The organism is Streptomyces sp. NPDC025833 (genome assembly GCF_055558055.1).
Window position 1 is genome coordinate 475,536 of record NZ_JBVHNF010000001.1, and the last position, 56,007, is coordinate 531,542.

Here is a 56,007-nt window from a genome sequence, read left to right on the forward strand (position 1 = left end):
CGTCGTCGCCGACCCGTTCGCGGGCGCCGCCGAGGCCGCCGCCGAACGGTTCGGGGCCGAGGTGGCGCACTCGCCGCAGGCCCTGCTGGCGGCCGGTGTGGACGGCGTCGTCGTGGCGGCGGCCACCGACGCCCATCCGGGGCTCGTCCGGGCGGGCGTGGCGGCCGGTGTGCCGGTCTTCTGCGAGAAACCGGTGGCCCGCACCATGGCGGAGGGCACCGAACTGCTGCGGGACGTGCGGGACACCGGCGTACCGGTCCAGATCGGCTACAACCGGCGCTTCGACCGGGGATTCGCCACCGCGCGCGCCGCCGTGCGGGCCGGGGAGCTGGGCCCCCTGCACACGGTGCGCTGCACGACCCTGGACCCGGCGCCGCCGCCGGCCGCGTACGTCGCCGCGTCCGGCGGCATCTTCCGCGACTGCTCGGTGCACGACTTCGACGCCGTCCGCTGGGTGACCGGCCGTGAGGTCGCCGAGGTGTACGCGGTGGGCGGCAACCGGGGCGCCGGCTTCATCGCGGCGGCCGGCGACGCCGACACCACCGGCGCGGTACTCACCCTGGACGACGGCACGATCGCGCTGGTGTCCAACGGACGCCACAACGCGCGGGGTTACGACGTCCGCATGGAACTGCACGGCCTCACCGACTCGATCGCCGTCGGGCTGGACGACCGGCTCCCGCTGCGCTCGGCCGAGCCCGGCGCCACCTTCCCCGCCGGTCCCGCGCACGCCTTCTTCCTGGACCGCTTCGCCGACGCCTACCGCGCCGAACTCACCGCCTTCACCGAGGTGGTGGCCGGCACCCGGCCCTCGCCGTGCACCATCGGGGACGCCCTGGAGGCCGGCTGGATCGCGGAGGCGTGCGCCCTGTCGCTGCGCGAGCACCGCCCGGTGACGCTCGCGGAGGTGCGCGGGGCGTGAAGGCGCGGTGCCGGCGTCCGGGTGGCTCCCCGGGCGCCGGCGCCGCGTCCGGTCAGCCGCAGTACCGGATCAGCCACTCGTCCGGGTTGTACGTGTCCCGCGCCGGGTCGGGCAGGGTCGCCGGCCTCGTCTCCACCATGTCCTGCGGGTGTATCCGCTCGGGCAGGTGTGCGAAGCGCTCGTGGCGCCGGGCGGCGGCCGCGTCGGCCGGTTCCCGGGCCGCCTCGTGGACTTCCGTGCGATGTGCCATCTCGTCCTCCCGTCCGCGCGGACGTTCCCCGTCACCCGTGTGACGCCCGCGTGCTCCTCCTTGGTTCCCGGCCCCGCCGTGGCCGAATCCGCAGGGGTACCGAAGGAACCGGCGCGCACACCGGCCGGCGCCGGGTCCGCTCAGGCCCCGCAGGACCGCAGGAAGCGCCGGGTGCGCACCGCGATGGGCAGCGGCGCGTCCGGTTCGCACGGGTACATGTCCTGCTCGACGATGGCGAAGAGTTCCGTACCGAGTTCCTGCGCCGCCCGGAGCACCGGTGCGAGGTCCGGGACGCCGGAGGGCGGTTCGCACATCACCCCGCGCCGGACGGCCGGCCCGAACGGCACCCCGTCCGCGAGCACCCCGGCGAGGATGTCCGGGTCGACCTGCTTGAGGTGGAGGTAGCCGATGCGCTCGCCGTAGGTCTCGATCAGCTTGACGCTGTCGCCGCCGCAGTAGGCGTAGTGCCCGGTGTCCAGGCAGAGGCCGACCAGTTCGGCGTCGGTCGAGTCCAGGAAGCGCTCGACGTGCTCCTCGGTGTCGAGGTGGGTGTCGGCGTGCGGGTGCACGACGATGTCGAGGCCGTAGCCCTCCTTCACCTCGCGGCCGAGCCGCTCCATGCCCTCGGTCAGGTGCGTCCACTGCCGCGCGGTCAGCTCGGGCGGCTCCAGGATCTCGGCGGTCTTGTCGTCCCGCCAGAACGAGGGGATCACCACCAGGTGCCGGGCGCCCGTCGCACGGGTGAGCGCGGCCACCCGGCTGACGTGGTCCCAGGTCTCCGCCCAGACGGCGGGGCCCCGGTGCAGCCCGGTGAAGACCGTGCCCGCGGACACCTTCAGGCCGCGCCGGGCGACCTCGTCGGTGAGGCGTGCCGGGTCGGTGGGCAGGTAGCCGTACGGGCCCAGCTCGATCCAGTCGTAACCGGCCTCGGCGACCTCGTCGAGGAAGCGGTCCCAGGGCACCTGGCGCGGGTCGTCGGGGAACCACACGCCCCAGGAGTCGGGGGCCGAGCCGACCCGGATGCGGTCGAGGGGGGTGGGGTGAGCCATGTCAGGGTGTTCCTTCCGGCGGGGTCGCCATGGGTGCGGTGGGGCCGCCCTCCCCGGGCGGTCCGCCGGCGTCGCGGGCCCGGGCCGGTTCGTGCCCGAGGGCCGTCGGCTCGGCGCCGCCGGCCATGAGGTCGGTCAGGTCCTCCGGTGAGGTCTCGTCGCGGTCGGCGGACGGTTCCAGGGTGCCCCGGCAGAGGACGATGAAGTGGTCGCCGACCGGATGGGCGTGGCGCGGGTCGTGGGTGACGAGGACGGCGCCCGCCTCGGGCCGGGCCCACGGCCGCGGGAGCGGCGGACGGCAGACGGCGGCCCGCCCGGGTCCGGACGCCGGGGGCCGGTCCACCGCCGGCCGGGGCGTGCTCGTCACCGGGTGCCCTTCGCGGCGTGCCGGGCGACCTCGTCGACGTTGGACCGGTCGACGAAGGCCGGGCCGGTGAGCACCGGCTGCTCCCCGCCGCCGCTGTAGTTGCCGTTGTTCTCGTAGAGCCACAGCGCGTCGACCGCGAGGTAGCCCTGGAGGTAGGGCTGCTGGTCGACGGCGAACTCGACGGTGCCCTCCCGCACCGCCTCGACGAGCTGCTCGTCGAGGTCGAACGTGGCCACCTTCGCCTTGCCGCCGGCGTCGCCCACCGACCGGACCGCGGTCAGGGCGAAGGGGGCGCCGAGGGTGACGACGGTGTCGACGTCGCCGTCCTGCTTCAGCTTCGCCGTGATCGTGGACCGCACGGACGGCATGTCGGTGCCGTTGACGTACAGGGTCTCGGTGGTGCCGTCGAACGTCCGGCGCACGCCGTCGCAGCGCTGGGTGAGGCCGACGTTGCCCTGTTCGTGGATGACGCAGACGATCCTCTTCGCGCCGGTGGCGTCCAGCTTGTCACCGAACGCCTCGCCCGCCACGCCCTCGTCCTGCCCGAAGAACTCCAGCAGGCCGAGCCTCTTCCACTCGTCGACACCGGAGTTGAGGCCGACCACCGGGATGCCGGCCTGCCGCGCCCGCGCGAGCGCGCCCCGCATCGGGCCGGGCTTGGCCAGGGTGAGCGCGATGCCGTCCACCTTCCGGTCGATCGCGTTCTGCACCAGGCCGGCCTGGTTGCCGGCGTTCGGGTCGGCGGAGTAGACGAGTTCGACGTTGTCCTTGGCCGCCGCGGCCTCCGCGCCCTTGCGCACCGTGTCCCAGAAGGTGTCGCCGGGCGTCTGGTGGGTGACCAGCGCGACGGTCATGCGGGGGGTGCCGGCCCGGCCCGCGGCGGTGTCCGCCGCGGCCTCCTCGGCCTTCCCGCCCCCGTGGCCGCTGGAGCAGCCGGCCAGGGTGAGGGCCGCCGCGGCGGCCAGGGCCACGAGGGGGGCCGGTCCGCGGGAGCGGGGACGCGAAGGTCGGTCCATCTTTCCTGCACCTCTCACTGTGGGGCGGCGGGGCGAGGAACGCGGATGCGTCGGGAGGGGATACAAAACCCTGCCGGACCCCCTGTCAAGGCTTTGTCAGGACATCACCTCACCCTCGGTCGCAGGCGTGGACCCGGCGTGGACACCCTCGCCCCGCCCAGGCCCGGCCCCGGCCGGGGCCGGGCCGCGCGGTCAGTGGGCCGCGTCCAGCAACGCCCTCTGCTCAGCGGTGAGTTCGAGGTCGACGGCGGCGAGGGACTCGTCGAGCTGCGCCACCGAGGAGGCGCCGACGAGCGGTATCACGGGCAGTTCGCCGCCCAGTTGCCAGGCCAGCACGACCTGGTTGACGGTGGCCCCGGTCTGCCGGGCCACCTCGCGCAGCGCCGTGAGGCGGGCCGGGGTGCCGGGATGGTCGTAGTCCGGGGGCAGCGGCTTGTCGGAGCGGGTGTAGGCGCCGCCCAGCAGCGGCGAGTAGGCGACCAGGGCAAGCTGCGGCTCCGCCCGCAGATAGCTGCGGAGCTGGGCGTCGGTGCCGCCGAGACTGCCGTCCGGGAACAGCCCGCTCGGTACGTCGGTGCGCGGGCGCAGGTAGCTGTGCTGGTACTGGAGGACGTCGTAGCCGGGCAGTCCCGCGGCCGCCGCGAGGGCGCGGGCCCGCTCCACCCGCCACACCGCGTGGTTGCTGACGCCGAGCAGGCCGACGGTCCCTTCGGCGACGAGCGCGGCGAAGCCCTCGACGGTCTCCCGGAGCGGGACGGCGTGGTCCTCGATGTGCGCGTACAGCAGGTCGAGCCGGTCCACCCCGAGCCGTTCCCGGCTGCGGTCGGCGGACTCGCGGACGACCTTCGCGGACAGCCCCTCGGCGTTGTCCGTGAAGCCGGTGCCGGGCGCGAGCGGACGGGCGCCGAGCTTGGTGGCGACGACGACCTCGCCCCCGACACCCCGGCTGCGCCGCCAGCGCCCGAGCAGCTCCTCGCTCTGCCCGCCCTGACCCCCGTCCTCCCAGAAGGCGTAGTTGTCGGACGTGTCGATGAAGGTGCCGCCCGCCTCCACGTAGCGGTCGAGCACGGCGAAGGACGTCTTCTCGTCGGTCCGCGACCCGAACAGCATCGCGCCGAGCGCGAGCACGCTCACCTCCCGGCGGGTGGCGGGGTCGGTGCCTATCGTGCGGTACTTCATGGCGGTTCCTCCTGTGCGGGGCCGGTGCGGCCGGTGCCACGGGAGTCTTCAGCTTGAAGTGCACGCGAAGTCAAGGCTCTTGAAGAGTGCCCCGGCTGCTGATGGGATGCCCGGCACCACGTCGCCGGCCCGGAGGTCCCGAAGTGCTGCGAGCGATTCTGACGGCGAGCGCGGTCGTCGCCGCGCTGCTTGCCCCCGCCACCGCCACCGCCCACGCCACCACCACCGCCAACGCCCGGGAGACCGGGCAGGACATACCCCGGCTCACCGACCGGCAGGGCCGGGCGCTCACCCTGCACGGCTGGAACATCGAGGACAAGGCGCACCGCGGCCGGGAGGCCCTCACCGCCATCACCGAGCGCCACCTGCGCGACATGCGCGCCCGCGGTTTCGACGCCGCCCGGCTGCTGATCTTCTGGGACGACCTGGAGCCCCGGCCCGGCCGGTACAGCGAGGAGTACCTGCGCCGGATCGGCCGCATCCTGGACTGGGCCGCGCGGTACGGCGTCCGGGTGGTGATCGACGCCCACCAGGACGTCTTCGGGCCCGCCTTCGGCCACCGCGGGATCCCCGAGTGGGCGACCAGGACCGACGGGCTGCCGTTCACCCCGCATCCCGGCGACTGGTTCGCCGAGTACTTCGAACCGGCCGTGCAGCGCGCGTTCACCCACCTGTACGAGGACGAGGACCTGCGCCGCGCGCAGGCGGCGATGTGGCGTACGCTCGCCACCCGCTTCGCCCACCACCCGGCCGTGCTCGGCTACGACCTGATCAACGAACCGATGGGGGAACCGCGGCCCGGCGAGGACCTCGCGACGGCCGCGCGCAGGATCGAGCGCGACCAGCTCACCCCCATGTACAACCGCCTGGCCGACGCCGTCCGGCCGGCCGGCCGGGACGCCTGGCTGTTCGTCGAGCCGACCCCGGCCGTGGGCGAGGGCGTGCCGACCGGCCTCGGCCGCGTCCGCGATCCGCGGGTCGTGTACGCGCCGCACTTCTACGACACCGCGATGGAGGCGGGCGGCGACTACGACCCCGGGGCCGGCTGGATCGAGGCGTACGAGCGGGCCGTCACCGTGTACCCCCGGCGCCACCGGGTCCCGGTCGCGGTCGGCGAGTGGGGCCCGCCGGACAGCTCCCTGCCCCACATGAACCGCTTCTACCGCGACGCCCTGGCCTCCCTGGACCGCTACGCCTCCGGCTGGACGGGCTACGTGTGGTGCTACGGCGGCGGGTACTGCGCGGTCGACGGCACCGGCGCCTTCCACCCCAACAAGGAGCTGACCGCCGAGCCGTACGCGGAGAGCGTGGCGGGCTCGGTCCGCTCCGCGTCGTACGACTCCCGGACGGGCGTGTACCGGCTGTCCTACCGCGCGGCCGCCCGCGGTCCCCGGGTGACCGCCCTGTCCCTGCCGCCGGGCTCCTGGCGGATCACGGCCGACGGCGGCGCCCGCGTCCTGCGCCGCTCCCCCGGCCGGGCCTGGCTGCTCGCCGCGCCGGGGCACCCGGTCACCGTCACCGTACGACGGGGCTGAGCGGACCGGACACGCGTGAGGGCCGCACCGGAAACCTCCGGTGCGGCCCTCACGACCCGCGTTCTCGCAAGTCGGGACGACAGGATTTGAACCTGCGACCCCTTGACCCCCAGTCAAGTGCGCTACCAAGCTGCGCCACGTCCCGTCACGCTCACACGCGGCCTGCCGCGTGATCGTGCGGACAGTACTTTACCCCACGCCGGGGGTGGTCCGGAGGAGACCCCGCGGGGCGAGGGACAATCGGCGCCATGACGAACACGGGCGCATCGGATGCCAGGGACCGGGACCAGACCGGGCGGGCCCGGAACGCGCGGCCCCGGGACGGGCTGGGGCGGCCGCTGCCCTACGGCGCCGAGGGTGTGCCCCGGCAGCCGGAGGGGATCGTGCGGGCGCCGCGGGAGACGGTCGCGCAGGCGCAGGCGCTGCTGGCGGCGGGGCGTCCGTTCCACGCGCACGAGGTGTTCGAGGACGCCTGGAAGTCGGGGCCGGCGGACGAGCGCGCGCTGTGGCGGGGGCTGGCGCAGCTCGCGGTGGGTCTCACGCACGCGGCCCGCGGGAACGCCGTCGGCGGGGCGCGGCTGCTGCGGCGCGGTGCGGGCGCGGTCGGGGAGTGGCAGGGCGCGCGGGGCGAGGACCGGCCCTACGGCCTGGACCTGGCGGGGATCGCCGGGTGGGCGCGGGAGCTGGCGGACCGGGTGGAGCGGGGCCCGGGCCCGGTGGACGCCCGCTCCGAGGCACCCCGGCTGGGCCCCTGAGCGGGGCCCCGGGCGCGGCGCGGCGAGGAGGGCCCGCCCCGGGGCTTCGGGCGGGGCCGGACGAGGGCTGCGCGGGGCGCGCGGAGGCGGTGGGCGGGCCGCCGGGGGCATGCGGCAGACTCGGGGCGTGCGAGAGATTCATGTCATCGGTATCGGTGCGGGCGACCCGGACCAGCTGACCCTCCAGGCGGTCAAGGCGCTGCGCGGCACGGACGTGTTCTTCCTGCTCGACAAGGGCGAGGTGAAGAGCGACCTGACCCGGCTCCGGCGGGACATGCTCGACGCGCACCTGCCTGCGGGGTCCTACCGGGTGGTGGAGGCCCGGGACCCGGAGCGGGACCGGCGGGCGGGCGGGACGGCCTACTCGCCGGCCGTCGGCGACTGGCGCAGCGCCCGTGCCGGGATCTACGAGCGGCTGATCGCCGAGGAGCTGCCCGAGGACGGCACCGGCGCCTTCCTGGTGTGGGGTGATCCGGCGCTGTACGACAGCACGCTGGGGATCCTCGACGAGGTGCTGGAGCGGGGCGCGGTGGAGTTCCGCTACGACGTGGTGCCCGGGGTCAGCAGTGTCTCCGCGCTGGTCGCCCGGCACCGCACGGGGCTGAACCGGGTCGCCCGGCCGGTGCAGATCACCACCGGGCGGCGGCTGGCCGAGGGGTTCCCCGAGGGCGTGGACGACGTGGTCGTGATGCTGGACGCCCACCAGTCGTTCCGGCGGTACGCCGGGGAGGACATGGACATCTACTGGGGGGCCTACATCGGCACGCCGGACGAGATCCTGGTCTCCGGGCCGATCGCCGAGGCCGGTCCGCGCATCGAACGGCTGCGGGCCGAGGCGCGGGAGCGCAAGGGCTGGATCATGGACACCTACCTGCTGCGCCGGAACCCGGGCGACGCCTGACGGTCACTGCGGGCCGAGACCCAGCCAGCGCAGCACATCCGGCACGTCGGGCACCGCCGTGACGCCGTCCGGCAGCGCGGGCCGGCGTACGACGACGACGGGCAGGCGCAGGTCGCGTGCCGCGGTCAGCTTCGCGGCCGTGGCCTCGCCGCCGCTGTCCTTGGTCACCAGGACGTCGATGCGGTGGGCGCGCAGCAGCCGCAGCTCGCCGGCGACGGTGAACGGGCCGCGGGCGAGGACCGTCTCGGTGTCCGGCGGCATCGGCGGCTCGGGCGGGTCGACCGACCGCACGACGAAGTGCACGCCGCTCAGGTGGGCGAACGCGGCGAGGCCGAGGCGCCCGGTGCTGAGGAAGACCCGGCGTCCGAGGCCGGGCAGCGCCTCGGCGGCCCCGGCCAGGGACGGGACGTCGTACCAGCGGTCGCCGGGGACCGGCCGCCAGCCGGGGCGGCGCAGGACGACCGCCGGCACCGCGGCGGCCGCCGCCGCCTCGGCCGCGTGGGCGGTGACGGTCCCGGCGAAGGGGTGGGTGGCGTCGACCAGGGCGTCCACCCGGTGCGTGCGCAGCCACCCGGCCAGGCCCGGCGCACCGCCGAAGCCGCCGGTCCGCACCTCGCCCGCGAGCGCGCCCGGCCGCGCGACCCGGCCAGCCAAAGAGGTGGTGACCCGGATCCCGGGCCGGGCGGCGAGATCGGCGGCGAGGAGGCGGGCCTCGGTGGTGCCGCCGAGGATCAGGACGTGCGCGGGCATGGGGGTGAGGGTACGGGGTCGCGGGACCGCGGCCGCTGCCCGTCCTAGCGCAGCAGCAGCTGGAGGCCGCCCACGACGGTGGCCGCGATCACCAGTTGCTCGAACAGCCGCTGGTCGATCCGGTGCACGGCCCACTTGCCGAGCAGCGCGCCCGGCACCACGAACACCACCAGCGCGGCGTCGAGGAGCAGGGAGTCCCCGTCGATCAGGCCGAGGCCCGCGCTGAACGGCACCTTGGAGACGTTCACGATGAGGAAGAAGAACGCGGAGGTGCCGAGGAAGCCGAGCTTGCGGAAGCCGGCGGAGAGCAGGTACAGCGACATCACGGGGCCGCCCGCGTTGGCGACCATCGTCGTGAACCCGCCGAGCACGCCGTACGAGCGCGCCTTCACCCGGCCCGCCCGGGTCGACACCTCGTCCGGGGCCGCGGTCATCCCGGCGGTCCGCCGGCGCCACACGGTGATCCCGGCCATCAGCAGCAGGATCGCGCCGATGGAGGTGCGGACGGTTCCGTCGCCGGCCCACACCAGGAACAGGGTGCCGGCGACCACGCCCACCGCGACGGCCGGGAACAGCCGCCAGAGCGTGGGCCAGTGCGCGTGGCGCCGGTAGGTGAGGACGGCGAGCACGTCGCCGGCGATCAGGAGGGGCAGCAGCACGCCGGTGGAGGCGCGGGCGGGCAGGACCGCCGCGAAGACCGCGAGGCTGACCGTGTTGGCCCCGCTGACCGCGGTCTTGGAGAAGCCCACGAGCAGGGCCGCGAAGGCGAGGGCGGCGAACTCCCAGCCGGACAGGTGCCAGAGCGTCATCGTGTTCATGCGGGGACCGATCATATGTCCGGACAAGCCCGGGGCCCAATGACCGTCCCGCGGGGCGGGCGACCGGGAGGGGGCCGCCGGTCGTCAGCCCCGGACCGCGTACTGCGTCCGCAGCTCCCGCTTGAGCACCTTCATGCTGGGGCCCAGCGGCATCGCGTCGGTGAGCTCCACGCGCCGGGGGTACTTGTGCCGGCCGAGGTGCTCCTTGGACCACGCGGTGACCTCGGCGGCGTCGACGTCCGCGCCCGGTGCCGGGACGACGACGGCGCAGACCTCCTCGCCGTGCAGTTCGTCGGGCAGCCCGATGACGGCGACCTGGGCGACGCCCGGGTGGCGCATCAGGACCTCCTCGACCTCCCTGGGGTAGACGTTGTAGCCGCCGCGGATGATGACGTCCTTCTTGCGGTCGACGATCCGCAGGAAGCCCTCGTCGTCCTTGGTCCCGAGGTCGCCGGTGCGGAACCAGCCATCCACCAGGGCCTCCGCGGTGGCCTCGGGGCGGCCGAGGTAGCCGGAGAAGACGTTGTGGCCGCGGACGACGACCTCGCCCAGCTCGCCCGGCGGCAGCAGCTCGATCCGGTCCTCCGCCTCGGCGCGGGCGATCTCCACGTCGACGCCCCACAGCGGGTGGCCGATGGTGCCGGGCCGCGTGCCGAACGCCGGCTGGTTGACGGTCGCGGCCGGGGAGGTCTCCGACAGGCCGTACCCCTCGTGGATGCGCGCTCCGAACGCGGCCTCGAACCGTTCCAGCACGGCGGCCGGCAGCGAGGCGCCGCCGGAGACGCACAGGCGCAGCGCGGGCAGCTCCGCCGCGTCGGCGGCGGCCGCCGCGAGGGCCACGAACATGGTGGGCACGCCGTGGAAGGTGTTCACGCCCTCGCGCACCATCAGCTCGATGGCGCGGGCCGCGTCGAAGCGGGGCAGCAGCACGAGCGTGGCGCCGGCGCGCCAGGTGGAGTTGAGCGAGACCGTCTGGCCGAAGGCGTGGAACAGCGGCAGCGCGCCGAGGGCGATGTCGCCGGCCCGGACGTCGTGGGCGTCGAAGGCGTTGACGGTCGCGTTCATCACCAGGTTGAGGTGGCTGAGGACGGCGCCCTTGGGGACCCCGGTCGTACCGCTGGTGTAGATGATCACCGCCGGGTCGTCGGCGGTCCGGGTGACGTAGGAGGGCAGTGGCCCGGCGTCCGCCGCGAGCGCGTCGAACTCCGCGCCCAGGGTGACGGTGCGCACGCCCGTGGCGTCCGCGGCGGCCCGGCCGGTCGCGGCCTGGGCGGGGTGGACGAGCAGCAGGGACGCCCCGCTGTCCGCCAGCACGTGCTCGACCTCGCCGGGCGACAGCAGCAGGTGCACGGGGACGGCGACGGCGCCGGCCGCGGCGATCGCGTAGTAGGCGACGGGGAACTCGGCGGTGTTCGGGGCCATCAGGGCGACCCGGTCGCCGGGCCGCACCCCGAGGGCGGTGAGCGCGCCCGCCCGGGCCAGCGCCCGCCGCCACACCTCGGCGAAGGTGAGCCGCAGGTCGCCCTCGACGAGGGCGGTCGTACCGGGGCGGCGCCGGGCGTTCTCGGCGAGGACGGCGGCGACGGACAGGGTTGCCATGGGCGTGGTGCTCCGTTTCTTGCTGCGGCTCGTGGTACCGGTTCCCCGCGGGGAACCCTCAGGGGCGCTCGACCAGCACCGCCGTCCCCTGGCCGACCCCCACGCACATGGTGGCGAGTCCGCGCTCCGCGCCCGTGCGCCGCATCCGGTGCAGCAGGGTGGTGAGGATGCGGGCGCCGGAGCAGCCGAGGGGGTGGCCGAGGGCGATGGCGCCGCCGGTGGGGTTCACCAGCTCCGGGTCGATGCCGAGCCGGTCGACGCAGGCGAGTGCCTGCGCGGCGAACGCCTCGTTGAACTCGGCCTCCCGGACGTCCCCCATCTCCCAGCCGGCCCGGGCCAGCGCCTTGCGCGTGGCGGGGACCGGTCCGAGGCCCATCACGTCGGGGTGGACGCCGGCGGAGGCGCCCGCGACGTACCGGCCGAGGGATTCGAGGCCCAGCTCGTCCAGGACGTCCTCGCTCACCAGCAGCAGGCCGGCGGCGCCGTCGTTCATGGGCGAGGCGTTCCCGGCGGTGACGGTGCCGTCGGGCCTGAAGACCGGCCTGAGCCGGGACAGCTTCTCCAGCGAGGTGTCCTCGCGCACGCACTCGTCCTGCTCGACGGTGGTGCCGTCCGGGCGGGTCACGGGCAGCAGTTCGGCGTCGAAGAGGCCCTTGCCGCGCGCGGCGGCGGCCAGCCGGTGGCTGCGCAGGGCGAACGCGTCCTGCCGGGCCCGGGAGACGCCGTGCCGGGCGGCGACCTCCTCGGCGGTCTCGCCCATGGAGAGCAGGCCGTGCAGCTCCTTCATGGCGGGGTTGACCAGCCGCCAGCCGAGCCGGGTGTCGTGGGTCTCGACGCGCTGCGGCAGTGCCTCGTCGGGGCGGGGCAGGACGAAGGGGGCGCGGCTCATCGACTCGGAGCCGCCGGCGACGACGACGTCGGCCTCGCCCGCGGCGATGGTCCGGGCGGCGGCGGTGACCGCTTCAAGGCCGGAGGCGCACAGCCGGTTGACGGTGGCGCCGGGCACGGAGTCGGGCAGTCCGGCGAGCAGGGCGGCCATGCGGGCGACGTTGCGGTTGTCCTCGCCGGCCTGGTTGGCGGCGCCCCAGTAGACGTCGTCGATCCGGGCCGGGTCGAGCGCGGGCACGTCGGCGACGAGGCGCCGGATCACGGCCGCGGCCAGGTCGTCGGGGCGGACGGAGGACAGGGCGCCGCGCAGCTTGCCGATGGGGGTGCGGCGGGCGGTCGCGAAGTGGACGGGACGCACGGCGGGGACTCCTGACCTACGACGTTGTGGATCAGCACGGACCGGCGCAGCACTATTAATTAGCACTGCTAGTTTTGGACTATAGACCTCCGGCCGCCCCGCTGGGAAGCTCCCCGGGGCCCGCGCCGGGGCTCCGCGGCGAGACGTGCGCCACGTCCGCGAGCCCGCTCCCGGCGCCCCACTGATCAGCCGGTTTGCCCCCCGGCGGCGCGGGCACCCGGATTTCCGGACATGACAGAAGACATCTGCACGAAAGGGGTCGGTCCACCATGACCGTGGTCAGGAGCACACTGCCGGAGGAAGCGCTCGGCATCACCGGGACCGCCCTCCAGGAGACCCTGGTCGACCTGCTGGGACTGTCGCTGATCGGCAAGCAGGCGCACTGGAACATCGTGGGCCCGCGGTTCCGGTCGATCCACCTCCAGCTCGACGAGGTGGTCGCCACGGCCCGCGCCCACTCCGACACCGTGGCCGAGCGCGCGTCCGCGCTGGGCGTGCCGCCGGACGGCCGGCCGGAGACCATCGCCTCGACCTTCGCGCTGCCCGGCACCAAGGACGGCTGGCTGCGCGACACCGAGGTGGTGGAGCTGATGGTGTCGTCGCTGGAGGCGGCCGTCGGCCGGCTGCGCGAGCGCATCGAGGCGACCGAGAAGGCCGACCCCGTCACCCAGGATCTGCTGATCGCCATCACGGCCGACCTGGAGAAGGAGCGCTGGATGTTCCAGGCCGAGAACCACCCGCGGGACGACGCGTCCGGCTGACCGGACCGGCCCCGCGCGAAAGGAGCGATCCGTGGCCGACGCCCTGGAACTCGACGCGCTGTGGGAGGACTTCCACCGCGTGGTGAACATGACCTCCGCGGAACTCGCGGCCTGGCTGAAGGTCCGGGACGCCGCGGAGGAGACGGAACCGCTGCCGGACCAGGCCGGCACACCCACCGGTCAGCACGTCCTAGCGATCCTGCAGAAGCGCCGCACCGACCTCACCGACGACGACGTCCGGGTCATGTACAAGGTCGTCGACACCGTCGGCGGCCTGGCCGACCCGGAGAACGAGCCGGAGCCGGAGCGCACGCCGGAGGACACCCGCCGCCGGCACCGGCTGATGACCCTGGGCCACGACCCGCTGAAGCCGTAGGCCGTGTGCCGCGACGAACGGGTCGTGCGGGAGCTGGTGTCCGGGTGCGGGCGGACGTACGCCGAGGAGGCGGGCATCCGGCTGGCGGACACCCCGCAGCCGCTGTACCGGCTCCTGGTGCTGTCCCTGCTGCTCAGCGCCCGGATCCGGGCATCCGTCGCGGTGGCCGCCGCCCGGGCTCTGCACGAGGACGGTCTGGACACCCCCCGCCGGATGGCCGGGGCGGGCCACCGGCGGCGGGTGGAGGCGCTCGGCCGGGGCGGCTACCGCCGTTACGACGAGCGGACCGCCACCCAGCTCGGCGACGGCGCCGTCCTGCTGACCGAACGCTGGGGCGGCGACCTGCGCCGGCTGCACCGCGAGGCGCCGGGCGACGCGGACGCGCTCGCCCGGCTCCTGCGGGAGGAGCCGGGCATCGGGCCGGCCGGCGCTTCCATCTTCCTCCGCGAGGTCCAGCGGGTCTGGCCGGACATCGCCCCCTACCTCGACGGCAAGGCCCTGTCCGGTGCCGCCCGGCTCGGCCTGCCCGAGGATCCCGGCGAGCTCGCCGGGCTGGCCCCGGACACCCAACCGGCCGTACTGGCGACCGCGTTGGTCCGCGTGGCCCTGGACGAACAGGTGGCCGAAGAGTGCCTGCGCCGCGCCTCGTGATCGTGCGAGACTGCTCCCCGCACGTCCCGGTCCGACCGCCGGGACCGGACGGACCGAGGAGCGGCACGTGGCGGGGATCGGCCCGGACACCCAGGACAGGCGGGACAGTCAGGACAGCCGGGACGGCCAGGAGATCGACACCACCCGGCCGCACCCGGCGCGGGTGTACGACTGGTTCCTGGGCGGCAAGGACAACTACCCGGTCGACGAGCGGCTCGGCCGGCGCATCGCCGGGATGGACGGGGACGCCCCCAAGGCGGCCCGCGCCAACCGCGCGTTCATGCGCCGCAGCACCCGCGCGCTCGCCGCGGAGACGGGGATCCGCCAGTTCCTGGACGTCGGCACCGGCATACCGACCGAGCCCAACCTGCACCAGATCGCCCAGTCGGTGGCCCCGGACGCCCGTGTGGTCTACGTCGACAACGACCCCATCGTGCTGGCCCACGCGCACGCGCTGCTGCGCGGCACCCCCGAGGGCGTGACGGAGTACGTGCAGGCCGACGCCCGCGACCCGCGCGGCATCCTGGAACGGGCCGCCCGCGTCCTGGACCTCGACCGCCCGGTGGCCCTCTCCCTCATCGCCCTGCTGCACTTCGTCCCCGACGAGGACGGCGCCCGCGAGCTGGTCGGCACGCTCCTCGGCGCGCTGGCGCCGGGCAGCGCGCTGGTGCTGTCCACCATGACCGCCGACTTCGAACCGGAGAACGTCCACAAGGGGATCGCGGCCTACGCGGCGGGCGGGGTGACCCTGGTCGCCCGCTCGCGCGCCCAGGTGGGCGCGTTCTTCGAGGGGCTCGACCTGCTGGAGCCGGGCATCGTGTCGGTGGCCGACTGGCGTCCGGACGAGCCGCCCGCCGACGGCCCGGTCTCGCTGTACGGCGCGGTCGCGCTCAAGCCCTGACCGGCCGGGGACCGCGGCGCGAGCGCGACCGGCCGGTGTGGGTGCCCGGGGGGCCGCGTCACCCGCCCAGCAGCCGGGCGACGGTCCGCAGCACGCCGTGTTCGCCGTTGGACGGGGCGACGTGACGGGCCCGGCGGAGCACCTCCGGGTGGGCGTTGGCCATGGCGAAGGACCACTCGGCCGCGTCCAGCATCCCCAGGTCGTTGAGGTAGTCCCCGAACACCATGGTCTGGGCGGGCGTGATGCCCAGCTCGCGCTGGAGGCCGCGCACGGCGGCGCCCTTGTCGGCCGTGCGGCTCATGACGTCGAGCCAGTGCTCACCGGAGACGACGACCCGGTGGGTGGCCGTGAACGGCTCCAGGGCCGGGGCGGTGGTGTGCTCGGCGGAGCCGAAGTCGAACAGCGCCACCTTGAGCACGTCGTCCTCGACGGCGGTGACGTCCTCGACGACCCGGTGCTCGACGTAGTACTTGCGCACCTCCGCGAGGAACGCCTCGTCGCTCCGCTCGACGTACGCCGACCGCTTGCCGCAGACCACGGCGCCCACGTCGGCGCCGCCGGCCGCCAGCCGCCGTACCGTCCGGGCGAGGTCCGCTGCGACGGCGCGGTCCAGCGGGTCGGAGCTCAGCTCCACGCCGTCGCGGACCACGTAGGTGCCGTTCTCCGCGATGAACACCATGCCCTCGGCGACCTGGGCGAACTGCCGGGCCAGGGTGGCGTACTGGCGGCCGCTGGCCGGGCTGAACAGCACCCCGCGGCGGCGCAGTTCCGCGAGCACCGGCCAGAGGCCGTCGGGTATCCGCTGGGCCTCGTCCAGCAGGGTTCCGTCCAGGTCGGTGACGATCAGGCGGATGCCCGCGGGGCCGACGGGCGGGAGCGGGCTGCCGAGGAGGTGGGCGGGCGTGGCGGACATGTCCTTCTTCCGGCCGGGGACGGGATGGCGGGGGCGGGCGGCGGGCGCCCGGTGTCCAGTGTTCCGCATGCCCGGCGGCACCCCGGACGGTGCCCGGACCGTCACACCTCGCGTTTCCCGGGACAGCGCGATCAGGGGGCGGCACAATGGCCGCGGAGCACGGCACGGCAGGAGGGCGGCGACGTGAGCGAGGACGATGTGCGGGCGGCCGGTCCGGCGCGGCTGAACACCTCCGTGGCGCACAACGCGCGGGTCTGGAACCACTGGCTCGGCGGCAAGGACAGCTACGAGGTCGACCAGCGGGTCGGCGACCACATCGCCGGGATGTTCCCGGTGATCCGGGCCGTGGCCCGCGCGGACCGCGGCTTCCTGCACCGGGCGGTGCGCTTCCTGGCCGCCGAGCGCGGCACGCGCCAGTTCCTCGACATCGGCACCGGCCTGCCCACCGCCGACAACACCCACGAGATCGCCCAGCGGATCGCGCCCGAGTCGCGGATCGTGTACGTCGACAACGACCCGATCGTGCTGGTGCACGCCCGCTCGCTGCTCACCGGCTCCCCCGAGGGCGCCACCGACTACGTCGACGCCGACGTGCGCGCACCGCGGGACATCCTCCGGCTCGCCGCCGGCACCCTCGACCTGGACCGCCCGGTCGCGGTGCTGCTGCTGGGCATCCTCAACTTCGTGCCCGACACCGACGAGGCCGCGGACATCGTGCGGCGGCTGATGGCGGCGGTCCCCTCCGGCAGCCACCTGGTCCTCACCCACCCGACGTACGACCGGGAGGCGGGCGGCGAGGGCAACAGGGCCGCGATGGAGTTCTGGAACGCCCACGCCACCCCGCCGATCACCGCCCGCAGCCGTACCGAGGTCGCCGCGTTCCTCGACGGCCTGGAGCCGGTCGAACCGGGTCTGGTGCCGTGCTCGCGGTGGCGCGCCGGGCCGGGTGCGGCCGTGGTGCCGCAGTACGGCGCGGTCGCCGTCAAACCCTGACCCGCCCGCGGTTCCCGCGTGCGCCCCGCCCGGAAAGTATGATCAAGCAATGTCTGACATGACCGAGACCACGCCCGGCTGGCTGACCACGGACGAACTGGACATGGCCAGGGCCCGGATGCCGATCCTGTACGTCGAGGCCGTGCCCGTGCGCGTGGACGACAGCGGTGAGGTCACCAGCATCGGGCTGCTGCTGCGCATCGGCCCGGACGGCACGGTCAGCCGGACCCTGGTCTCCGGCCGCGTACTGCACCACGAGCGGGTCCGCGACGCGCTGCTGCGCCACCTGGAGAAGGACCTCGGCCCGGTCGCGCTGCCCCGCGTCCCCGCCTCGCTGCAACCGTTCACGGTCGCGGAGTACTTCCCGACGGTGGGCATCACGCCGTACCACGACCCGCGCCAGCACGCCGTGTCCCTCGCGTACGTCGTGCCGGTCACCGGTGACTGCCGGCCCCGGCAGGACGCGCTCGACCTCGTCTGGTTCAGCCCCCATGAGGCGGCGTCCGTGGCCGTGCAGAGCGAGATGCCGGGCGGCCACGGCGCCCTCCTGAAGCAGGCCCTCGCCCACGTGGGCCTGGCCTTCTGACCCGGAAACGACGCACGCGGGCACGCTGACGCGCTGGGCGGGGACGGCATGTGAGCCGACGGGCCGGTCCGGCACCGGGCGCGGGCGGGCCGGTTCCGCACCGGGGGCCGGCCGAGCGGCGAGCCGGTCCGGCACCGGGAGGCGGCCGGCCCGGCCGGCACTCCGAGCGGCTCCACCGTGCCCGGCGGGTGGACCCGGCCCGGCTCCCCCGGCGTTCCGTCTCCGCCCGGCGGCAAGGGCGGGCGACGGGCGCCCGTCCAGCGCGCTGCCGCGCGTGGCGGCCGGCAGCGGACCGGGCGGGAAAGACGGTACGCACCCGTCGGTTCGGCGGCACAGCCTCCCCACGGGCCCCGGCCCGGCTCCGCCGCCGTTCCGACTCCGGCCGGCTCCGCAGGCGTACGGCGGGGCCGCCGCGCTCAGCGCTCCGCCGCCCACCGCGACCGACAGCGGGGCGGGCGGGAGATCCCGTACGCCCGCAGCCCCGGCCCGGCTACGCCGCCGGTCCGTCTCCGACCGGCTTCGCAGCGTACGGCTGAGCCGGGCGGACAACGCCCTGCCGCCCGCCGCGACCGGCAGCGGGCCCGGCGGGAAACCCTACGCACCCGGCCGGTTTTGCGGCACGGCCCTCCCCACGGCCCCCCGGCTCCGCCGCCGTTCCGTCTCGCCCCGGCTCCGCAGGCGTAGGGCGGGGCCGCCGCGCTCAGCGCTTCACCGCACACCGCGGCCGACAGCGGGGCGGGCGGGAGATCCCGCACGCCGCAGCCCCGGCCCGGCTCCCCCACCGTTCCGACTTCGACCGGCTTCGCAGGCGTACGGCGGGGTCGGCAGCGGGCCGGGCCGGGGCCCCGGGCGCCCGCGGCCGGTTCAGCCCGTGCCCTGGTCGCAGTAGGCGAGGGGGGCGGGCGGCAGGCTCTCGTCCGGGGTCAGGGCGCGTCGCAGTTCGCCGCGCCGCCGGATGCCGAGTTTCTTGTAGGTGCTGGTGAGGTGGGTCTCCACGGTGCGCCGGGCGAGGTGCAGCAGTCCCGCGATCTCCGTGTTGGTGCGCCCGTCGGCGGCGAGCCGGGCGATCCGCAGTTCGCTGCCGGTCAGGGACCCCGAGCCGGTCCGCGCGGCGGTGGTGCGCCGGCCGCCGCCGGCGCGCAGGGTCTGCTCGGCGAGTGCGCGCACGCGCAGCGCGCCCAGGCGTTCGGCGAGTACGGCGGCCTCCCGGAGCCGGTCCCTGGCCTGGGCCCGGTCCCCCGCCGCGATCAGCGCCCGGCCCTGCGCCAGCAGCGCGTGCGCGAGTTCCGGACCGGTGCCGTCGGGCCCGTCCCGGAGCAGCAGGACGGCCCGCTCGCCGAGTTCGAGGCCGCGCCGCCCACCGGTGACGGTGCCGAGCGCCCGCAGGGCCCGGCCGACCGTGCGGGGGGTGCCCCAGATCCGGGCGAGGCGCAGCTCCTCCTCGGCCAGGGTGATCGCTTCGCGGGGCGCGCCCAGCGCGAGCCAGCACTCCGCGGCGGCCGACCGCCAGGGTGTGACGACCGGGCTGCGGACCTCGCGGGCGAGCTGGCGGCGCCCGCACTCCAGGAAGTCGTGCAGGGCCCCGGCGGTGTCGCCGTCCGCGGCCCGCTGCACCCCCCGCGCGTAAAGGAAACGGTTCAGCTCCCAGGATTCCGCCGCCGCGCGCAGGTCGAACGCGCCGGCCAGCCGCCGCGCCTCGGCGGTCCGGTCCTGGGCGACCAGCCCGAGCAGCACGTGGGCCTGGACGTTGCCGGGCCCGGATTCCGGGAAGACCGGGGGTTCGACGGGCAGCCAGCCGTGGACGCCCCGGGCGGCGGCGATGTCGGCGCGGGTGTGGACCAGCGCGTCGTGCATCGGATGCAGCAGGTCGTGGCGCTGCCCGGCCAGCCCCCGGTCCACCAGCCCTTCCGCCTCGTCCAGTTCGTCGGCCCACTGGGCGACCGCGGCGGCCGTGCCCAGCAGGAAGGGTTCCGTGAGCGGGTCGGAGGGCTCGGCCAGCAGCAGGCGCATCCGCCGCATGGCGTCCCGGGCGGAGACGAGCCCGGCGGTCACCGCGTACCGGACCAGGAGGGCCCGGGTGGCCGGGCCGATCAGCTCGGGCGAGTGCTCCGCGGTGTCCGACAGCCGCCGGTACACGTCCCGGCGGATGGTCTGGTCCCGTTCGGACAGCAGCGCGGAGGCGCTGCGCAGCGCCCCGGACAGCTCCGGGCGGTCGCCGGCGAGCTGCTCGTCGACGCCGGTCAGCACCTCCACGGCCCGGCCGATCCGGCCGTGCGCGGCGAGCGCGGTGCCGAGGGCGACGGCCGCCCGCACGCGTTCCCGCGGGGCGGCCGCCAGCCCCAGTGCCTCGGTGAGGCTGGGGACGGCGGCCGCGGGGCCCCGGTCGGCGGCCTCCAGGGAGCCCAGCTCGGTCAGCAGCCGCTGCCGCCGGTGGTCGGACAGCGGTTCGTCCAGGGCCCTGCGCAGCAGGGGGACGGCCTCGGCGACCCGGCCCTCCCGGACGGCGCGGCCGGCGGCCTCGTGCAGCACGCTGGACGCCCAGTCGGCGCCCACGGGACCGGAGTTGAGCAACTGCCCGGCCGTCGCCTCGGTGGACGCCCCGCGGCGCAGCATGAGTTCGGCGGCGCCCGCGTGCACGGTGCGGCGCCGGGACTCGGGCACCCCGGCGAGCACCGCGTCGCGCAGCAGCGGATGGGCGTAGCGGTGCCGGCCGCCCGGGCCGGCCCGGAGCAGGCCGAGGCCGGTCATCGCGGTGAGCCAGCCGGTCACCCGGGCCCGGTCGGCCCTGGTCAGCTCGGCGAGCAGGGCCGCGAGGTCGCCGGGGCCGCCGCCGGGCGGACCGGCCGGTCCCGTGCCGGGCCGTTCGGCGTCCAGGGCGGCGAGCACCCGGGCGACCTCGGCCGTGCCGAGGCCGGCGCTGTCCAGCCACCAGGCGGTGGCGGCGGCGTAGTTGCCGGCGTAGAGCGCCGCGACGGTGTGCGGGAGGGGCCCGTGCGGGCCGGGGCCGCCGAGGTCGCCCAGGAGGGCGCGCAGCAGGAGCGGGCTGCCCGCGCCGGCCCGGGCGCAGTCCTCGGCCCAGGTGCCGGACGTGCCGGGGAAGCGGGCGCGGACCAGGGCCACGGCCTCGGCGGGGGTGAGCGGGGCCAGGGTGTGCGTGCGGACCAGGGCGGGCGGCAGGGTGTGCGCGAACCCCGGTGCGGGCGGGTCGACGTCGTACTGGTTGCGTTCGGTGACGGCCAGCAGCACGGGGAGCCGGAGCCGGTCCATGTGCCGGGCCGACTCCACCAGCCAGCGGTGGGAGGGGGCGTCGGCGAGGTGGACGTCGTCCACGGCGATCAGCAGTGGGGTCCGCTCGGCCTGCCGCAGCAGCGCCCGCCGGAGCAGTTCGGCCCGCTCGCGCTCGGTGCGGGCCTGCTCGAACCCCGCTACGGGGCCCAGGAGTTGCAGCGCGGTCGCGAAGGGGGCACCGTCGTCACCGGGTGCGCAGCGGGCGCGCAGGACGCGCGTGCCCTGCCGCGTCGCGTCCGCGATCGCCGACTCCAGCACGGTGGTGCGCCCGGTGCCGGTGGCGCCGCGTAACAGCACGAGGCCGGCGGCGTACGAGCGGGCTCTGGCCAGGCCGGCGGCGAGCGTGGCGACCGCCTCGCGGTGCGCCCTCGGCCTGGCGTCCTGGCATCCGGACATGTCCTGCCTCCTCGATCGGACGTGGTACCCGCACCGTCGAGGACGAGCGGATCGGGACGGAGGTGTCGTGACTCATCCCACGTCGGTCTGTTCCGGTCCGGGTGCAACCGCCGGGGCGTCCCGCTCGTGGTGGTACCCCGGGTGTTCTCGTGGTGGTGCCCGTGGTGGTCCACGATTGCCCGGATCCGGCCCGCGACCGCAGGCTGTCGGGACCGCCTGCCGCCCGCCGGCGGCAGGCACGCGGATGTGGGGGAGAGACTTGCCCAGCTCACCGAGGACCAACCGGACCGGTACGGAACCCCTCGCGCGGACCCGGGTGACGGTGTACGCGCCCGACCCGATCCTGCGCGAGGGCGTGCACGGGCAGCTTCGCCGCTTCCCCGAGATCGAGCTGCGCGAGGAGACCGGTCCCGGCACGGTGGCGCTGATCGTCGACGACGTGCTGGCCGAGGACGCGCTGACCCGGCTGCGCCGCCTGGTGCGCGGCGAGGGCGCGCGGGCGGTGCTCGTGGTGCGCTCGCTGCGCGAGGCCGAGCTGCTCGACGTCATCGAGTCGGGGGTCGGGGCCATCGTCTGGCGCCACGAGGCGACCGCGCAGCGGCTGACGCAGGCCGTCACGGCGGCGGCCCGCGGGCAGGGCGACCTGCCCGCCGATCTGCTGGGCCGGCTCATCGACCAGGTGGGCACGCTGCACCGCAGCGCCTCGGGGCGGCCCGGTTCCGGCCCGTCGGGCCTGACCCCCCGTGAGGTGGACGTGCTGCGGCTGGTCGCCGAGGGGTTCGACACGGGTGAGATCGCGAGGAAGTTGTCCTATTCCGAACGTACCGTCAAGAACGTGCTGCACGGCATGACCACCCGGCTGCACCTGCGCAACCGCGCCCACGCCGTGGCGCACGCCTTCCAGGAAGGCTTCATCTGACCGCGGGGGCAGTCCCGGGCGTCCCGCGGGGCGGACTTCCCTGCCCGCCCGCCGTCCCCCGGCGCGCTCGCGGGGCGGTCCGGGACGCGGCAGGATCGGACGGGTTCGGCAGCAGGCACGGCGGTGGGGCGGGAGCACGACGGTGATCCACGAGGTGGACGAGGTCCTCAAGACCCTTCTGACCGGCGGGGCGCTGGCCGGTTCCGGCATCGACGTCACCTTCGACGCGCCCACCCGGGACTGGGCGGCCCGGCGCAACGGGCCCGTCGTGAACGCCTACCTGTACGACATCCGGGAGGACGTGCAGCGCCGCCAGCGCGGTCACCTGCCGGTGGTCGACGAACGGGACGTGGTGGTCAAGCGCCGGCAGCCGCCCCGCTGGTTCCGGCTGTCGTACCTGCTGACCGCCTGGACCAGGCAGCCGCAGGACGAACACCGGCTGCTGTCCGCCGTCCTGGCGACGCTCATCCCGCGCGAGCTATTGCCGCCGTCCGAACTGCCCGGCGCGCTGGGCGCGCTGGGGATGGCGGTACCGGTGTCGGTGGCCGGGGTCCAGACGGAGTCGCGTTCGCTCGCGGAGATCTGGTCGGCCCTGGGCGGCGAGCTGAAGCCGTCCCTCGACCTCGTGGTCACCGCCCCGTTCCCCGCCTACCCGGAGTACGACGCCGGTCCCCCGGTCACCGAGGGCGCGGTCGTCCGGGTCCGCGACGTGGACGGCGCCGGCCGGTCGGACGGCGAGCGGGCGCACCGGCCGCGCCAGGTGGCGGCCGCCCGGGACGCCCGGTCGGCGGCCGCGCGCCGCCGGAGCGCGGGCGGCCCGTCGTGACCGGGCCCACCGCGCCGGCGGAGGGGACGGCCGTACGGACCACCCCGGCGGACCCGGCGGCCGGGCCCGGCCCGTCGTCCGCCGCGGACGCGCTCCAGGCCCGGCTCGCCGCCCTGCGGGAGCGGGTCGCCCTGCTGGTCGAGCACCGCGGCGAGGGCGATCCCACGGCCGGCGACCCGCTGCGCGGGCTGTACCTGTCCGAGGACGCGGTACGGCACCTGCTGCGCACGCCCGCCCCGGCGTCGGCCGCGCCGCCCGGGCTGCCCGGGGCGCCCCCGGACCGGATGACCGCGCTGGCGGCGCGTCTCGGCCTCACCGACCTCGACACCATGCTGCTGCTGACCGCGCTGGCACCCGACGTGGAGCGCACCTTCGAGCCGCTGTACGGCTACCTCAACGACGACGTCGGCCGGCGCCGGGCGACCCCGGGACTCGCGCTCGACCTGTGCGGGGTGCCGGCCCGCTCGGCACCCGCCCGGGCCCGGCTGCACCCCGGGGCGCCGCTGCGCGCGCTGGGCCTGCTGGACGTGGAGGAGCCCGACCGCCCCTTCCTCAGCCGCGTCCTGCGGGTCCCGGACCGGCTGGTGGCCCATCTGCTCGGTGACGACACACCGGACCCGGCGCTGACGGGGCACCTGCGCGACCTGCCCGGTCCGCCGCCGGCGGACCGGGGCGGGACGCAGGCCGGGCCGTTCGCCGAGCGGCTGGCGCGGCGCCTCACGGCCGGGCCGCCGCCCACCGTGTACCTGCGCGAGGCCCACGAGGGCGACGGCCTCGCCGCGGCCGGCGCGGCCCTGCACGCCGCCGGCCTGTCCGCGCTGTCCTTCCACGGCCCCGGCGAGCTGCTGCCCGCCCTGCTGCGCGAGGCCAGGCTGACCGGGCGTGCCGTCGTCGTCACCGGCCTCCCGGACCAACCCGGCGAGATGGTGCGGGAGTTGACGGCCGCAGCCGACGTGCCCGTACTGATCACGGCCCGGGTGCCGTACGACCCCCACTGGTGCGAGCGGGACCCGCTCGTCCTGGACGTGCCCGGGCGCGGGACGGGCGCCGCCGGCGACTGGTCCGCCGCCCTGGGCGAGGACCCCGGCTTCGATCTCGCCGGCACCGTCGCCCCGTACCACCTGCCCGGCGAACGGGTCGCCCGCGCGGTGCGGTCGGCCCGGGCGCTGGCCGGGTTCGAAGGGGTCCGGCTCTCCCCCGCCCACCTGCGCCTCGCGGCCCGGCAGCAGTCCGCCTCGGGGCTGGAACGGCACGCCCGCCGCATCCGCCCGGCCGTCGACTGGACGGACCTCGTGCTGCCCGACCGGCCGCTGACGCAACTGCGCGAGCTGGCCCTGCGCGCCCGCCACCGCGGCCGGGTGCTCGGCGACTGGCGGCTGAGCGCGGGCGGCGGGCGGGGCCGGGGCGTGCTCGGGCTGTTCGCCGGCGAGTCGGGCACCGGCAAGACGCTCTCGGCGGAGGTGGTCGCCGCCGAACTGGGCCTGGACCTCTACGTGGTGCAGCTCTCGTCGGTGGTGGACAAGTACGTCGGCGAGACCGAGAAGAACCTGGAGCGCATCTTCACCGAGGCCGACCGCACCGACGCCGTCCTGCTGTTCGACGAGGCGGACGCCGTGTTCGGCAAGCGTTCCGAGGTGAAGGACGCGCACGACCGGTACGCCAACATGGAGAGCGCCTACCTGCTCCAGCGGCTGGAGTCCTTCGACGGCATCGCCCTGCTGACCACGAACCTGCGCGCCAACATCGACGAGGCGTTCACCCGCCGGCTGGACCTGGTGGTCGACTTCCCGTTCCCGGACGCGGAGCAGCGCCGGGCCCTGTGGCGCCAGAGCCTGTCCCACGTGCCCTGCGCGGACGGCATCGACCACGGGCCGGTGGCCGAGGGGTTCGAGCTGGCCGGCGGTTCCATCCGCAGCGCCGTGGTGACCGCGGCCTACCTGGCGGCGGCCCGCGACGGCGTGGTGGACGCCGCCGACCTGCTGGAGGGGGCCCGGCGCGAGTACCGCAAGGCGGGCCGGCTGCTCCCGGGAGAAGGCTCCTGGTAGCGGCCGGCCCGGTGGGTCACACGGTGAGCTTGACGGCTTGCAGGGACCGGTCGTTCTCCAGCGCGCCGCCGAAGACGAACTCGGGGCGCTGCTGCGCGCAGCCCTGGTCGCCCCAGTCGAAGCCGTGCACGCGGGAGGTCTGGCAGACCTGGCCGGTGCCGACGTTGACGGCGAAGCCCAGCATGTAGGGGTCGTCCGGCTTCGTGCTGCCGACGTAGTTGTCCTCGCCGTCGGGGACGATCGCCGTCCAGCTCGGCGACCACTGCCCCTTGCCGTCGGTCGAGTCGTCCTTGTGCAGGAAGGCGTTGGCGGCGGAGCCACCGGTCCCGGCCACCGCGATGTTCAGCGCCTTGATCGGGGCGTCGCTGCCGGTGGTGCCCGTCATGGTGCCGTCGCACACCGGCTTCTGCCAGCCCTGCCCGGTGACGAAGGCGCGGTAGCACACGTGCCGTCCCTCCGGGTCGTCCTCGGCGAGGCGCCGTACGGCCGTCGCGGCGGTCTCCTCCGGCGCCTTCTCGGTGACGGTGGCGGCCGGCGCGCCGCCCCCTCCCCCGTCGTCCTCCTCCCCGCCGTCGCCGCCGTCACCGCCGTCGCCCCCGCCGTCCCCGCCGTCCGGCTGTGCCGGGGGCGCGGTGGCGGCGACCGTGGGCGGCGGCGGGGGCGTCAGCGACGGGGACGCGCTGGGCGCGAGGGTCGCCCCGGCGGCGATCTTCGCCGTCGCGCCGGTGCTCACGCCCGGCTTGTCGGCGATCCACAGCATCACGAAGGTCACCGCCAGGGCGGTCAGCACGCCGAGGAAGGTCGCCAGCCAGCGCGGCAGGAACCCCCGCTGGACGTAGGTCCCCTCGACCGGCAGCGGGTCGACGCCCGACCGCAGCACCGACAGCGTGAAGGGGCGCTGCTCCTTCCCGCCGAACCAGATGATCCGCCGCGGTTTCAGCGTGGCCTTCACGAACGCCGCGCGGCCCGGGTCGATCTGCACGCTGCCCGGGTGGATGTCGTACGCGAGCTGGTCGCCGTTGTCGCTGCCCGCGACGGACGCCGTCAGGCGCGTGTTGCCGATGTTGTCCACGGCGAGCTGGGGGCGCCCTCTGAAGCGCCCCTTCACCGTGGGCGGCACCAGCTCCGCCCGTACTTCCGTGAACGGGGTGATGGTGAGGTTGCCCTCGGGCACCGTCACCGCTTCCGGGTGCTCCGTCGGCGTGATCCGCACCGCGTACGGGTTGGGTCCGGCCGTCGCGTCCGGGGAGCGCGGCGGCGCGAACCGCAGTTCCACCGCCCCGGTCGTACCGGGATACAGGCGCAGGACCGCCGGCTCCACCGTCGTCCACGGTGCGAGCGGTCCCACCGGCTCGAAGCGGTACTCGTCCACCACGTCACCGGTGTTGCGCACCCGTAGGCGCACCGTCGTGCTGCTCCCCGCGTCGACGGTCGCGGAGGGGGGTTCGAGAGAAGTCCACAGGCTCACCCGTCGACGCTATGGCGGGGCCCGGCGGCGGGTCACCGGACCGCGGGGCAGTGTGCGTGTCCGAAGGGGCAGAGTTCCCCGCCCGGACCGGTCGGACCGGCCGGGGAAGGTGCGCGAGGGCAGTTCCGGGGGCAGTGCGGCCGGTTGCCCTTCGGGGCAGCGGGCCTGCCCCCGGCGCGGTCCCGGAGGACGTTCCGCCGCCGCCGCACGCGCGTGAGGCTGGAGTCAAAGCTGTCTCGTACCCCTGAGGAGAGCAGAGCATGCCGTCCTACCTGTCGCCCGGCGTCTACGTCGAGGAGGTGGCCAGCGGCTCGCGCCCGATCGAGGGGGTGGGCACGTCGGTCGCGGCCTTCGTGGGGCTCGCGCCGACCGGCCCGCTGAACGAGCCGACGCTGGTCACCAACTGGAGCCAGTACGTCGCCGCCTTCGGTGAGTTCACCGACGGGTACTACCTCGCGCACTCCGTCTACGGCTTCTTCCAGAACGGCGGCATCACGGCCTACGTCGTCCGGGTGGGCGGCTCGGCCGGGGGCGCCGCCGCCCCCGGAGACCCGGCCGGCGGGTCCGCCGCCGCGCCGGCCGGGTCCACCGCCCCGGCCGCGCTGCCCGCCGCGGAGCCGCGGCAGCTCGGCACCTTCGCCGTGACGGCCGTCGCCGCCGGCGCCGAGGGCCCGCTGAGCGTCGAGGTCGCCGACGCGGAGGGCGAGGGCCCGGCGGAGCGCTTCCGGCTCATCGTCAAGGACGGCGACAAGGCGGTGGAGACCTTCGACGTCACGGCGAAGAAGGGCGGCCGCAACTACGTCGTCACACAGGTCAAGGAGCGGTCCCGGCTCATCTCGGTGACCGAGGCCGCGCCCACCGCGCAGCTTGCCCGGCCGGACAACCAGACACTCGCCCTGCCCGCCCCGCCGGCCGCCGCGGCCCCGGCCACGCGGGCGCCCGCGGACCCTTCGCGGGAGACGCACCCCGGCCCGGCCCACTACCTCGGCGACTCCGCCGACCGCACCGGCTTCGGCGGCCTGGAGGCCGTCGACGAGATCTCCATGGTCGCGGTGCCCGACCTGATGGCCGCCCACCAGCGCGGCGCGATCGACCTGGAGTCCGTCAAGGCGGTCCAGCTCGGCCTGATCGCGCACTGCGAGCTGATGGGCGACCGGGTCGCCGTCATCGACCCGCCGCCCGGCATGAACGCCCGTGAGATCCGGGTGTGGCGGCAGGAGACGGCCGGTTACGACTCCAAGTACGCGGCGCTCTACTACCCGTGGATCAAGACGTTCGACCCGGGCAGCGGCCAGACCCGCCTGGTGCCGCCGAGCGGCCACGTGGCCGGTGTCTGGGCCCGCAACGACTCCGAGCGCGGCGTGCACAAGGCGCCCGCGAACGAGGTGGTCCGCGGTGCCGTGGACCTGGAGATCCAGATCACCCGCGGCGAGCAGGACCTGCTCAACCCGATCGGCGTGAACTGCATCCGCGCCTTCCCGGGCCGCGGCATCCGCGTGTGGGGCGCCCGCACCCTCTCCTCCGACCCGGCCTGGCGCTACCTGAACATCCGCCGGTACTTCAACTACCTGGAGGAGTCGATCCTGATCGGCACCCAGTGGGTGGTGTTCGAGCCGAACGACCACGCCCTGTGGGCCCGGATCCGGCGCAACATCTCGGCGTTCCTCGTCAACGAGTGGCGCGCCGGCGCCCTCTTCGGGCAGCGGCCCGAGGAGGCGTACTACGTCAAGTGCGACGAGGAGACCAACCCGCCGGAGTCGGTCGACGTCGGCCGGGTGGTGTGCGAGATCGGCATCGCCCCGGTCAAACCGGCCGAGTTCGTCATCTTCCGGCTGGCCCAGTTCTCCAGCGGCAGCGGCGAGCTGGAGGAGTAGGCGCACCGCCGCTCCCGCGCTCCCCCGTCCCTTTCATTCCGGATCCTGAAGGACAGCGAACAGATGAGTCTCCAGCCGGGTGACGCCCTCACGTCACACAACTTCGGCCTCCAGATCGACGGCGTGATGGTCGAGTACCTGGCCGAGGTCAGCGGTCTCAGCATCGAGCAGGACGTGATCACCTACCAGCAGAACACCCCCAACGGCCAGAACGTGGTCAAGAACCTGCCGGGGGTGAAGAAGAACGGCACCTGCACGGTGGTGCGGGGCATGACCCAGTCGACGTCGTTCACGCAGTGGATCAACGAGTCCATCGCCGGGCAGATGACGACCGCGCGGAAGAACGCCTCCATCATCATGATGGACTTCGAGAACAACCCGGTGAAGCGCTACCACCTGCGCAACGCCTGGTGCAGCAAGATCGACGCGAGCACGGTCAAGGCCGGCGAGGCCGCCGCCCTCACCGAGACGGTGACCATCGCCTTCGAAGAACTGGTCATCGAGTGATGCGCCGCACGGCCTCCAGGGCGGCCGGCGCGGTCGCCCACCCCGAGGGGCAGGACACGGACCCGGCCGGAGCGGGGACGCACGCCACGGGCCCGGACGCCACGGCCGCGGTCCCGGCCGCCGGCTCCGCCGCGCCGGACGCGCGGCAGGCGCCCTACCGCCGGGACGAGTTGCGCACCGAGTTCCCGTTCCAGCTCCCGCGCGGCTACGTCGACGAGTCGGGCGCCGTCCACCGGGACGGCGTGATGCGGCTGTCGACGGCACGCGACGAACTCGTGCCGCTGCGGGACGTACGGGTCCAGGAGAACCCGGCGTTCCTCTCGGTCGTCCTGCTCGGCCGGGTCATCACCCGGCTCGGCACGCTCCCGATGGTGCACGACGGGATCGTGGAGCACATGTTCGCCTCCGACCTGGCGTTCCTCCAGGACTTCTACCGCCAGATCAACGCGGAGGGCCACACCCGCGCGGCGGTCGAGTGCCCGCACTGCGCCGAGCCCTTCGAGGTGGAACTCGGCGGGAGCCGCCTGGGGGAATCGTGACGTACGCGACCGACCGGCTGCACGAGGAGATCGCGTACATCGCCTACCACTTCCACTGGAGCATGGAGGACGTCCTGGACCTGGAACACCGCGACCGCCGCCGCTGGACGGGCGAGATCGCGTCCCTGGTGACGCGCGCGGCGGCGGAGGGCTGACGGGTGGGTTTCCTGGACCGGCTGCGCGCGGGCGCGGCGAACCGCGGGCGCGCGGGCACACCGTCGGCCCCGGCGCCCGGGGCGTCCGCACGGGTGCGGACACGGGCACGGGCCGAGGGTCCCGCGCCCGACGGCTCGGTGACCGGCGGCCCGGTGACCGGGGCCGCGGACGCCGGACGGTCCGGTGCCGGGGCGGTGTCCTCCGCGCCCGCCCCGGCCTGGCCGGGGCTGGCGCCGATCCGGCGCAGCCTGTCCGCGGGCGGGGCCGGGGTGTCGGACGCGGCCTTCGCCGGGCGGCTGCCCACGTGGCAGAACCCGTCGTTCACGGCCACGGCCTCACCCGCGGTGCTGGACGGCCGGTCCAGTGCCGGGCTGGCAGGGGGCGCTTCCCGGCCCGCCCCGGCGCGTCCGGTGGCGGGCCTGGAACTCCCGGCCGGCGGCCTCCCCCTCGCGGGACCGGCCCCGGAGGTCCGGTCTGCCCGGGCCGTACCGCTGCGGCTGCTGCCGCCGACGGTTCCGGGCGGTGCCGCTCCGGCCGCACCGGCGAGACCGCGCCGCGTCACGCCCCGGGTGCCCCAGGTGGGTCCGGCTCCTGCGGGTGCGGGTGCGGGTGCGGGTACTGACTCGGGTGTCGGTACTGGTGCGGGTGCTGGCGGAGTTGGGAGCGCGGCCGGCCGGCCGGAGGGGCTCGGCCGGACATCGCCGGCACCGGCACCGGGCCCGACTCCGATTCAGCGGAAGCGCGTCGAGTCCGCCCCGGCCGCCGGGACGACGGCTGCCGCCGGGCCCGTACGGCTCACGCGGGTGGGGGCGGGGACCAGTTCCGGTACCGGTGTTGGTGCCAGTGCCAATGCTGGTACCCGTACCGGTGCCAGGAGCGGAACTGGTGCTGGTGCTGGTGCTGGTGCTGGTGCTGGTGCTGGCGACAGGATCGGTACCGGTACCGGTACAGCCCCCGAACACGGTGGCCCAGCCTCCGGCACCCCGTCCCCCGCCCCCCGTACCACCGTGGCCGCTCCAGTGCCCGGTGTGCAGCGGTCGGCGGCCGTACCCGCGGGACCGGTCGCCGTACGGCCCCTGCCGTCGACGGCGTCGCCGGTCACGCAGGTGTCTCCCGCGCCCGGCCTCCGGGTTCGGGCCGCGGGTACGGACCCCGAACCGGCACGGCCCTCCTTCACCAGCGCCCGGACCGCTGCACCCTCGGTGCAACGCCGCACCCTGCCGGTGGCGCGTCGGCTCTCCGCACCGTCGGTCACCGCACGGACCACGCGTACGGAGGCAGTACGGGACACGGCTCACCGGAACGGCGACACCGCGCCCCCCGGCCCGTCGGACACCGCCGCTCCCCCGCGACCCACCGCCACACCCGGACCCTCCTCCCCACCCCCGCCCGTCCAGCGGTCCGCGAACAGGGCCGGGGCCGCTCCTACATCCCCCAGCCTCACGCCCCTCGGTTCTGGTACACCGCGCCCCGACGAGGCACCGACCGCGTCCGCCCGGCCCACCGACACCGACCGGTCCCCCGCACGGGGCCCGGCGCCCGTGCAGCGGCGGCCTGCCGGGTCCGTCGGGTCCACGCCGGCAACGAGCGGCCGTACGGCGGCGGCGCCCGCCCCGGCGGCACGGTCCGGCCCCCGCCCGACCGGCGCCCCGGGCACCGGCTCGCCCGCCCCGGACCGCCGCCTCCCCCTTCCTGCCGCGCCGACGCACCGGCCGACCGCGGTCCCCTCCGCCGGCGCGGACCGCGTACGAAGCGCCACCGGCCCCACGGCACCGCGTCCAGGCCTCGGCGCCCCGTTCGCGTCCCGCCCGGCCGCGGACGCCACCCCGCCCCCGCAGCCGACCCACACCCCTGCTGCGCCCCCGTCCGGCCCACCGGCTTCGGCGGCACCCCCCGCCGACACCAACCCCACTGTTCAGCGCGCGGTACGCTCAGACGGCCAAAGCGCGGTGAGCGGCAGCGACCCGCGGCGACCGGGCCCACCGGTGCAGCGGTCGCCGCTCCCCGCGGCCACGGCCACGGCCACCCCCCGCCGCACCGCGGCAGCGCGCCCGCACGCCGAGGAGCGCCAGGCGGCGCCTCCCGCCGGTGACGGCGGGCCGGACCACCCGAGCGGAGACGGGCCCGGTACGCCGCCGCACGGGCAAGCGGCACCCGCCCTCGGCGACGGTCCGCGACCCGTACCACCCACGGTCCAGCGGCACACCTCGACCGCGCCCGTCGTCCCGCCCGCGGTGTCCCAGCCCCAGCCGTCCGAAGCGGCCGGACCGGCTCCGGACCCCGCACCGAGCCCCGCAACCGCCCCGGCACGCCCGCCCGTTGGGCCCCCCGCCAACTCCCCTACGCCGGAGCGCTCACCGGTCCGCCACGACCAGAAATCCCGCACCCGCTCCACGAGCACCGGCACCAGCACCAGCACCAGCACCAGCACCAGCACCAGCACCAGCGTCCAACGAGCCGTGGCCGGGCGTCGTACCCCACTCGGTGCGCCAGTGCCGGCCGTTCCCACCGGCGTCACCCCGTTGACGCCCCCGACGTCCCCGGCCCGACCGGCCGGCCTCCCGGCGCCCTCGGTGAGCCCGGCCGGCTCACCGCTCCCGCCGGCACCCGCCCGGGGCACCGGCGCGACGCGACCCGCCTCCCCCGCGCACCCGCACCCCGGCCGGTCCGCCGTGGCACCACCCCCCTCCCCGGCGTCCGCGCCGGTGCCACCGCCCCGCGTCCAGCGAGCCGCCCTGGGCACCCCACCCACACCCCACGGCGGCCCGCCCGCGACCGCGCCCGCTCCCGGACCCGCCCGCCCCCCGGGCACCGGAGTCGGCCCGCCGCCCGCGCCCGCCGGGCCGTCCGCACAGGCGCTCCCCGTCCAGCGGTTCTGGCGCAAGCCGCCGTCCTCGACCGTCCGCCGCGGCGCCCGGGCGAGCGGTCACTCCGCCGTCGGCGCGCTGGCCTCGTCGGCCGCCGCGACCGTCGCCGACGGCCTGGGCCGGGCCGGCGGTCCGGCCGGCGGCCGCCCCGCCGACGCCCCGCCGCCGTACACCCCCGGGCCGCCGCCCCCGTACGGGCCGGCACACGGCGGACCGGCTCCGCACGGCACGTCACCGCAGGGGCCGCCCCCGCCGTACGCGCCGGTCGCGCACGGCGGTCCGCCGCCCGCCTACACGGGGGTCCCCGCGGGTGCCTTCGACCCGAGGGAGCTGACCGACTTCCAGCTCGACGAACTCGTGCACCGCATCATCGGCCGCATCACGCGGCTGATCCGCACCGAACTGCGCATGGACCGCGAGCGCATCGGCCGGCTCCGCGATCCCCGCCACTGACAGACCAGCGACACCACTGACAGAAAGGTCCGCCGCGATGTCCCGCCAGGACCCGGGCTCCACCATCTGGTTCACCCTCAGCATCGACGGCGAGAGCCTCGGCTACTTCAACGGCTGCCAGGGCCTCTCGTCGCAGGTGGAGGTGGAGCAGCGCCAGGAGGGCGGCAACAACGGCTTCGTCTGGCACCTGCCCACCCGGGTCACCTTCTCCACGATCCGGCTGACCCGTCCGCTCACCCCGGACACCGCCAAGGTCGCCAAGTGGATCTCGTCGGTGCAGACCGGCATCACGCGCCCCACCGCGCAGATCGCGGCCCTGCGCGCGGACGGCTCGGAGGTGGCCCGCTGGGGCCTGATCGACGTGCTGCCGGTGAGCTGGACGGGCCCCACCCTGGACCCCGCCGGCCCCGCCGTGGCGACCGAGGTGCTGGAGATCGCCCACCACGGATTCACGGACTGAAGCGGACTGAAGCGGACCGGAACGGACTGGAACGGACTGAAGGGGACGGGCACGACATGGCGAAGGGCAGCAGGGGCGGGGCGGGCAAGAGCCTCGTACGCGCCACGCTCGCGATCCACGAGCCGCCGGTGGGCACGAGCACCACACCGGGCAGCGTCATCAGGACGTTCCGGTTCGACTTCAACCCGGCGCAGCTCGCGCTGACCCGGCGCGCGGAGTGGAAGGCCACGCCGGCGCAGGTCGAACGGGACGGTTCGCTCCCCGAGTTCATGGGGGCGCTGCCGCGCGAGATGAACCTGGAGATCTTCCTGGACTCGTCCGGCGAGCCGGCCGGCAACACGGTGCTGAAGAAGGTCGAGTCGCTGCTCGACTGCTGTGAGACGACGGCGCGGAGTGTCGACGCCAAGCAGCCGTCCCCGCCCTGGGTGGTGCTGCAGTGGGGCTCGTTCTCCACGGCGCGGTTCACGGCGTACGTGAGTTCCGTGGAGGCGAGTTACACCCTGTTCGGCACGACGGGCGCCCCGATCCGGGCCACCTGCCGGATGCGGCTCCACGAGATCCCCGGCCAGACCCTGGGGCAGAACCCGACCTCCGGGGCGCTGACGGCGCGACGGGTGCACCGGGTGGTGGCGGGCGACTCGCTCCCGTCGCTGGCCTGGCGCGAGTACGGCGACGCCTCCGGGTGGCGGGCGATCGCCGAGGCCAACGGCATCGACGACCCGTCCCGTCTGCCGACGGGCACGGAACTGGTGCTGCCCGCCGTCGAGGAGGTGCGTTCCTGATGCCGAAGTCCGCTTTCTCCAACGTCATCGACGTGCGGATCGGCGGCGCTAAGCTGCCGCCGGAGTTCACGCGCGCGCTCGTGGACTGCCATGTCGACCAGGGCGTCGGCGTGCCGGCCGCGTTCCGGCTGACCTTCCGCGACCCCTACCGGCTGCTGCTGGGCAAACTGGGCGTCACCTTCGGCACGAAGGTGGTCCTCACTCCGGTCGCCGACGGGCAGGGGGCCGGCGATCCGCTGCTGACCGGTGAGGTCACCGGTCTGGAGGCGGACTACGACGGCACCGGCACGTTCACCGTGATCCGGGGCTACGACGCCGGGCACCGCCTGCTGCGCCGGCGCCGGGTCGCGGCCTACCGCAACCAGAGCGCCTCCGACATCGCCCGGGCGCTCGCCGGGCAGGACGGCGTGCCGATCGGCCGGATCCAGCCGACCCGCACCGTCTACGAGTTCATCAGCCAGTCCAACGTGACCGACTGGGACTTCCTGGCGCGGCTGGCCGACGAGAACGAGATGGTCATGTCCGTCGACGCGGAGGGGAGGTTCCGGTTCGTGCGCCCGCGCGAGGCCGCGGGGGCGCCCTCGCCCGGCGTCGGCGGCGACCGGAGCCCGTTCGTGCTCCAGGCGGGGCACGACATCCTGCGGCTGCGGTCCGCGGTGACCGCGGCCGACCAGGTGAGCCGGGTCGAGGCGCGCGGCTGGGACGTGACGACCAAGAAGAAGCTGACGGCCACCTCGCCGGCGGGCATGAACCCGGGCATCGGGATCGGCACCACGCCGGCCGCCGCCGCGGGCAGCTTCCGGCCGACCCGGCTGGTCGGCACCGACACGCCCTACGACAAGCAGAGCGAGGTGCGGTTCGCGGCCGCGGCCCTGGCCGACGACGTCACCGCCTCCTTCGCGGAGCTGGAGGTCGCGGTGCGCGGAAACCCCCGGCTGCGGCCGGGGGTTCCGGTGGCGCTGGCGGACGTGGGCGCCCCGTTCGAAGGGAAGTACACGGCGACGTCGGTCCGGCACGTGTTCGGCGACGGCACGCACTACGAGGCGTGGGTGACGGTCAGCGGCCGGCAGTGGCGGTCGCTGTACGGGCTGGCGTCGGGCGGCACGGACCCCGGCCCCCGGCTGCCCGGCGTGGCCAACGCGCTGGTCACGGACGTACAGGACCCGTTGAAGCAGGGGCGGGTGAAGCTCCACTTCCCCTGGCTCGACGACGCGTACGTCAGCGACTGGACGCGGACCGTGCAGCTGGGCGGCAAGGGCGGCGGCGGGGTGTTCCCGATGGACGTCGGGGACGAGGTGCTGGTCGGCTTCGACCGGGGCGCCCTGGACCACCCGTTCGTGATCGGCGGGCTCTACAACGGCCGGGACAGGCCGACGGCGGTCGCCGACGTGCCGCTGCACGACGGGCTGAGGAAACAGGCGTCCCGGCACACCGTCGCCGACCGGACCGGCAACCGGCTGGACCTGCTGAGCCAGCGGACCGGGGGCCGCAGGCAGGGCGTCCGGCTCGCCACCGGCAACGACAAGCTGGTGATCGACCTGGACCGGACCAAGACCGAGATCACCGTGGACAGCAAGGGCGCGGTCAGCATCAAGGGCGGCCGGTCGGTGTCCGTGGAGGCGGGCACGGACCTGACGCTGAGCGCACGGCGGAAGCTGACCATCAAGAGCGGCGGCATGCTCGACATCGAGGGGCGCGGACTCGTCAACGTCAGGTCCCTCACCGGGGCGGTCAGCGTGGACGCCCTGGGCGCCCTGAGCCTGAAGACACTGGGCGCGGCGTCGGTCACGGCGGTCGCCGGCGTGCAGATCACCTCCGTCGCCAACGTCGGCATCCGGGCCCTCACCGTTCCGATCATGGGCGCGCTCACCTCGAACGGGCTGGCAGTGATGGTGGTGCCGGTATGAGCGCGGGCACGGGCCGCCCGGGAAGGCGGGTGGGGCGCTGATGGCCGAGCAGTTCGTCGGCTCCGGCTGGTCGTTCCCGCTGCGGATCGGCCCGACCGGAGGTATCGCCCTGGTCAGCGGCGAGCGGGAGGTCGAGGAGGCGATCCGGCTGGTGCTGTCGACCGCGCCGGGCGAGCGCCCGATGCGGCCGGACTTCGGCTGCGCGATCCACGACCTGGTGTTCGCGCCGGTCAACGAGCAGACCGCGGGCCGCATCCAGCACGAGGTCCACGTCAGCCTCGACCGGTGGGAGCCGCGCATCGAGGTGGCGGAGGTCGAGGTCACGGCGGGTGCGGACCGCAGCGTCCTCTACATCGACGTCCGCTACTCGATCCGCGGCACCAACAACCCGCGCAGCCTGGTCTTCCCCTTCTACGTCATTCCGTCCCACGACGAGCCGGGAGGCGACTCCCCGGCTCCGGAAAGCGACCGCTGATGGCCCTGCCCTCCCCGAACCTGGACGACCGCCGTTTCCAGCAGTTCGTCGACGACGCCAAGCGCTACATACAGCAGCGCGCCCCGGAGTGGACCGACCACAACGTCTCCGATCCGGGCGTCACCCTCATCGAGACGGTCGCGCACATGGCCGACCAGATCGTGTACCGGCTCAACCGGGTGCCGGAGAAGAACCACCTGGCCTTCCTGGACCTGGTGGGCATCACCCTGTTCCCGCCCACGGCCGCGCGCACGGACGTGACGTTCTGGCTGTCGGCCCCCCAGGAGGAGCCGGTGCGGGTGCCGCCCGGCACCGAGACGGCGACCGTGCGCACCGAGAGCGAGGAGGCGGTCGTCTTCGCCACCGAACGCGATCTCGCGATCGTCCCGTGCGCGTTGCGGCACCTGCTGGTGCAGCACCACGGCGAGGCGGCCGTGGACCGCACCCACGACCTCGCCGACGAGGACAAGGACGTCCTGTGCTTCGCGGAGTCGCCCCGTGTCGGCGACTCCGTGCTGCTGGGTCTGACCGCGGCCGTGCCGCACTGCGCGCTCGCGCTCGACCTGGACAGCAGGGTGGACGGCGTCGGTGTCGACCCGCGGCAGCCCCCGCTGGTGTGGGAGGCGTGGACGGCGGACGGCTGGCAGCCCTGCGAGGTCGACCGGGACGGCACCGGCGGCCTCAACCGGCCGGGCGAGGTGGTCCTGCACGTCCCGGGCGGGCACGTGCTGTCCCGCAACGCCGGCCGGGAGGCGGGCTGGCTGCGCTGCCGGGTCACCGAGCCGCTGGCCGGGCAGCCCTTCTACACCACCTCCCCGACGGTCCGCTCGGCCGAGGCGTTCACCGTCGGCGGCACCACGACCGCCGTGCACGCGGAGACCGTGCGCGACGAGGCGCTGGGCGAGTCGACCGGGCTGCCGGGGCAGCGGCTGCGTCTCACGCACGCGCCGGTGGTCGGCGACGACCCGCCGGTGCTGCTCCAGACCGCCGAGTACGAGGGGTGGACGGACTGGCGGGTGGTGCGCGACTTCGCGGCCTCCGGCCCGGCGGACCGGCACGTCACCCTGGACGCGGCGACCGGTGAGATCCGCTTCGGGCCGGCGGTGCGCGAACCGGACGGCTCGCTGCGCCAGTACGGGGCGGTCGCCGCGAAGGGCACCCCGGTCCGGGCCCGCCGCTACCGCACCGGCGGCGGCCGGGCCGGCAACGTGGCCCGGGGCGCCGTGCGGATCCTGCGCACCTCCATCCCGTACGTCTCCGAGGTGGTCAACCGGGAGGCGGCACGCGGCGGGGTGGACGGCGAGACGGTGGAGGAGGCCAAGGCCCGGGCGCCGATCACGCTGCGCGCCCAGGAGCGGGCGGTGACCCTGCGGGACTACGAGGAACTGGCCCGCCGCGCCGCGCCGGAGACCGCCCGGATCACCTGTCTGGAGGGTGAGGAGAGCGAGCACGGGGCGTACGCGGTACGGCTGCTGGTGGTGCCGCAGGCGGTGCCCGACCCGGGCGGCCGGCTCCGCTTCGAGCAACTGGTGCCCGGGGACGACCTGTTGGAGCGGATCACCCGGCACCTGGACGAACGCCGGCTGATCGGCACCCGGCTGGCGGTCGGCCCGCCGTACTACCAGGGGGTGACGGTGGTGGCCACGGTGCACGCGTTCCGCCGGGTGGACACCGACCGGGTCCGCCGGGAGGCGCACGACGCCCTCTACCGGCACCTGGATCCGCTGGCCGGCGGGGCGGACGGCACCGGCTGGCCGTTCGGCCGTCCGGTGCAGAGCGGCGAGGTGTTCGCGGTGCTCCAGCGGGTGCCGGGGGTGGAACTCGTCGACGAGGTGCGGCTGCACCCGGCGGATCCGCTGACCGGCAAGCGCGGCGACGCGACCGACCGCATCGACCTGTCGGCGCCGTCCCTGGTGTTCTCCTACGACCACCGTGTCCGGGTGATCGGGGACGGCTCCTGATGAGAGGCTCCATCGACGGCCTCGGCTCGTCCGCGCCGATCGGCAGGACGCTGCCCGCCGTGTTCGCCGACGACGACCTCGCGCAGCGGTTCGTCGCCGGCCTCGACGAGGTGCTGGCCCCCGTGCACAACGTGCTGGACTGCCTGGACACCTATTTCCGGCCCGCGCTGGCCCCGCTCGACTTCGCCCAGTGGCTGGGCGACTGGGTGGGGGCCGAGACCGAGGGCGTGGAGCGCGAGCCGCTCGTGCGGGCCGCCGTGGCCGCCGCCGCCCGTCTGCACCGCATCCGCGGGACGCGGCGCGGCCTGGTGGAGGCGGTGCGGCTCGCCTTCGGGGTGCGCCCGGAGGTCACCGAGAGCGGCGGCGCGTCGTGGGACGCCCGTCCGCTGGGCGCGTTCCCCGGTGCGGCCCGGCCCGCGCTCCACGTGCACCTGCGCCTGCCCGACCCGACCCCCGCGGACCGGCACCGCCTGGACGTCCTGGTGGCCGCCGTCCGCCCCGCCCACATGCCGTACACCGTGCGGGTGACCGCCGCGGACCGCGACGACACCGGCGGCGCCGAGCGCGCCGTACCCACCGAAAGGACCACCGAGCGATGACGACCCCCCAGAACTGCGCCGAATGCGGCACCCGCGCGGAACCGGGCCAGTCGTTCTGCGACGCCTGCGGGGCGGTGCTCGGCTGGACGGACCGGGCGGCGGCCCGGGCCGCGGCCCCCGCCCCGGCGGCCGGTGCGACGGCCCGCCCGGGCGCGGACGCCCCGGCCCGGGCGTCCGGGGACCGCCCGGAGGCACGCCCCGCCGCGGCCGGCCGGGTCCCGGACACCGCGGACGCCCCGACGCCGTCCCCGGCCGTGGCGGCCGGACCGGCCGGTCCGGCCGTCACGGCCGACGAGGGCCGGCCCGGCGCCCGCGCGGCGGCGGGCCCGGGTCCGGACCCGGCGCCGGATCCGGACCCGCACGCGCCGTACACCGCCCCGGCCGGGCCGCCCGCCGCCGCGCCGGACGACGACCCGTACCGCACGCCCCGGCCCGTGTCCGGGCCCGCGCCCACCGCACCGCTTCCGCGGGCGGCGCCCCCCGCGCCGGGCTCCGGCGGCGACGGCCTCGACCGCGCCCGCCGGCTCCTGGTCCCGGTCACCGATCCGGAGGCGCGGACCGCCGCGCCGCCCAGCGTCGAACCGGTGCTGCCCGGGCGCCCCGAGCAGCGGCGCCCGCGGGCGGTGCGGGCGCCCGGGGAGGAGGCCGGCACGCACGGGGGCACGCCCTGCCCCTGGTGCGGTACGCCCAACCGCCCCGAACGGCATTTCTGCGCGCGGTGCGCGATGCCCATGGCCGGTGAGCGCCCGGTGGTGGCCGGACGGCTGCCCTGGTGGCGGCGGCTGCGCTGGTCCGGCGACCGGGAGACCCCGTGGGCGGGCGACCGGCCGCGGCTGCGCCGGGTCTTCGACCGTGTGCTCGGCTGGCTGGGTGCCGCGCTGGTGCTGGCCCTGCTCGTCGCCCTGGTCGTCGGCATCCCCCAGGGCGTGCAGGCGACCCGCGACCACTTCGCCAAGCGCGCGCCGGTCGCCCCGGACGGCTACCGGGCCTCCCGCTCCTTCCCGGGCCACAAGCCCCAGCTCGCCTTCGACAAGCTCAACAACACCTGGTGGGGGCCGGGGGTGGCGGAGTCCGGGCAGGGTCAGTGGATCGAGGCCAGGTTCGCCGAACCGACCAGGCTGCTGGACCTGCTGATCACCCCCGGCGAGTCGATCCGCCCGGACCAGCTCTCCCGGTCCGCGCTCCCGCACCGCGTCGAGGCGCGCGTCACGGGCGCGGACGGCAGGACGACGACCCGTCGGCTCAACCTTGACCAGGGCGCGGGCCCCCAGCGCGTCCCGTTCCGGGTCGGCGAGGTCACCGCGGTCCGCTTCACCCTGGAGTCGGCCTACCAGCCGTCCCCGACCAAGCAGGTGGCGATCGCCGAGATCGAGTTCTTCGGCCCGTCCAACTCGTCCTGACCGGGTGCCTCCGCGACCGCGCCGGTCGCGGAGGCACCCGGCCCCGAAAACGGCCGAGGGCCGATTCGTATACCTCCGAATCGGCCCTGATCTGCGACTCTCACGAGTCGGGACGACAGGATTTGAACCTGCGACCCCTTGACCCCCAGTCAAGTGCGCTACCAAGCTGCGCCACGTCCCGGTGCGGTGTGACCTGGGCTTTCGCCCGGCCGAACGCGCAGGGAAACCATACCGCACTCGGCTCGGTGGTCGCGCACCCCGCGCGTCTTTGACCTCAAGCTATGTTGAGGTTGCAGTCTCGTCACATGACGATCACAACGAGTCACGGTGCCGCGTACGGCTACGCCGACCTGCCCCGGCTCCTCGGACTGATGACCGGCGACGAGAAGCACGGACCGGCGGCCACCTCCACCCTGGACGCCCTGTGGGTGCTCTACGACCGGGTCCTGCGGGTCGCCCCCGAGCGGCGGGACGACCCGGACCGCGACCGCTTCCTGCTGAGCAAGGGGCACGGGCCCATGGCGTACTACGCCGTGCTGGCCGCGAAGGGCTTCCTGCCCGCCGGTCTGCTGCCCGGCTTCGGGTCCTACGACTCCCCGCTCGGGCACCACCCGGACCGCGTGCTCGTGCCGGGGGCCGAGATCGGCAGCGGGTCGCTCGGGCACGGGCTGCCGATCGCCGTGGGCACCGCCCTGGGCCTGCGGGCGCAGGGCCGGCCAGGACCGGCGGTGTGGGTGCTGATCGGGGACGCCGAGCTGGACGAGGGCAGCAACCACGAGGCGATCGCCTTCGCCGGGCCGGCCGGCCTCGACCGGCTGCACACGGTCGTGATCGACAACTCCTCCGCCCGGCACGCGCTGCCCGGCGGGATCGCCGCCCGGTTCGAGGCGGCGGGCTGGTCCGCGCTGACCGTCGACGGGCGCGACCACACCGCGCTGCACGCCGCGTTCATCGCCCCGCACCCGGGCCGGCCGCACGTGGTGGTGGCCCGCGTCGAGCCCAAGACCGCCTGACCCCCTCCGCCTCCCCGAAAGGGCACACCGCCATGGACACCATGCGTGACCGCTTCGCCCCCGTCGTCTGCCGGCTGCTGGACGAGGACCCGCGGGTCGCGGTCGTCCTCGCCGAGATCGGCACGGACCCGTTCCGCGAGGCCGGACGCCGGCACCCCGACCGGGTGATCAACGTCGGCATCCGCGAACAGCTCCTGGTCGGAGCAGCGGCCGGACTGGCGCTCACCGGGCTGCGGCCCGTCGTGCACACCTTCGCCGCCTTCCTGGTGGAGCGGCCGTTCGAGCAGGTCAAGCTGGATCTCGGGCACCAGGGCGCGGGGGCGGTACTGGTCAGCGCCGGGGCCTCGTTCGACATGCCGGCCGGCGGCTTCACCCACATGGCGCCCGGCGACGTGGCCCTCCTGGACACGCTGGACGGCTGGACCGTGCACGTCCCCGGCCACCCGGACGAGGCGGAGACCCTGCTGCACCACGCGGTGGCCGCGGGCGACGACAAGGTGTACGTGCGCCTGTCCGTGCAGTCCAACCGGCAGGGCCGGGTGATCGACGGGCAGCGCCTCGTCACGGTCCGCGAAGGCCGCTCGGGTGTCGTCGTCGCCGTCGGCCCGGTGCTGGACGCGGTCCTCGCCGCCACCGAGGGCCTGGACGTGACCGTGCTCTACGCGACGACCGTCCGCCCCTTCGACGCGGCCGGGCTGCGCCGGGCGACCGGGGCGGCCGGCACGGACGTCGTGCTGGTCGAACCGTACCTGGCGGGGACGTCGACGGCGGCGGTGAGCGAGGCGCTGTCCGACGTGCCGCACCGGGTGCTCGGCCTCGGTGTCGGCCGCCGTGAGCTGCGCCGCTACGGCACGATCGCGGACCACGTCACCGCCCACGGCCTGGACCCGGCGGCCCTGCGGCAGCGCATCGGCGGCTTCGCGGGCGCCGGCCGGGTACCGGTGGGCGGGTGACCCTCGAGGCGGCCATACGGCCGGGCCGGGCCGGCCCACGGTGCGGCGCCCTACGCGGTGCGGCGGGCCGTCCCGGCACCGGCCGTGCCCGGGCGGTCCGGCGACGCGCGGCGCGGGGGCGCGGTGCCGGGCGCCGCGGACCCGGTCCGTTCGTCCGGTCCGGGATACCTACTGGGCGGGGGTCCGCTGGTCGGCCCGCACCAGGTCGCGTATCGCCGGGGTGGCGAGCAGGATCGCCGCCACGACCACGCTCACGACGCCGGCGGTCAGCAGGACGCGCCCGGCGCCCAGCGCCCCGGCCGCCGGCCCGGCGAGGGCCTGGCCGACCGGCAGCATGGCGAGCGATCCGGCCACGTCGTAGGCGTGGATGCGGTTGAGGACGTCCGCCGGGACCTGCGTCTGCACGGTGGTCGCCCACATCACGCCCCAGAACGACATGCCGGCGCCCGCGAGCGCGGCCCCGGCCGCCATGGCCGGCACCCCGAGGCCCGCCCCCACGGTCGCCGGGAAACCGCAGAACACGAAGAGCGCGAACGCGCCGGCCCGGAGCATGCGGCGCGGGCGCAGCCGGAGGGCGAGCAGGCCGCCGATCACCGTACCCGCGCCGAGCGCGGAGTTGACCAGGCCGTAGGCGCCCGGGCCGTGGTGCCGGACGACCTCGCTCGCCACCAGCGGGACGGTGGGGCCCCAGACGGCGATCATGTACAGGCACCAGACGGCTATCACGCCCCACAACCAGGTGCGCGAGCGGAACTCCCGCCAGCCGCCCGCGAGATCGTCACGGAAGACGCGCAGGGCGGAGGCGGTGGCGGCCCGGGGACCCGACGGCAGGGGCGGCAGCCGGAGCAGCAGCAGGCACAGGGCGCTGAGCGCGTAGGTGGTGGCGTGCGCGGCGAAGACCCCGCCGGGTGAGGCGAGACCGACCAGGACGCCGGCGACGGCGGGCCCCGCGAGCTGGGCCGCGGACTCGGCGAGCCGGATCGCCCCGTTCGCGCCCTGCACGTCCGCGGCGAGGCGCGGCACGGTGCTGGCCACGCCCGGCTGGAAGACCGCGCCGGCCACGCCGTTGACGATCCCGATGGCGCAGACCTGCCACAGCACCACGTGCCCGGTGAAGAAGAGCCCCGCGGCGAGGGACTGGCTGCCGAGCCGGACCAGGTCGGCCCCGATCATCAGCCTGCGGGTGCTGAACCGGTCGGCGATGACACCGCCGAAGACGACCAGGCCGGCGAAGGCCGCGGCCGTGGAGGCCATGGCGAGACCGACCGCGCCCGCCCCGTACCCGTGCTCCAGCAGGCCCGCGGCGAGGGCGACGGGCAGCATGGTGTCGCCGAGGCGGGCGACGGCCCGGGCCGCGAAGAACAGCGCGAAGTCCCGCGACCAGACGGCCGGCGCACCGGCCGCCGCCCCCCGCACCCCGTGGGCGGCGGCGCCGCGCCGCGCGTCCGTTCCGGTCATCCCCGGGCTCCCCTCCCTGCCTCGCGGCGCTCCCCCGGCGGGTCCGCCCGGCCGTGCCCCGGTCCGCGCCGCGTCCGTCGGCGGGATGATGCCACCTGCCCGGCCCCGCCCGCCGAGTTTCTCAGGTGCCGGCCGGCAGCCCCAGCGCGGGGTGGGCCTCCAGGAGCCGGGTCGGGGCGGCCTGGCGCCAGGAGTCGGCCAGGATGTCCCGCAGTTCGTCCTCGTCCTCCAGGGCGGCGAGTCTCGCTCTCACCCAGGCGAACTGCGCCTCGTGCCCGGCGATCCAGAACTTCTCCGGCTCGGCCAGCACCAGTTCGTCGCGCTCGTCCTTGGGGCAGCGCACGGCGATGGACGACTCGTCCTCGGGAAGGGTGGCGAACATCTTCCCGGCCACCCGGAACGTGGGCATGTTCCACGCGACCTTCTCCGAGGTGTCCGGCAGGGACAGGGCGATTCGGCGTACGTCTTCTGCGTCCGGCATGCCACGCACCGTAGCCCCTGCCACTGACAGCGGTCCGGCGCCGGTGTCCGGTGGCGACGGCCGGCCGGGGCGCGCGGGCCTCACATCCGGGCCGCATCGCCCAGCGCGTCCAGCACCGGGCGGATCAGCGGGTGCCCCTCGGCTCCGCGGCGGACCGCGGCGAACACCCGGCGGGTCGGGGCGACGCCGTCGACGGGGCGGACGACCACGCCGGCGAGGTCCATGCCGCGCAGCGCGGAGCGCGGTACGAGGGCCACGCCCGCGTCGGCCGAGGCGAGCGCGACGACGGCGCGGAAGTCGTCGGAGGAGTGCTCCAGGCGGGGCTGGAAGCCGGCGCTCTCGCAGGCCAGGACGACCACGTCGTGGCAGGGGTTGCCCGGGTACGGACCGATCCAGGGGTCCTTGGCCAGCTCCGCGAGGGGCACCTCGGGGGCGTCCGCCAGGCGGTGCCCGAGCGGTACGACCGCGTCGAACGGCTCGGCGTAGAGCGGGACGTGGGTCAGGCGCGGGTCGTCGGCCGGCGGCGCCCCCCGGTACTCGACGGCGACCGCGACGTCGACCTGCCGGTCCAGGACCATGGGCAGGCTCGCGTCGCCCTCGGCGTCCTGGACGCGGATCCGTATGCCGGGCGCGACGGCGGCGAGCCGGGCCACGGCCGGCGCCACCACCTGGGCGATGCCGGTCGCGAAGGCGGCCACGGTGACCGTGCCCGCCTCCCCGGAGCCGTAGGCGGCCAGTTCCGCCTCGGCGCGCTCCAGTTGGGCGAGGACCACGTGGGTGTGGCCGAGCAGGATCTCGCCGGCCGGAGTGAGCCGTACCCCCTTGGCCCCGCGCTCGACCAGGCGGTGGCCGGTCTCCTGCTCCAGCGCCGTGAGCTGCTGGGAGACGGCGGAGGGGGTGAGGTAGAGCGCGGCGGCCGCCGCGGTCACCGTGCGGTGGTCGGCCACCGCGCGGAGGATGTGGAGCCGCCGTGCTTCGATCATGCCCTCGATTATCCCAGGGTGTCCGCCCTGGTCAGCCCTCCAGTTCGGCGCGTGCGGCGACGAACGCGCCGACCGCGCGGTGCACGTCGTCCGCGGAGTGCGCGGCGGAGAGCTGGACGCGGATGCGGGCCTGGCCCTGCGGGACCACCGGGTAGGAGAAGCCGATCACGTAGACCCCGCGCTCCAGCAGCAGTTCGGCCATCCGGCCCGCCTTCGACGCGTCGCCGATCATGACCGGGGCGATGGCGTGCTCGCCGGGGAGGATGTCGAAGCCCTCCTCGGTCATCCGGCGGCGGAACAGCGCGGTGTTCTCGGCGAGCCGGACGCGCAGGTCGTCGGCGGACTCCAGCAGGTCGAGGACCTTCAGGGAGGCGGCGGCGATCACCGGGGCGAGGGTGTTGGAGAACAGGTAGGGGCGCGAGCGCTGGCGCAGCAGGGCGACGATCTCGGCCCGGGCGGCGACATAGCCGCCGGAGGCGCCGCCGAGGGCCTTGCCGAGGGTGCCGGTGATGATGTCGACGCGGTCCATGACGCCGTGCAGCTCGGGGGTGCCGCGGCCGGTCGGGCCGACGAAGCCGACGGCGTGCGAGTCGTCGACCATGACCATCGCGTCGTAGCGGTCGGCGAGGTCGCAGATCTCCGCGAGGGGCGCCAGGTAGCCGTCCATGGAGAAGACGCCGTCGGTGACGATCAGGCGGCGCCGGGCGTCGGACGCCTCCTTGAGCTTGGTCTCCAGGTCCGCGAGGTCGCGGTTGGCGTAGCGGAAGCGGCGGGCCTTGGACAGGCGGATGCCGTCGATGATGGAGGCGTGGTTGAGGGCGTCGGAGATCACCGCGTCCTCCTCGCCGAGCAGGGTCTCGAAGACACCGCCGTTGGCGTCGAAGCAGGAGGAGTACAGGATCGTGTCCTCCTGGCCGAGGAACGCCGACAGCCGGGCCTCCAGCTCCTTGTGCACCTCCTGGGTGCCGCAGATGAAGCGGACGGAGGCCATGCCGTAGCCCCAGCGGTCCAGGGCCTCGTGGGCGGCGGCGACCACCTCGGGGTGGTCGGCGAGGCCGAGGTAGTTGTTGGCGCAGAAGTTGAGGACCTCGCCGGGACGGCCGCCGGCGGTGACGTTCACGGTCGCGGACTGCGGGGTGCCGATGACCCGCTCGGGCTTGTGCAGGCCGGCGGCGCGGATCTCGTCCAGGGTGGCGCGCAGGTCGTCGCGGACGGTCTCGAACATGGGGATTCTCCTGGAGGTGCTGACGGGTCGGGGGCGTGCGCGTGCCGCGGGTGCCGCTGGGGACGGGGTGCCGCGGCCGACGGGGGTGCCGCGGCCGGCGCGGCACCGCGCTCAGGCGGTCCAGTCGAGGATGACCTTGCCGCCCTTTCCGCTCGCGGCGTCGGCGAAGGCGGCCTCGAAGTCGCGGTAGCCGTAACGGCCGGTGATCACGGGGGCCAGGTCGAGGCCGCCCTCCAGCAGCACCGACATCGCGTACCAGGTCTCGAACATCTCCCGGCCGTAGATGCCCTTGATCGTGATCATGGAGGTGACGATCCGGGACCAGTCGACCGCGAACTCCTCGGCGGGCAGGCCGAGCATGGCGATCCGGCCGCCGTGCGTCATGTTGGCGAGCATCTCGCGCATGGCCTCGGGCCGGCCGGACATCTCCAGGCCGATGTCGAAGCCCTCGCGCAGCCCCAGCTCCCGCTGTCCGTCGGCGATGGTGGCTCCGGCGACGTTCAGCGCCAGGCTCACCCCTATCTTGCGGGCGATCTCCAGGCGCTCCTCGCTGACGTCGGTGACGACGACGTTGCGGGCGCCCGCGTGCCGGGCCACGGCGGCGGCCATGAGGCCGATCGGGCCCGCGCCGGTGATCAGGACGTCCTCACCGACCAGCGGGAAGGACAGGGCGGTGTGGACGGCGTTGCCGAACGGGTCGAAGATCGCGGCGACGTCGAGGTCGACGGGGACCCGGTGCACCCACACGTTGGACGCGGGCAGGGCCACGTACTCGGCGAACGCGCCGTCGCGGCCGACGCCGAGGCCGACGGTGGCCCGGCACAGGTGGCGGCGGCCGGCCAGGCAGTTGCGGCACTTGCCGCACACCAGGTGGCCCTCGCCGCTGACCCGGTCGCCGCCGCGGATGTCGGTCACGTCCCGCCCGACCTCGACCACCTCGCCGACGAACTCGTGACCGACCACGAGCGGCGTGCTGATGGCCTGCTGGGCCCAGCCGTCCCAGGACCTGATGTGCAGGTCGGTGCCGCAGATACCGGTCCGCATGACCTTGATCAGTACGTCACCGGGGCCGATGGCCGGCTCCGGGACGTCCGTCAGCCACAGACCCGGCTCCGCCTTCTCCTTGACCAGCGCCTTCAACGCTACGGCTCCTGAGGGACGGGACCCGGCCCGCGGGCATGCCGAACGAGCCCGCACCGGGTCAGAGGGGTGGAATCACCCTGCAATCTGCCGTATGCGCGGGCCGCGGTCCATCGAGCTTTTCTTAACCGGCGCCACAGCTTTCCTTCACGCGTGCCGCCCGTCCGTGCCGCCGGGCCCGCAATCACGGCCCTCCCGGTGCCGGCCGCCCCGCCTCGCCCGGTGTCCGGGCGTCAGAGAGGCGGTCCGTCCCCGGTACTCCGTTCGAGGCGGGCGACGAGATCCGCGGCGAGCGCCTTGATGGTCTCCAGGCCCGGCCTGCCCCAGGCGCGGGGAGCCGTGTGGGCGGCGCACACGGTGCCGAGCGCCATTCCGGAGCCGTCGATGAGGGGGGCGCCGAGATAGGAGCGGATGCCGAACTCGTCGACGACCGGATTGCCCGCGAACCGCGGATAGTCGCCGACGTCGTCGAGGACCAGTGCCTTGCGGCGCACCACCACATGGGGGCAGAACCCGTGGTCGCGCGGCAGCACCCGGCCGATCCCGGCCCTGCCGTCGTCCTCGCGGGCGGCGGGCGCGGTGGCGTTGGCGGGCGTGGTGGCGGGGGCGCTCAGGCCCGCGAAGAACTGGTGGTCCTCGGCGATGAAGTTGACCATGGCGTACCGCGCGCCGGTGAGCCGGGCGAGGTGGCCGGCGAAGGCGTCGAGCGCCGGGTCGGGCCGGTCGGCCAGGCCGAGCCGGCGCAACCGGTCGACGCGGGCCGGTGCCTCCCTGTCCTCGGGGGTGAGCAGCAGGCCCCGGACCGGCCGGGGCGGCTCGTAGCTCATGGCCGGGCTCCGTCGCTGTGGGCGTACCTCATAGGGGCTCCATGGGCGGTAGGGCGGGATCACATGTGGGCGCCATGGCTGGGCATGGGCTCCGGAGTGTGGGCGAGCAGGTGGCGTACGAGGGTGAGCAGGGTCTGCACCCCGGAGCTGGAGATCCGGGCGTCGCAGCACACCACCGGCACCTCGGGGTCGAGGTCGATCGCGGTCCGCACCTCGTCGGCGTCGTAGCGGTGGGAGCCGTCGAACTCGTTGACGGCGACGACGAAGGCGAGCCCGCGCTCCTCGAAGAAGTCCACGGCGGCGAAGCAGTCCTGCAAGCGGCGGGTGTCGGCGAGGATCACCGCGCCGAGCGCGCCCTCGGACAGCTCGTCCCACATGAACCAGAACCGCTCCTGTCCCGGTGTGCCGAAGAGGTAGAGCACGTGTTCCTGGTCGAGGGTGATCCGGCCGAAGTCCATGGCGACCGTGGTCTCCGTCTTGTTCTCGACCCCGTCGAGGCTGTCCGTGCCGACGCCGACCGTGGTGAGCAGCTCCTCCGTGCTGAGCGGCGCGATCTCGCTCACCGCGCCCACGAAGGTCGTCTTGCCCACGCCGAACCCGCCCGCGACCAGGATCTTGAGCGCGGTGGGGAACGGGTCAGAGCTGTCGTCGTAGTCCATCGAGCACTGCCTCCAGCAGAGACCGGTCAGTGGGGACGTGGTGGTAGGCGGGCGGCTTCGTGGTGAGCGCACCGCAGTCGACCAGGTCGGAGAGCAGCACCTTGGTGACCCCCGCGGGCAGCTTCAGCTGGGCGGCCGCCTCGGCGACCGACACGGGCGCGCGGCACAGGTCGAGTGCCTGCGCGTGCTCCGGACCGAGGTGGCCGAGCGGGGTGGCGCCGGTGGTCATCACCTGCGACATCAGGTCGAGGGCGACGCTGGGTCTGGTGCGGCCGTCGCTGACGGTGAAGGGGCGCACCAGCCGTCCGGCCGCGTCGTCCAGCCAGGGTCCGTCGCCGGCCGCGACCACGGTCAAGGCCTCGGCACCGCGGAGCCGGCGGCGTGCTGCCGGGGGGCGGTCACCAGGTAGGGGCGCACGCTCTTGACCAGCATGGCCATCTCGTAGCCGAGCACCGCCGCGTCGGCCTCGCGGCCGGCCAGCACGGCGAGGCAGGTGCCGGAGCCGGCGGTGGTGACGAAGAGCAGGGTCGCGTCGAGTTCGACGACGACCTGGCGGACCTCCCCGCCGTCGCCGAACCGGACGCCCGCGCTGCGGCCGAGGGAGTACAGGCCGGAGGCCAGGGCCGCCATGTGGTCGGCGCTGTCCGCGTCGAGTCCGTGCACGGACTTGACCAGTCCGTCGCAGGACAGGAGCACCGCGCTGGTGGTGTGGGGCACGCGCTGCACGAGGCCGCTCAGCAGCCAGTCGAGGTCGGTCGCGTGGACGGTCGGCGCGTCGCTCGCCATGGTGGATCGACTCCTTGGGGTACGAAGATCTGCGGGAGCGCTGGGAGGGGGTGCGGGTGGGGTGCGGCTGGGGCTGTGGCGTACGGGTGCGGCGGCGGTCATCCGGCCGGGGTGCTCCCCTCGGTTCCGCCGGGGCCGTGGATGCCGTCGGTGGTGCGCGCGTGAGTCTGGGTGTGCGCCTGGACCTGCGCCTGCGCCTGCGCCTGCGCCTGCGCCTGGGGTATGGAGGCGGAGGGCGTGGACGCCGGGGGTGTGTGGTCCGGGACCGTGTGGTCTGGGGCTGTGTGCTCCGGGCCCATGGTGCGCGCACCCATGTCGGGCGCACCCATGGTGAGCGCGCCCATGTCGGGCGAGCCGATGTGGTGCGCACCTGTGTCGGGCGAGGCCGTGTAGTGCGCCCCCATGGAATGGGAGCCCGGAGCGGTGTGGCCAGGGCCGCCGTGCTCGGGCCGTACGCGTGGCGGCTCGGTGGGTTCGGCCCCGGAGTACGCCGACAGGTGCGTACCCCCCATGTGCGGATCGCCTGTGTGGGCCGGCCCCAGGTGCTCGTACGCCGTCCCGTGCGGAGGCGTGGGTGTGGGCAGGTGCATCGGCCTCTGCGTCGGGAGGTATGTGCCGTGCGCGGGGGTCCCGTACCCGGGCACGGACTCGTCGTGCTCCGCTTCCAGGTTCTGCTGGGCCTCGGCGAGTCCGATCCCGCGCCGGAAGGCGGCCATCAGGCCGGGGTCGTGCCCGGCGGCGGCGTCGGTGTCCGGGCGAGGGGCCGGGCCGCCGCGCAGTTGGGGCACGAGGTGCTCCTGGGCGCGTCGGCGGGGCAGCCGGGGCTTGTCCATGGTGCCGCGCACGGGACTCACGCGCGGGGTGGGCGGGATGCCCGCGTGCGCCTCCACCGCCTCCCGGTCGTCGGCGCCGATGCCGGGCACCGCCTCGGCGGGAGTGGGGCGCGACGCGTCGGCGCCGCGCACCGGAAGCGGGGGCGGGGCGCCTGCCCCGCGTGCCTCGCCCCCGGTCTCGCGTGCCCCGCCCTCGGCCTCGTGCCGTCCGGATCCGCGCTGTGCGTGCCTGCGCCGCCCGGTGGCCGGGGCCTGACCGCTGCCCGTCCCGTCTCCTTCCCGGGCTCCGCCGCCGCTCCCGGCCTCCGCGGCGGAGCCGTGCCCGGTCGGCGTGCCGCTTCCGGCTGCACCGCCAACTCCGGCCACACCGCCGGTGCCGGCCGCACCGCCGCCTCCGGCCGCACCGCTGCTTCCGGCCCCGCCGTGCGGCGCCGGCACCCGGCCCGGTTCCCGCGCGGGCGCGGGTACGGACGCCCGCACCCGCGCCGTCACACCGCTGTCCACCGGCGACGGCGACGGCGGCTGCGGCTGCGGCTGCGGTGGGGCGGTGTCGGGAACGGCGCCGGGAGCCGCTCCCGGGGAGGCCGGCACGTTGCCCAACACGGCCTGCGGGATGACGAGTACGGCCTGTACACCGCCGTAGATGTTGCCCTGGAGCCGTACGTGGATGCCGTGCCGCCGGGCGAGCTGTGAGACGACGTAGAGGCCGATGCGGCCATCGGCCAGCAGGCTCGCGACGTTGACCTGGTCGGGGTCGGTGAGCAGGGCGTTCATCCGTTTCTGCTCGGTGACGGGCATGCCCAGGCCGCGGTCCTCCACCTCCACGGCGAGCCCGGAGGTGACGAGGTCGGCACGGAGCAGTACCTGGGTGTGCGGGGCGGAGAACACCGTGGCGTTCTCGATGAGTTCGGCGAGCAGGTGGATGACGTCGGCGACGGCGTGACCGCGCACCTCGCCGGCGACGGGCGGCACCAGTCTGACCCGGGAGTACTGCTCGACCTCGGCGATGGCGGAGCGCAGCACCTCGGTCATGCCGACCGGCTTGCTCCACTGCCGGCGGGAGACGGCGCCGCCGAGCACGGCCAGGTTCTCGGCGTGCCGCCGGATCCGGGTGGCCAGGTGGTCCACGTGGAACAGGCCCTTGAGCAGGTCCGGGTCCTCGATCTCGTTCTCCAGGTCGTCGAGGATCGAGATCTCCCGGTGCACGAGGGACTGGAGCCGGCGCGCGAGGTTGACGAACACCTCCAGCTTCTGTTCGCTGCCCCGCTGGCTGGAGAGCTGGGCGGCGCGCACCACGGCGGTGACCGCGCCGTCGTGCGCGCGTGCCAGGTCGGCGGCGAGCAGCTCGAAGTCGTCGGCGTCGGCCGGGGGCCGGGGCCGGGCCCCCGGTCGCGTCGGGACCTCGCCCCGGCGGAGCGCGTCCACCAGGGCGTTCAGGTCGGTCTCGCCCCGGGCGGCGGCGCGGCGGAGTCCGTCGAGGCGGTCGGCGATCGAGCCGGCGGCGCGGTCGGCGGCGACGGCGGCGATCAGGATGCCGGCCACGGCCACGGTGACCGCTCCGGCGAGCACGGCCCACAGGGCGGGCCCCGTGCGTGCGCCGGTGGAGCGGACGCTGAACAGCACCGCCGCGCAGGCGCTGAGCGCGACCGCGAGGGGTGGCAGGACGGCGAGCCGCATGAGCTGGGGCCGTATGTGTGTCTCGGGCGGTGCGGGAGCGGGTCGGACGACCGGACGCCCGTGCCGGCCGCCCTCGCGGCGGTCGGCGCGGCTGGCCGGTGCTCGGAGGTGAGACATCTGCGTCCTCGTACTGATCCGTCGGGCCTGGTGTCCTCGTGCGATGCGCGCCGCGGGCATGTGGCCGAGCGGCCATGCGGGCGTGCGTCATCGCGGCACCGGCCGACGGGCCGGTGAACCGGCCGTGCGTCGCCCGGCGGACACTCACAGTAGTTGCCTGAGAATCATGTGCGGCGGGCAGTTGACAAACTCCCCCGAGGAGCGTCCCGCTCTGGTATGAGGCGTCGTACGACAGTCCGGTGGCCACCGCTCGGCGCGCGACCGAATCCGGGCGGGATCGATCCGACCTGGTCAGGAGTGGACATCGACGGAAGGGCCGAGGGATCGGCAGGAGGATCGCCCTCGGCTGCGCGCCTGGCGGCCGGGCCGTCGGACGCGCGACCCCTCACCGGACCCGGAACCACTCCGGCGCCTGCCCGCGCGCCCGCGACCCGCCCCACCCTCGCCGTCGACTACGGAAAGCCACGGCTTTGGCCTTGAGTGGGGCGGCCGTCGAAACGGGCAGGGGCTCCCCGGACGTGGGGGTGGGCGGGGTGGCTCAGCCGATGTGGTCGTGGGCGCCGCGCGCGGGCGGCTCGGCCACGAACGCCCCCACCGAGCGCCAGGTGCGCCGGACCTCGCCCGCCACGCCACGCCACCACGCCTCGGCGGGCAGCTTGCCCGCGGGTTCGAAGGGCTCGCCCGGCCGGGGCAGGGCCACCGCCTGGCCGGCCTCCGCGGCGGCCTCCTTGGTCCACTCCGCCGGCTCGGCCCACGGGTGCGGGGCCAGGTTGAACGTGCCCCAGTGGATCGGCAGCAGCGCGCCGTGCGGCGCTCCGCCCTGGAGGTCGAGGTGGGCGCGCAGCCCCTCCTCGGGCGTCATGTGGATGTCGGGCCAGAACTCGCTGTACGCGCCGATCTGGATCATCGTGGCGTCGAACGGGCCGTGCACGGCGCCGATGTCCTTGAAGCCCTCGAAGTAGCCGGTGTCCCCGCTGTGGTAGATCCGGTGCTCCTCGCCGGCGACGGCCCAGGACGCCCAGAGGGTGTGCTGGGTGTTGCGCAGGCCCCGGCCGCAGAAGTGGCGGGCCGGGGTGGCGGTGAGCGTGAGTCCGCCGACCCGGGTGGACTCGTGCCAGTCCAGCTCGCGCAGCCGGTCCGGGGACACGCCCCAGTGTTCGAGGTGCGCGCCGACGCCGAGGGGCACGGCGAACAGGGTGTCGGTGCCGGCCAGCGCCTTGATGGTGGGCAGGTCCAGGTGGTCGTAGTGGTCGTGAGAGATGACGACGACGTCGACCGGGCCGAGCGCGGCCAGGGGCAGCGGCACCGGATGCAGCCGCTTGGGACCGGCGAAGCGGAACGGGGAGCAGCGCTCGCCCCAGACGGGGTCGAACAGGACGCGGTGGCCGTCGATCTCGGCCAGCACGCCGGAGTGGCCCATCCAGGTCAGCCGCAGCCCGGTGGCGGGCGGCTCGGCCAGGTCCCTGTAGGTGGTGGGGTGCACCGGCACGGTGCCCCCGGGGGCGCGCAGCGGCCGGGTCTCCTTGTCGAGGAAGACCTTGGCGAGGTCGAGCGAGGAGCCGGAGGGCCGGGTCCGGGCGGGGCCGCCGGGATTCTGGAAGACGCCGTCCTTGAAGTGGGGCGAGCGGCGGATGCGTGCCAGGCGCTCACCGCCCGGGTCCGCGCCGAACGCGGCGGGGCGCAGCGCGCGCAGCCCGGAGCTCGGAGAACGCAAACCGGTCACATTACCTCCCGGTGGAGTGGGTGAGGCCCTCCATTATGGTCGGCGCCTCACGCGGCCCGGGCCGGGCGGGTGGGCGGTGCCGCCGCCGGGCCTCCGTCCGGTTCGTTGACAGCGTCCTCACCCGTCCCGATACTGACTCGCGGTTCAGTAGTGTCCACCGCACCCGCACCGCACCCGAGCCCCCGTCCACCGCTCCCCACCGTTCCCCACCTCCCCCACCGCTTCCCCACCCCCCGCTTCCCCCCACTCCCCCGGAGAGACCGCATGACCACCCCCCTGTTGTCGCTCGTATGGACCGATCACGTCACCGGCCGCCAGGGCTTCCTGGTCGTGGACCGGCTGGTGCGGGGGGTGGCCAGCGGCGGGCTGCGGATGCGGCCGGGCTGCACCCTGGAGGAGGTGACGGGGCTCGCCCGCGGCATGACGGTGAAGGAGGCCCTGCACTACGACCCCGGGAGCCGCTACATCCCCCTCGGCGGTGCGAAGGGCGGCATCGACGCCGATCCGCGCGACCCGGAGTCGTACGGGCTCCTGGTCCGCTACCTGCGGGCCGTGCGCCCGTACGTCGAGAGCCTCTGGGCCACCGGCGAGGACCTGGGGCTCGGCCAGGACACGGTGGACCGCGCGGCGGCCGAGGCGGGGCTGGTCTCCACCGTGCAGGCGGTGTATCCGCTGCTGGACGACGAGCCGGCTGCCCGCGCGAGGCTCGCGGACGCCTTCGCGGTCGAGGTGGACGGCATCGGCCTGGACGGGCTGGCCGGCGGCTGCGGGGTCGCCGAGTCGGTGCTGACGGCCCTGGACCGGGCGGCGGTTCCGTACGCGGGCACCCGGGTCGCCGTGCAGGGGATGGGCACGATGGGCGGGGCCACGGCGCGCTTCCTCGCGCGCGCGGGGCTGACGGTGGTGGCCGTGGCCGACCTCAAGGGCACGATCGCCAATCCGGCCGGCCTCGACGTGGAGGCGCTGCTGGCGGCGCGGGACGGACACGGCACCGTCGACCGGGGCGCGTTGCGCCCGGAGGACCGCGAACTGCCGGGCGACGCCTGGCTGTCCGCGGACGCGGAGGTGCTGGTACCGGCCGCCGTGTCGTACGCGATCGACGGCGCCAACCAGGGGCGGATCCGGGCGCGCTGGATCGTGGAGGCCGCCAACATGCCCGTCGTACCCGAGGCGGAGGCGCCGCTGGCCGCGCGCGGGGTGACGGTGCTGCCGGACGTGGCGGTCAACTCCGCGACGAACGCCTGGTGGTGGTGGACGCTGTTCGGTGACATCGGCGCGGACGCCGACGAGGCGTTCGCGCACATCCGCCGGGCCATGCGCACGCTGGTCGGTGCGCTGCTGGACCGTGTGGAGGCCGACGGGACGAGCCCGCGCGCGGCGGCGCACGCCCTGGCGGCCGACCGGCTGCCGGTGATCGCGGAGCGCTTCGGCCGGTACCGCTGACCGACCCGGCGGCGTCGGCCGCCCCGTGGCCTAGGGTGACCCCGTGGCGAGAGTGCGGTTGAGCGTGGCGGAGCGGCGGGAGGAGCTGCTGCGGGCCGCCATCGAGCAGATCGAGGCGCGGGGCGTGGCGGAGGTCAGGATCGCCGACGTGGCCGCGGCCCTAGGGGTGAGCAACGCGCTGGTGCTGTACCACTTCTCC

52 protein-coding genes and 2 tRNA genes (2 of these 54 running past the window's edge) are annotated in these 56,007 nt (G+C 75.4%); 29 read left to right on the plus strand and 25 right to left on the minus strand.

The window, feature by feature from the left end; genetic code table 11:
- Window positions 1–922: the 3' portion of a Gfo/Idh/MocA family protein gene (locus ACZ4K2_RS02040; RefSeq protein ID WP_467472347.1), read on the plus strand. Its footprint begins 83 nt before the window's first position; 922 of the gene's 1,005 nt are visible here — the last part of the coding sequence; the start codon falls outside the window, past its left edge; the stop codon is at window positions 920–922.
- 52 nt (window positions 923–974) lie between these two features.
- Here the strand turns inward: ACZ4K2_RS02040 and ACZ4K2_RS02045 are convergent, their stop codons facing one another.
- From ACZ4K2_RS02045 to ACZ4K2_RS02065, 5 genes are all read right to left on the minus strand, one after another.
- Window positions 975–1,172 carry a hypothetical protein gene (locus tag ACZ4K2_RS02045; RefSeq protein ID WP_467472344.1) on the minus strand — a complete coding sequence of 66 codons (198 nt, stop codon included), beginning with the start codon at window positions 1,170–1,172 and terminating at the stop codon, window positions 975–977.
- 140 nt (window positions 1,173–1,312) lie between these two features.
- A complete protein-coding gene (locus ACZ4K2_RS02050) occupies window positions 1,313–2,221 on the minus strand; it encodes a sugar phosphate isomerase/epimerase family protein (protein ID WP_467472342.1) in 909 nt (302 codons plus the stop codon).
- A gap of 1 nt (window position 2,222) precedes the next feature.
- Window positions 2,223–2,588, minus strand: a complete 366-nt coding sequence (locus ACZ4K2_RS02055; RefSeq protein WP_467472340.1) for a hypothetical protein — start codon at window positions 2,586–2,588, stop codon at window positions 2,223–2,225.
- Window positions 2,585–3,604 carry a sugar ABC transporter substrate-binding protein gene (locus tag ACZ4K2_RS02060; protein WP_467472338.1) on the minus strand — a complete coding sequence of 340 codons (1,020 nt, stop codon included), beginning with the start codon at window positions 3,602–3,604 and terminating at the stop codon, window positions 2,585–2,587. Before ACZ4K2_RS02060 ends, ACZ4K2_RS02055 begins: the two co-directional genes overlap by 4 nt.
- Before the next feature lie 192 nt (window positions 3,605–3,796).
- Window positions 3,797–4,783 carry an aldo/keto reductase gene (locus tag ACZ4K2_RS02065; RefSeq protein WP_467472335.1) on the minus strand — a complete coding sequence of 329 codons (987 nt, stop codon included), beginning with the start codon at window positions 4,781–4,783 and terminating at the stop codon, window positions 3,797–3,799.
- Between the two features lie 143 nt (window positions 4,784–4,926).
- Between ACZ4K2_RS02065 and ACZ4K2_RS02070 the strand changes: the two genes are divergently transcribed.
- Window positions 4,927–6,318 (plus strand): cellulase family glycosylhydrolase, encoded by a 1,392-nt coding sequence (locus tag ACZ4K2_RS02070; RefSeq protein ID WP_467472333.1) that lies wholly within the window; start codon window positions 4,927–4,929, stop codon window positions 6,316–6,318.
- A gap of 71 nt (window positions 6,319–6,389) precedes the next feature.
- On the opposite strand, the gene ACZ4K2_RS02075 is transcribed toward ACZ4K2_RS02070, so the two are convergent.
- A tRNA-Pro gene (locus ACZ4K2_RS02075) sits at window positions 6,390–6,463 on the minus strand.
- A gap of 103 nt (window positions 6,464–6,566) precedes the next feature.
- Between ACZ4K2_RS02075 and ACZ4K2_RS02080 the strand changes: the two genes are divergently transcribed.
- Together ACZ4K2_RS02080 and cobF are read left to right on the plus strand one after the other, a co-directional pair.
- Entirely contained in the window at window positions 6,567–7,073 is a 507-nt protein-coding gene (locus tag ACZ4K2_RS02080) for a DUF309 domain-containing protein (protein ID WP_467472330.1), read from the plus strand.
- 127 nt (window positions 7,074–7,200) lie between these two features.
- A complete protein-coding gene (cobF, locus tag ACZ4K2_RS02085; protein ID WP_467472328.1) occupies window positions 7,201–7,974 on the plus strand; it encodes a precorrin-6A synthase (deacetylating) in 774 nt (257 codons plus the stop codon).
- 3 nt (window positions 7,975–7,977) lie between these two features.
- Here the strand turns inward: cobF and ACZ4K2_RS02090 are convergent, their stop codons facing one another.
- The 4 genes from ACZ4K2_RS02090 to ACZ4K2_RS02105 form a co-directional block, all read right to left on the minus strand.
- A complete protein-coding gene (locus ACZ4K2_RS02090; protein ID WP_467472326.1) occupies window positions 7,978–8,724 on the minus strand; it encodes a cobalt-precorrin-6A reductase in 747 nt (248 codons plus the stop codon).
- Between the two features lie 44 nt (window positions 8,725–8,768).
- Entirely contained in the window at window positions 8,769–9,542 is a 774-nt protein-coding gene (locus tag ACZ4K2_RS02095) for a sulfite exporter TauE/SafE family protein (RefSeq protein WP_467472324.1), read from the minus strand.
- Between the two features lie 84 nt (window positions 9,543–9,626).
- Window positions 9,627–11,141 carry a long-chain-fatty-acid--CoA ligase gene (locus ACZ4K2_RS02100; protein ID WP_467472322.1) on the minus strand — a complete coding sequence of 505 codons (1,515 nt, stop codon included), beginning with the start codon at window positions 11,139–11,141 and terminating at the stop codon, window positions 9,627–9,629.
- A 58-nt stretch (window positions 11,142–11,199) separates the two neighbouring features.
- Complete coding sequence (locus tag ACZ4K2_RS02105; protein WP_467472319.1) at window positions 11,200–12,387, minus strand: thiolase family protein; 1,188 nt, start codon at window positions 12,385–12,387, stop codon at window positions 11,200–11,202.
- A gap of 269 nt (window positions 12,388–12,656) precedes the next feature.
- Here ACZ4K2_RS02105 and ACZ4K2_RS02110 point away from each other — a divergent pair, with 269 nt between their 5' ends.
- From ACZ4K2_RS02110 to ACZ4K2_RS02125, 4 genes are all read left to right on the plus strand, one after another.
- Window positions 12,657–13,148 (plus strand): Dps family protein, encoded by a 492-nt coding sequence (locus ACZ4K2_RS02110; protein ID WP_467472318.1) that lies wholly within the window; start codon window positions 12,657–12,659, stop codon window positions 13,146–13,148.
- Between the two features lie 31 nt (window positions 13,149–13,179).
- A complete protein-coding gene (locus tag ACZ4K2_RS02115) occupies window positions 13,180–13,524 on the plus strand; it encodes a DUF3140 domain-containing protein (RefSeq protein ID WP_467472316.1) in 345 nt (114 codons plus the stop codon).
- A 3-nt stretch (window positions 13,525–13,527) separates the two neighbouring features.
- Window positions 13,528–14,175, plus strand: a complete 648-nt coding sequence (locus ACZ4K2_RS02120) for an endonuclease (protein ID WP_467472314.1) — start codon at window positions 13,528–13,530, stop codon at window positions 14,173–14,175.
- A gap of 76 nt (window positions 14,176–14,251) precedes the next feature.
- Window positions 14,252–15,076 (plus strand): SAM-dependent methyltransferase, encoded by an 825-nt coding sequence (locus ACZ4K2_RS02125; protein ID WP_467472822.1) that lies wholly within the window; start codon window positions 14,252–14,254, stop codon window positions 15,074–15,076.
- Window positions 15,077–15,134: 58 nt separating this feature from the next.
- Here ACZ4K2_RS02125 and ACZ4K2_RS02130 read toward each other — a convergent pair whose 3' ends face one another.
- Window positions 15,135–15,989 carry a Cof-type HAD-IIB family hydrolase gene (locus ACZ4K2_RS02130; RefSeq protein ID WP_467472312.1) on the minus strand — a complete coding sequence of 285 codons (855 nt, stop codon included), beginning with the start codon at window positions 15,987–15,989 and terminating at the stop codon, window positions 15,135–15,137.
- 183 nt (window positions 15,990–16,172) lie between these two features.
- Here ACZ4K2_RS02130 and ACZ4K2_RS02135 point away from each other — a divergent pair, with 183 nt between their 5' ends.
- A complete protein-coding gene (locus ACZ4K2_RS02135; protein ID WP_467472309.1) occupies window positions 16,173–16,982 on the plus strand; it encodes an SAM-dependent methyltransferase in 810 nt (269 codons plus the stop codon).
- A gap of 58 nt (window positions 16,983–17,040) precedes the next feature.
- Window positions 17,041–17,568, plus strand: a complete 528-nt coding sequence (locus tag ACZ4K2_RS02140) for an NUDIX hydrolase family protein (RefSeq protein ID WP_467472821.1) — start codon at window positions 17,041–17,043, stop codon at window positions 17,566–17,568.
- An 864-nt stretch (window positions 17,569–18,432) separates the two neighbouring features.
- Here ACZ4K2_RS02140 and ACZ4K2_RS02145 read toward each other — a convergent pair.
- The gene (locus ACZ4K2_RS02145) at window positions 18,433–21,252 is read right to left on the minus strand and encodes a LuxR C-terminal-related transcriptional regulator (protein WP_467472307.1); all 2,820 of its coding nucleotides are present in this window, start codon (window positions 21,250–21,252) and stop codon (window positions 18,433–18,435) included.
- A gap of 259 nt (window positions 21,253–21,511) precedes the next feature.
- Between ACZ4K2_RS02145 and ACZ4K2_RS02150 the strand changes: the two genes are divergently transcribed.
- The 3 genes from ACZ4K2_RS02150 (at window position 21,512) to ACZ4K2_RS02160 (ending at window position 25,042) form a co-directional block, all read left to right on the plus strand.
- Window positions 21,512–22,171: a helix-turn-helix transcriptional regulator gene (locus ACZ4K2_RS02150; RefSeq protein WP_467472305.1), complete on the plus strand. Its 660-nt coding sequence runs from the start codon at window positions 21,512–21,514 to the stop codon at window positions 22,169–22,171.
- Between the two features lie 142 nt (window positions 22,172–22,313).
- Window positions 22,314–22,997, plus strand: coding sequence for a Pvc16 family protein (locus tag ACZ4K2_RS02155; RefSeq protein WP_467472303.1), 684 nt, complete (start codon window positions 22,314–22,316; stop codon window positions 22,995–22,997).
- Window positions 22,994–25,042, plus strand: coding sequence for an ATP-binding protein (locus ACZ4K2_RS02160; RefSeq protein ID WP_467472301.1), 2,049 nt, complete (start codon window positions 22,994–22,996; stop codon window positions 25,040–25,042). The genes ACZ4K2_RS02155 and ACZ4K2_RS02160 overlap by 4 nt, the downstream gene beginning before the upstream one ends.
- A 16-nt stretch (window positions 25,043–25,058) precedes the next feature.
- Here the strand turns inward: ACZ4K2_RS02160 and ACZ4K2_RS02165 are convergent, their stop codons facing one another.
- Window positions 25,059–26,510 (minus strand): hydrolase, encoded by a 1,452-nt coding sequence (locus ACZ4K2_RS02165; protein ID WP_467472299.1) that lies wholly within the window; start codon window positions 26,508–26,510, stop codon window positions 25,059–25,061.
- Window positions 26,511–26,770: 260 nt separating this feature from the next.
- Between ACZ4K2_RS02165 and ACZ4K2_RS02170 the strand changes: the two genes are divergently transcribed.
- The 12 genes from ACZ4K2_RS02170 to ACZ4K2_RS02225 all read left to right on the plus strand — a co-directional run bounded on the left by ACZ4K2_RS02170 (window position 26,771) and on the right by ACZ4K2_RS02225 (window position 40,490).
- Window positions 26,771–28,384 carry a phage tail sheath family protein gene (locus ACZ4K2_RS02170; protein ID WP_467472297.1) on the plus strand — a complete coding sequence of 538 codons (1,614 nt, stop codon included), beginning with the start codon at window positions 26,771–26,773 and terminating at the stop codon, window positions 28,382–28,384.
- Between the two features lie 63 nt (window positions 28,385–28,447).
- Window positions 28,448–28,891 (plus strand): phage tail protein, encoded by a 444-nt coding sequence (locus tag ACZ4K2_RS02175; protein WP_467472295.1) that lies wholly within the window; start codon window positions 28,448–28,450, stop codon window positions 28,889–28,891.
- The gene (locus ACZ4K2_RS02180) at window positions 28,891–29,430 is read left to right on the plus strand and encodes a hypothetical protein (RefSeq protein ID WP_467472293.1); all 540 of its coding nucleotides are present in this window, start codon (window positions 28,891–28,893) and stop codon (window positions 29,428–29,430) included. Before ACZ4K2_RS02175 ends, ACZ4K2_RS02180 begins: the two co-directional genes overlap by 1 nt.
- Window positions 29,427–29,585, plus strand: a complete 159-nt coding sequence (locus ACZ4K2_RS02185; RefSeq protein ID WP_467472291.1) for a DUF6760 family protein — start codon at window positions 29,427–29,429, stop codon at window positions 29,583–29,585. The genes ACZ4K2_RS02180 and ACZ4K2_RS02185 overlap by 4 nt, the downstream gene beginning before the upstream one ends.
- Window positions 29,586–32,291: 2,706 nt before the next feature.
- Window positions 32,292–32,906 (plus strand): extensin, encoded by a 615-nt coding sequence (locus ACZ4K2_RS02190; protein ID WP_467472289.1) that lies wholly within the window; start codon window positions 32,292–32,294, stop codon window positions 32,904–32,906.
- A 37-nt stretch (window positions 32,907–32,943) separates the two neighbouring features.
- Window positions 32,944–33,366, plus strand: a complete 423-nt coding sequence (locus ACZ4K2_RS02195; protein ID WP_467472287.1) for a phage tail protein — start codon at window positions 32,944–32,946, stop codon at window positions 33,364–33,366.
- Window positions 33,367–33,422: 56 nt separating this feature from the next.
- Window positions 33,423–34,148, plus strand: a complete 726-nt coding sequence (locus ACZ4K2_RS02200) for a CIS tube protein (protein WP_467472284.1) — start codon at window positions 33,423–33,425, stop codon at window positions 34,146–34,148.
- Window positions 34,148–36,055 carry a VgrG-related protein gene (locus ACZ4K2_RS02205; protein WP_467472282.1) on the plus strand — a complete coding sequence of 636 codons (1,908 nt, stop codon included), beginning with the start codon at window positions 34,148–34,150 and terminating at the stop codon, window positions 36,053–36,055. Before ACZ4K2_RS02200 ends, ACZ4K2_RS02205 begins: the two co-directional genes overlap by 1 nt.
- Before the next feature lie 40 nt (window positions 36,056–36,095).
- Entirely contained in the window at window positions 36,096–36,530 is a 435-nt protein-coding gene (locus tag ACZ4K2_RS02210; RefSeq protein WP_467472280.1) for a GPW/gp25 family protein, read from the plus strand.
- Window positions 36,530–38,491 carry a putative baseplate assembly protein gene (locus tag ACZ4K2_RS02215; RefSeq protein ID WP_467472278.1) on the plus strand — a complete coding sequence of 654 codons (1,962 nt, stop codon included), beginning with the start codon at window positions 36,530–36,532 and terminating at the stop codon, window positions 38,489–38,491. The genes ACZ4K2_RS02210 and ACZ4K2_RS02215 overlap by 1 nt, the downstream gene beginning before the upstream one ends.
- Window positions 38,491–39,090 carry a phage tail protein gene (locus tag ACZ4K2_RS02220; RefSeq protein WP_467472275.1) on the plus strand — a complete coding sequence of 200 codons (600 nt, stop codon included), beginning with the start codon at window positions 38,491–38,493 and terminating at the stop codon, window positions 39,088–39,090. Before ACZ4K2_RS02215 ends, ACZ4K2_RS02220 begins: the two co-directional genes overlap by 1 nt.
- Window positions 39,087–40,490, plus strand: coding sequence for an NADase-type glycan-binding domain-containing protein (locus tag ACZ4K2_RS02225; protein ID WP_467472273.1), 1,404 nt, complete (start codon window positions 39,087–39,089; stop codon window positions 40,488–40,490). The genes ACZ4K2_RS02220 and ACZ4K2_RS02225 overlap by 4 nt, the downstream gene beginning before the upstream one ends.
- 107 nt (window positions 40,491–40,597) lie before the next feature.
- On the opposite strand, the gene ACZ4K2_RS02230 is transcribed toward ACZ4K2_RS02225, so the two are convergent.
- Window positions 40,598–40,671, minus strand: a tRNA-Pro gene (locus ACZ4K2_RS02230).
- 124 nt (window positions 40,672–40,795) lie between these two features.
- Between ACZ4K2_RS02230 and ACZ4K2_RS02235 the strand changes: the two genes are divergently transcribed.
- Both ACZ4K2_RS02235 and ACZ4K2_RS02240 read left to right on the plus strand, forming a co-directional pair.
- A complete protein-coding gene (locus ACZ4K2_RS02235) occupies window positions 40,796–41,503 on the plus strand; it encodes a transketolase (protein ID WP_467472272.1) in 708 nt (235 codons plus the stop codon).
- Window positions 41,504–41,535: 32 nt separating this feature from the next.
- Complete coding sequence (locus tag ACZ4K2_RS02240) at window positions 41,536–42,456, plus strand: transketolase family protein (RefSeq protein WP_467472269.1); 921 nt, start codon at window positions 41,536–41,538, stop codon at window positions 42,454–42,456.
- 168 nt (window positions 42,457–42,624) lie between these two features.
- Here ACZ4K2_RS02240 and ACZ4K2_RS02245 read toward each other — a convergent pair whose 3' ends face one another.
- The 11 genes from ACZ4K2_RS02245 to ACZ4K2_RS02295 all read right to left on the minus strand — a co-directional run bounded on the left by ACZ4K2_RS02245 (window position 42,625) and on the right by ACZ4K2_RS02295 (window position 54,365).
- On the minus strand, window positions 42,625–43,914 hold the full coding sequence (locus ACZ4K2_RS02245; RefSeq protein WP_467472266.1) for an MFS transporter: 1,290 nt from the start codon (window positions 43,912–43,914) through the stop codon (window positions 42,625–42,627).
- A gap of 121 nt (window positions 43,915–44,035) precedes the next feature.
- A complete protein-coding gene (locus ACZ4K2_RS02250; protein WP_467472262.1) occupies window positions 44,036–44,395 on the minus strand; it encodes an MmcQ/YjbR family DNA-binding protein in 360 nt (119 codons plus the stop codon).
- 80 nt (window positions 44,396–44,475) lie between these two features.
- Window positions 44,476–45,378 (minus strand): LysR family transcriptional regulator, encoded by a 903-nt coding sequence (locus ACZ4K2_RS02255; RefSeq protein WP_467472260.1) that lies wholly within the window; start codon window positions 45,376–45,378, stop codon window positions 44,476–44,478.
- Window positions 45,379–45,409: 31 nt separating this feature from the next.
- Window positions 45,410–46,603, minus strand: a complete 1,194-nt coding sequence (locus ACZ4K2_RS02260) for a glycine C-acetyltransferase (protein ID WP_467472257.1) — start codon at window positions 46,601–46,603, stop codon at window positions 45,410–45,412.
- Between the two features lie 111 nt (window positions 46,604–46,714).
- Window positions 46,715–47,743, minus strand: a complete 1,029-nt coding sequence (gene tdh, locus ACZ4K2_RS02265; protein WP_467472255.1) for an L-threonine 3-dehydrogenase — start codon at window positions 47,741–47,743, stop codon at window positions 46,715–46,717.
- A gap of 233 nt (window positions 47,744–47,976) precedes the next feature.
- Entirely contained in the window at window positions 47,977–48,570 is a 594-nt protein-coding gene (locus tag ACZ4K2_RS02270) for a GAF domain-containing protein (RefSeq protein WP_467472252.1), read from the minus strand.
- 59 nt (window positions 48,571–48,629) lie between these two features.
- A complete protein-coding gene (locus tag ACZ4K2_RS02275) occupies window positions 48,630–49,229 on the minus strand; it encodes a GTP-binding protein (RefSeq protein WP_467472250.1) in 600 nt (199 codons plus the stop codon).
- Complete coding sequence (locus ACZ4K2_RS02280) at window positions 49,207–49,578, minus strand: DUF742 domain-containing protein (RefSeq protein WP_467472820.1); 372 nt, start codon at window positions 49,576–49,578, stop codon at window positions 49,207–49,209. The genes ACZ4K2_RS02275 and ACZ4K2_RS02280 overlap by 23 nt, the downstream gene beginning before the upstream one ends.
- Window positions 49,579–49,580: 2 nt before the next feature.
- Window positions 49,581–50,015 (minus strand): roadblock/LC7 domain-containing protein, encoded by a 435-nt coding sequence (locus ACZ4K2_RS02285; protein WP_467472248.1) that lies wholly within the window; start codon window positions 50,013–50,015, stop codon window positions 49,581–49,583.
- 98 nt (window positions 50,016–50,113) lie between these two features.
- A complete protein-coding gene (locus tag ACZ4K2_RS02290; protein WP_467472246.1) occupies window positions 50,114–52,642 on the minus strand; it encodes a sensor histidine kinase in 2,529 nt (842 codons plus the stop codon).
- Window positions 52,643–53,180: 538 nt separating this feature from the next.
- Window positions 53,181–54,365: an MBL fold metallo-hydrolase gene (locus ACZ4K2_RS02295; protein WP_467472244.1), complete on the minus strand. Its 1,185-nt coding sequence runs from the start codon at window positions 54,363–54,365 to the stop codon at window positions 53,181–53,183.
- Window positions 54,366–54,629: 264 nt separating this feature from the next.
- On the opposite strand from ACZ4K2_RS02295, the gene ACZ4K2_RS02300 reads away from it, so the two are divergent.
- On the plus strand, window positions 54,630–55,808 hold the full coding sequence (locus tag ACZ4K2_RS02300; RefSeq protein WP_467472239.1) for a Glu/Leu/Phe/Val dehydrogenase dimerization domain-containing protein: 1,179 nt from the start codon (window positions 54,630–54,632) through the stop codon (window positions 55,806–55,808).
- Between the two features lie 43 nt (window positions 55,809–55,851).
- On the plus strand, window positions 55,852–56,007 hold the start of the coding sequence (locus tag ACZ4K2_RS02305) for a TetR/AcrR family transcriptional regulator (protein WP_467472236.1). It continues 459 nt past the right edge of the window; the window shows 156 of its 615 coding nt (coding positions 1–156); the start codon lies at window positions 55,852–55,854; its stop codon lies off the right edge, out of view.

What these genes read in the sequence shown, in the direction of transcription:
- ACZ4K2_RS02045 (WP_467472344.1), bottom strand. Translation starts at nt 1,172, where the DNA reads ATGGCACATCGCACGGAAGTCCACGAGGCGGCCCGGGAACCGGCCGAC.
- ACZ4K2_RS02050 (WP_467472342.1), bottom strand. Translation starts at nt 2,221, where the DNA reads ATGGCTCACCCCACCCCCCTCGACCGCATCCGGGTCGGCTCGGCCCCC.
- ACZ4K2_RS02060 (WP_467472338.1), bottom strand. Translation starts at nt 3,604, where the DNA reads ATGGACCGACCTTCGCGTCCCCGCTCCCGCGGACCGGCCCCCCTCGTG.
- ACZ4K2_RS02065 (WP_467472335.1), bottom strand. Translation starts at nt 4,783, where the DNA reads ATGAAGTACCGCACGATAGGCACCGACCCCGCCACCCGCCGGGAGGTG.
- ACZ4K2_RS02080 (WP_467472330.1), top strand. Translation starts at nt 6,567, where the DNA reads ATGACGAACACGGGCGCATCGGATGCCAGGGACCGGGACCAGACCGGG.
- ACZ4K2_RS02090 (WP_467472326.1), bottom strand. Translation starts at nt 8,724, where the DNA reads ATGCCCGCGCACGTCCTGATCCTCGGCGGCACCACCGAGGCCCGCCTC.
- ACZ4K2_RS02095 (WP_467472324.1), bottom strand. Translation starts at nt 9,542, where the DNA reads ATGAACACGATGACGCTCTGGCACCTGTCCGGCTGGGAGTTCGCCGCC.
- ACZ4K2_RS02100 (WP_467472322.1), bottom strand. Translation starts at nt 11,141, where the DNA reads ATGGCAACCCTGTCCGTCGCCGCCGTCCTCGCCGAGAACGCCCGGCGC.
- ACZ4K2_RS02110 (WP_467472318.1), top strand. Translation starts at nt 12,657, where the DNA reads ATGACCGTGGTCAGGAGCACACTGCCGGAGGAAGCGCTCGGCATCACC.
- ACZ4K2_RS02130 (WP_467472312.1), bottom strand. Translation starts at nt 15,989, where the DNA reads ATGTCCGCCACGCCCGCCCACCTCCTCGGCAGCCCGCTCCCGCCCGTC.
- ACZ4K2_RS02140 (WP_467472821.1), top strand. Translation starts at nt 17,041, where the DNA reads ATGACCGAGACCACGCCCGGCTGGCTGACCACGGACGAACTGGACATG.
- ACZ4K2_RS02145 (WP_467472307.1), bottom strand. Translation starts at nt 21,252, where the DNA reads ATGTCCGGATGCCAGGACGCCAGGCCGAGGGCGCACCGCGAGGCGGTC.
- ACZ4K2_RS02170 (WP_467472297.1), top strand. Translation starts at nt 26,771, where the DNA reads ATGCCGTCCTACCTGTCGCCCGGCGTCTACGTCGAGGAGGTGGCCAGC.
- ACZ4K2_RS02175 (WP_467472295.1), top strand. Translation starts at nt 28,448, where the DNA reads ATGAGTCTCCAGCCGGGTGACGCCCTCACGTCACACAACTTCGGCCTC.
- ACZ4K2_RS02180 (WP_467472293.1), top strand. Translation starts at nt 28,891, where the DNA reads ATGCGCCGCACGGCCTCCAGGGCGGCCGGCGCGGTCGCCCACCCCGAG.
- ACZ4K2_RS02195 (WP_467472287.1), top strand. Translation starts at nt 32,944, where the DNA reads ATGTCCCGCCAGGACCCGGGCTCCACCATCTGGTTCACCCTCAGCATC.
- ACZ4K2_RS02200 (WP_467472284.1), top strand. Translation starts at nt 33,423, where the DNA reads ATGGCGAAGGGCAGCAGGGGCGGGGCGGGCAAGAGCCTCGTACGCGCC.
- ACZ4K2_RS02205 (WP_467472282.1), top strand. Translation starts at nt 34,148, where the DNA reads ATGCCGAAGTCCGCTTTCTCCAACGTCATCGACGTGCGGATCGGCGGC.
- ACZ4K2_RS02210 (WP_467472280.1), top strand. Translation starts at nt 36,096, where the DNA reads ATGGCCGAGCAGTTCGTCGGCTCCGGCTGGTCGTTCCCGCTGCGGATC.
- ACZ4K2_RS02215 (WP_467472278.1), top strand. Translation starts at nt 36,530, where the DNA reads ATGGCCCTGCCCTCCCCGAACCTGGACGACCGCCGTTTCCAGCAGTTC.
- ACZ4K2_RS02220 (WP_467472275.1), top strand. Translation starts at nt 38,491, where the DNA reads ATGAGAGGCTCCATCGACGGCCTCGGCTCGTCCGCGCCGATCGGCAGG.
- ACZ4K2_RS02225 (WP_467472273.1), top strand. Translation starts at nt 39,087, where the DNA reads ATGACGACCCCCCAGAACTGCGCCGAATGCGGCACCCGCGCGGAACCG.
- ACZ4K2_RS02235 (WP_467472272.1), top strand. Translation starts at nt 40,796, where the DNA reads ATGACGATCACAACGAGTCACGGTGCCGCGTACGGCTACGCCGACCTG.
- ACZ4K2_RS02240 (WP_467472269.1), top strand. Translation starts at nt 41,536, where the DNA reads ATGGACACCATGCGTGACCGCTTCGCCCCCGTCGTCTGCCGGCTGCTG.
- ACZ4K2_RS02245 (WP_467472266.1), bottom strand. Translation starts at nt 43,914, where the DNA reads ATGACCGGAACGGACGCGCGGCGCGGCGCCGCCGCCCACGGGGTGCGG.
- ACZ4K2_RS02250 (WP_467472262.1), bottom strand. Translation starts at nt 44,395, where the DNA reads ATGCCGGACGCAGAAGACGTACGCCGAATCGCCCTGTCCCTGCCGGAC.
- ACZ4K2_RS02255 (WP_467472260.1), bottom strand. Translation starts at nt 45,378, where the DNA reads ATGATCGAAGCACGGCGGCTCCACATCCTCCGCGCGGTGGCCGACCAC.
- ACZ4K2_RS02260 (WP_467472257.1), bottom strand. Translation starts at nt 46,603, where the DNA reads ATGTTCGAGACCGTCCGCGACGACCTGCGCGCCACCCTGGACGAGATC.
- ACZ4K2_RS02270 (WP_467472252.1), bottom strand. Translation starts at nt 48,570, where the DNA reads ATGAGCTACGAGCCGCCCCGGCCGGTCCGGGGCCTGCTGCTCACCCCC.
- ACZ4K2_RS02275 (WP_467472250.1), bottom strand. Translation starts at nt 49,229, where the DNA reads ATGGACTACGACGACAGCTCTGACCCGTTCCCCACCGCGCTCAAGATC.
- ACZ4K2_RS02285 (WP_467472248.1), bottom strand. Translation starts at nt 50,015, where the DNA reads ATGGCGAGCGACGCGCCGACCGTCCACGCGACCGACCTCGACTGGCTG.
- ACZ4K2_RS02290 (WP_467472246.1), bottom strand. Translation starts at nt 52,642, where the DNA reads ATGTCTCACCTCCGAGCACCGGCCAGCCGCGCCGACCGCCGCGAGGGC.
- ACZ4K2_RS02300 (WP_467472239.1), top strand. Translation starts at nt 54,630, where the DNA reads ATGACCACCCCCCTGTTGTCGCTCGTATGGACCGATCACGTCACCGGC.